A 42,456-nucleotide genomic window follows, 5' to 3' on the forward strand; every position below is an offset into this window, starting at 1 on the left:
CCGGCATGGCCGCCGCGACCCGAGCCGCGAAACTGGGCGCGTCGGTCGTGCTCCTCGATGAGCAAGCCGCGCCGGGCGGGCAAATCTATCGCGGCGTCGGCGGCGCGCCCGAGAAGCGCCTTGATATCCTCGGTCCCGACTATGCCGCGGGACGCATCATCGTCGAAGCGTTCCAGCGCTCGTCAGCGCGACATATCGGCAATGCGGCCGTCTGGCAGGTCACGCCGGAGCGAACCGTTCACTACCTTCGCGACGGTCGCGTCGGTTCGTTCAAGGCAAAACGCGTGATTCTCTGTACCGGTGCGATGGAGCGCCCGTTCCCCGTCCCAGGATGGACGCTGCCCGGCGTCTTGACGGTCGGTGCCGCGCAGATTCTGCTGAAGACCGCCGATACGGTTCCTGCCGAGCCCGTCGTGCTCGCCGGTTGCGGCCCCCTGCTCTATCTCCTCGGCTGGCAGTACGTTCGGGCCGGCGTGCCGGTGCGCGCGATCGTCGATACGACGGATGCGTCCGACAAGCGCCGGGCGCTCGGCCATCTCGGCGGAGCGCTCGCCGGCTGGCGCTATCTGAAGAAGGGACTCGCGATGATGCGCGCGCTGCGGCGCGCGGGTGTGCCGTTTCATGAAGGCGCCACGTCGCTTTCGATCGAGGGCGATGACGCCGTGCGGGCGATTCGTTTCGTCGACGCGCGCGGCCGTCAGCGCATCGAGACACCACTCGTGCTGCTGCATCAAGGCGTCGTGCCGAACACGCAGTTCACGTGGGCGCTGCGCGCAAAGCACCGCTGGGACGATGCGCAACTCTGCTTCGTGCCGCTCGCCGACGAATGGGGCGAACTCAGCGTGCCCGGCATTCAAGTCGCGGGCGATGGCGCGGGAATTGGCGGCGCGACTGCCGCGGCGCTCTTCGGCGAGCTCGCGGGGCTCGCCGCGGCCTGCGCCGTTGGACGGATCGACCAAGCCGAGCGCGACCGTCATGCGACGCCGGTTAGACGTCAACTCGCCGCGCATCTTCGGATACGCCCGTTCCTCGACGCTCTCTATCGTCCCAAGCAGCAAAACCGCGTTCCGTCCGACGACGTGCTCGTCTGCCGATGCGAGGAAGTCACGGCCGGAACGCTGCGCGATCATGTACGGCTCGGCTGCACGGGTCCCAATCAGGCAAAGTCGTTCGGCCGCTGCGGCATGGGCCCATGCCAGGGGCGCCTTTGCGGGCTGACGGTAACGGAGGTCATCGCCGAAGCGCGCGGTGTATCGCCAGCTGAAGTCGGCTACTACCGGATTCGGCCGCCCATCAAGCCGATCACGCTCGGCGAACTGGCGCGCGAGTCATGAGCCTCGCAAGCGCAAGCGCGAATCCGTCGCACTCGGGTGCCGATGTCGTCGTAATAGGCGGCGGCCTTCATGGACTCTCGAGTGCCGTGCATCTCGCGCGAGCGGGCGCTCGCGTGACCGTGCTCGAAGCCGAATATTGCGGACGTCACGCGTCGGGCGTGAACGCAGGCGGCGTGCGCACGCTCGGGCGCCACATCGCCGAAATCCCGCTCGCCCTGGAATCGCGCGCGCTCTGGCATCGATTGCCCGAGCTCGTCGACGATAGCGGCGGCTTCATGCCGAGCGGTCAATTGAAAGTTGCCGAGTCGGAAGCCGAGCTCGAGACACTGCGCGCACGCGTGGCCGATCTTCATCAGCGCGGCTTCACGCATGAAACGCTCGTCGATGCGGCGACCGTTCGAGATTTGCTGCCGGCCGTCGCGCCGCATGTCACCGGCGGCATCTGGGTGGCTGACGATGGTCACGCCCTGCCGTTTCGCACGGTCACGGCATTTCGTCGCGCGGCCGAGCGGCTCGGCGTCATCGTGCACGAAGACGCCCGCGTAACCGCGGTCGAGCGGATGGGCGAGCATTGGGCGATCGACGCGAAAAACGGTCGCTTCACCGCGGAATATGTGGTCAACGCAGCGGGCGCATGGGCCGGCGAATTCGCCCGCCAGATCGGCGAGCCCGTGCCCGAAGAACCCGTGGCGCTGCTGCTGACGATCACGCATCGCGTGCCACCTTTCTGCTCTCCCGTCGTCGGGGCAACGGGCCGGCCGCTGTCGTTCAAGCAGTTCGACAACGGAACGGTGCTCATCGGCGGCGGCGTGCGCGGCCGCGTCGACATGCCGTCGCGCGCGGGTGAGGTGGACTTCGCGCAGCTCGCATCGAACGCCCGCACGGCGCTCGACCTTTTTCCGCATTTGCGTGACGTCGGCATCAATCGCACGTGGGCCGGGATCGAAGGCTTCATGCCCGACGGTATCCCTGTGATCGGTCCGAGCCGGACCGCGCCGAAGGCCGTGCATGCATTCGGCTTTTCCGCGCACGGCTTCGAGCTGGGACCGGTGGTAGGACGGATCGTCGCGGAGTTGATCACGGCCGGCCGCAGTACGCTGCCGATCGAACCGTTCGCGATTGAGCGCTTCGTGCAGCGTGCCATCGCGCCTACCGTTCCCGTCGCGCATTGAGAAGGAGTCCTGATCGACTCCCGTGCGACGCGAATCATGCGCGACCGCTGCGCTTTGACGGCGTGGCGGCGGCGCAGACGTTTAGCGGTTAGCGCCGTCGTCGCGGGTTACGACGAAAGCGGCACGCGTTCAGGCTCGTCCGCCTCGAACCAATCGGGATTGCGCGCCGCGACCGGCCCCAGTGACACGAGGATTTCCCGCAAGTGCCGGCGCATCGCCTCCTCGGCCGCGACCGGGTCGTGCGCACGCAGACCGGCAAGAATCTTTGCATGCTGCCGAATCAGAAGATCGAGCGGCGACACATCGGCGAGGCTCAGGTACCGGACGCGATCCATTTGCGCCTTGATGTCCTGTATCGTTTCCCACGCGGCGATACAGTCGATCGATTGAGCGATCGAATAATGGAACGCCTCGTCGAGGGCAAGGAAGGCCGCCGTATCGTTGAGATTCGCCGCGAGCTTTTGCTCGCGAATGTTTTCGGCCAGCAGCTGCAGCTGCGCATGGGTGATCGATTCGGCCGCCTTGCGCACCACCGCCGTTTCGATGGCCTCACGAATGAAGCGGCCTTCTCTGACTTTTCTCGGCGAGATCTTCTTCACGAGCGTGCCGCGCTGAGGCAACACCTGCAGCACCCCCGCCTCCACGAGCTTGATGAACGCCTCGCGCACCGGCTGACGCGAGACATGGAACATCTCGGAGACTTCCTTTTCCGAGAGCGGCGTGCCCGGCGTCATCTGCCCGATGAAGATGGCCTGACGCAGCGCGCGGAAAATCTGCCTGCTGATCGGCTCGTGCGAGTCGAGTGAAACCTGGCTCGCCAGATCGGGCAGCGCGCTGCGTGTCGCGACGGCCGGGCCCACGCGCCGCCGGGCACGGGGGACGGAGACGCGCGACGGCGGCGCGTCGACGGAAACGACATCCGATTCGGGAGCGGCTTTCATGCGATTCGATGGCCCCGCGAGGGGCACTTCTGAAGATTGACGGTCGGCCATCCGACGGGCGTGGCCGGCCTTCACCATACTACCATGCCCCTTCTACGCTGACGGCCGCTCGCCGGGGTTCACGTATTCCGACGATCGAGCAGATGGCGCCGAGCACCGCCACGGCTCCAGCGAGGACGAATGCACTGCCATACGCGCCGTGCGTTGCTTCGACGATAAAGCCCGTGACAGCGGGGCCGATGACGCCCGCCAGGTTGGCCAGGAAGTGGACGAAGCCCCCCACGCCCCCGACATGCGCGCGCGGCACCGTGTCCTGGATGACGGCCCAGTAGATGGAGCCCGTCGCGTAGAGAAAAAAGATCGAAACGGACATCGATGCGACGGCTGCCTCCGCGCTCACGACGCGGCCGGCGAGCGCCACGCACGCTGCCGCGGCGCTGAGACAGACACCGAGCACGAGCTTGCGCGAGAAAAGCGGCCTGCCCGTGACGCGCAGTATCGCATCGGAGACGAAGCCGCCCGCCGCGAGGCCGACACTGCCGAAGAGCCAGGGCACGACCGTCGCGAAGCTCATGTCGCGCAGGCTCAGATGCTGAGCTTCGGTCAGGTAGGTCGGAAACCAGGATAGAAAGAAAAACAGCACATAGTTGTAAGCGAAGAACGCGAACGCCGTCGCGAGCACGAGCGGCTGCCGCAAAAGGCCGATGAGCGCCGGGCGCTCGCTGCCGGATGTCGACTGCCCGGCGTCACCCCCGGCTTGATCGGCGACGATCAACTCCCTTTCTTCGCGTGTGATGCGCGGATGGTCGTGCGGATGCTCGGTGGTCGTCGTGACCCACAGCACGAGCCACGCGAGGCCGAGCAGCATGATGCCGACGAATGCCCAGCGCCAGCCGAATCGCATTGCCAGGTAACCGACCACCGGCCCCGCCAGCGCACCGCCAAGCGGCGTTCCGGAACTGATGACACCGATTGCGCTCGCCACTTCCCGGCGTGGAAACCAGTTGTTGACCATCTTGCTGTTCGACGAACTGAACGGTCCCTCCCCCATACCGAACAGCACACGAAGAACGATGAGTGAGACGATCCCCGTGGCGAGCGCCGTTGCGCCGCAGAAAACCGACCAGACGCCCATCGCGGCACCGAATACCCGTTTCGCGCCGAGCTTGTCCGACAGCACGCCGCCAACGAAGTTGAAGACCGCATAGCCGAGGAAAAAACTGCTGAATACGATGCCCAGTTCGGCGTGGGAAAAATGAAGATCCTTCTGAATCAGCGGCGCGGCAATCGACAGCGCGGCGCGGTCGAGGTAATTGATGATGCCGGCCAGAAAAAACAGCGCGACGACGAACCAACGCTGGCTCCTGATCATGAACATGTCTCCTGAAGTTCGCCTCTTGACGGGCGTTGTACGAAAGAGAAAGCGCGTAGTGGGGCGTCCGTGCGCCACATCGCTCATTCGAAGCGCAGATGCACCTTCATCGATTGCGAGCGATCGTGGGCAATTTCGAAGGCACGGTTCGCTTCCGCAAGCGAGAAGGCGTGTGTCATCAGCGGACGCAAATCGATCCTGCCCGCCGCGATTTCCTCGGCTGCGATCGCGTACTCATCGGCGAAACGAAACGAGCCGACATAACGGATTTCCTTCGACATGACGAGATTCGCCGGCACAGGCGACGGGCCCGCCGGCAGGTTGCCGACCTGCACGACCGTACCGCCGGCGCGCACCGATCGCAACGCCGTATCGAGGCCGGCGGGACTGCCCGATGCTTCGATCGCGACGTCGAAGAATCCGCGCGCTTCGGCCCAGCGGCCGATTGCCGCGGTATCGGCCGCATTGACGACGTCGTCCGCGCCGACCTGGCGTGCCGTTCCGAGCGCATGGTCCGACAGATCGACGGCGACGATGCGATGCGCACCGGCGCGCCGCGCGACGGCGACGAGGAGACACCCGATCGGGCCGCAGCCGATCACGAGTACCCGCGCGCCGACGAGAGAACCGGCCTGCTTGACGGCATGCAGCGCGACCGCCACGGGCTCCGCCATCGAGGCCTGCGCGAAGTCGACGCTATCGGGCAGCGGCACGCACTGGGAAGCGGAAACCACGATCTGCTGACGAAACATGCCTTGCGTATGCGGAAACGTGGAGGCGCTGCCCATGAACCGCATGTCGAGACAGTGGTTCGACATGCCCGCGCGGCAATAGCGGCACACGCCGCAGGCAAGGCCCGGGTTCACCGCCACGCGCCGGCCCTTGACGAGACCCGTCACGCCTTCACCCGTGCAGTCAATTTCGCCGGCCGCCTCATGCCCGAGCACGAAAGGTTCGCGCACCGTGAAATCACCGCTTCGGCCTTTGAAGTAATAGGAGAGATCGGAGCCGCAGATGCCGCCCGCGCGCACACGCACGCGCACCTGCCCAGGCCCGGGCTCTGGCGGTTCGACGTCGTCGATTCGGATCAGCTTCGGTTCGTGAAGGACAGCGGCGAACATAGAGGACTCCTTACCAGTTCCAGAGCGTGCCGTCTTCGAGACGGGCAACGGGCAGATAGGCCGGCTCATAGGGATAGCGCGCGGCCAGCGCTTCGTCGATGTCCACTCCGTGCCCCGGCGCCTCGCCGGGATGCATCATGCCGTTCTCGAAGCGCCACGCATGTGGAAACACGTCGAGCGCCGCTTCGGGATAACCCATGTATTCCTGTATGCCAAAGTTCGGCACCCACAGATCGAAATGCAACGCCGCCCCCATGCAGACAGGCGACAGGTCCGACGGCCCGTGACACCCTGTTCGCACTTGATAGAGCGACGCAAAATCGGCCATGCGCCGCAAATGCGTAATGCCGCCTGCATGCGTGAGCGTCGCGCGCAAATAGTCGATCAACTGCTCTTCGATCAGTTGCTTGCAGTCCCAAATCGAATTGAATACTTCGCCCACCGCGATCGGCGTCACCGTATGCTCGCGAATCAGGCGGAAACCGGCCTGGTTCTCGGCAGGCGTCGGATCTTCGAGCCAGAAGAGACGGTACGGCTCGACCGATTTGCCAAGGCGCGCCGCTTCGATCGGCGTCAGTCGATGGTGAACGTCGTGCAGCAGATGCGTCTCGAAGCCGAATCGATCTCGCACGGCGTCGAAGAGCTTCGGAATGAAGTCCAGGTATTTCTCCGACGACCAACTTTCTTCATCGACGATCCCCTTCTTCGCGGGCTCGTACTTGTCCGAGCCTTTCGATACGCCATAGACCGAACGCATATTCGGCACGCCGCACTGAATGCGCACCGCCTTGTATCCCGCTTCGATATGCTGCGCATAGCGATCGAGCGCCTCGGGAATGTCACGCCCCGTTGCATGGCCATAGACCATCACAGCGTCGCGTGATGCTCCACCCAGCAGCTTGTAGAGCGGCAAGCCCGCTCTTTTGCCCATGATGTCCCAGAGGGCCATGTCGACCGCGGCGATCGCCGTCATCGTGACGGGCCCGCGGCGCCAGTAGGCGCCCTTGTAAAGGTATTGCCAGATGTCCTCGATGCGAGTCGCATCGCGCCCGATCAGCGTCGGCGAGACGTGATCGCGCAGGTACGAGGCGACCGCAAGCTCGCGTCCGTTGAGCGTGGCGTCGCCAATGCCGTACACGCCTTCGTCGGTCTCGATTTTCAGCGTGACAAAATTGCGGCCGGGACAGGTGACGATCACGTCCGCTCGAATGATCTTCATGTGCGCATCCTCGTTTGGATCGACCCATGCTACCATACAAGTATATCAACAGGAAGCTCTGAGAGGAATCATGAACCGATTCACGCCGCCCCGTCTCGCGCGCAGCGTTTTACCGGAGCTTCGCTCGCATCTGCTGTCGCCCGCCTGGCGCGAACCGCGCATCGGCATCGTTCACCTCGGCATCGGGAACTTCCATCGCGCGCATCAAGCGCTTTTCACCGAGGAGGCCATGATCGCCGCGGGCGGCGACTGGGGCATTTGCGGCGTCACGTTGCAGGGCGACGTCGCGAAACGCGATGCGCTCATGGCGCAGGATGGCCTTTACAGCATCGTCGAGCGGGGAATGGAAGGCGAGCGCGTGACGGTGGTGCGCGCGCTGCGCGAAGTCCTCGCCATGCCGCACGATCGCGCCGCGCTGTTCGCGCGCCTCGCCGACCCGCACGTCCGAATCGTTTCTCTGACCGTGACGGAAAAAGGTTACTGCCGAGACGCGAAAGCCGGCGACGCCGACTTCGGCCACCCCGGCGTCATGCATGATCTCGCCTACCCCGAAAGGCCCGTCACTGTGCCGGGCATTCTCACGGCCGCCTTGCGCATGCGACGCGACAGCGGCAATCCGCTTACCGTACTGTCGTGCGACAACCTCGCACACAATGGGGCCGCGCTGCGGCGCGTCGTCTGCTCTTTCGCACGGGCCGTCGACCCTGGCTTGGCGGACTGGATCGAAACGCATGTCGCGTTCCCCTCCACGATGGTCGACCGCATCGTGCCCGCGACAACCGCAGCCGATTTGGTCTCCGCGCGCGCGGCGCTGGGTTACGAGGATCGAGCCCCCGTCGCCTGTGAGCCGTTCCGCCAATGGGTCGTCGAGGACCACTTTCCGGCGGGCCGTCCGGCGTGGGACCGCGTAGGCGCGCAACTGGTCGGCGATGTGACGCCGTTCGAACTCGCGAAGCTCCGCATGCTCAATGCGACGCACTCGACCATCGCGTATTTGTCGATGCTCGCCGGCATCGAGACCGTCGACGCGGCCATCGCAAACCCTGACATGCATCGTCTCATTCACGCGCTGATGACCTCCGAAATCGCGCCGACGCTGAACGTGCCGCTATCGTTCGACCTTTTCGCCTATCGCGACGCGTTGCTCGAGCGCTATGCGAATCCCGCTCTCAAGCATCGCTGCGCGCAGATCGCGATGGACGGCAGCCAGAAAATTCCGCTACGGCTTCTCGGCACGCTTTCCAAGCGAATCGCGACGCGGCAATCGTTTTCGCGCCTCGCTTTCGCCGTTGCGGCATGGATGCAGTTTCTGCTTGGCCGCACCGACGCCGGCGTGCCTTACGAAATTCATGACCCGCTTGCCGACCGATTGCAATCGCTCGCGGCCTCGGCGGGCGGATCGCCCGACGCGCTGGTTCGGGTGCTGCTCGACGTTCACGAAGTGTTTCCGACCGAGCTGGCGCGCAGCGCGTCCTTGCGGCAGACGCTCGTCGAAGCGTTGCAAGCGCTTCGCAAAGGCACATTGCACGCGATCGCCGCATACGCATGAGTCAGGACCGCAGCGCCCTCGCCCCACCCGCCACCGCCGTCACGGCGATGATCAGCAGCCCATAGATGATTGCGCGCACGCCCGCTCCCGCACCGCTGGCGTTCAACAGCGCGTTCACGAGGAAGAGGAAACAGGCTGCGCCCCATACGCCGGTCGGGCTGGCGCGGCCACCTGATACTTGCGTGCCGCCGATCACGACCACAGCGACGGACAGCAGCATGTAGTCGGCGCCCATATCGAGCGTCGCTCCACCCGAAAAGCCCGCAAGCAGCAGCGCGCTGAGTGCCACCAGAACCGAGCAGGCGACATAAGTCGCGAAGCGCACGCGTTCGACGCGCACGCCGGCAAGATGCGCGGCCCGCCCGTTCTGCCCGACCGCCGACAAGCTGCGTCCTTGCACGAGCCTGAAGAGCACGATGCCTGTCGCGATCGTCAGTGCGAGCGCGACGAAGGCGAGCGTCGAGATGCCGAGCCAATGTCCGAGCGCGAAATTTTCCAACGCGGGGGGCGGCGCCGCGCTCCCGTGCCCGAGGCTGATCGCGATCGATTGAAGCACGAAGCTCGACGAGAGCGTCGCGATGATGGGTGGAATCCGCAGCAGGCGAATGAGCAGATAGTTGAACGACCCGACGGCGACGCCCGTCGCGACAGTGACTGCAACGCCGACAGGAATCGCCGCGTCGTTGCGCGCCATCACGTGCATCGCCACGCTGCCCGCGAGCGCGATCGTGGCCGGAATCGACAGATCGATGTTGCCTGGGCCGCTCGTCACGACGAGCATCTGCCCGAGACCGACGAGCACGCTGAAAACGACGAATGCGGACGCGGCCGACAACATGTTGCCGGCCGTCCGCGGACCGAATGCAAGCGAGGCGGCCAGGCCTACGAGCACGGCACCGCCGACCGACCAGAACCAAGGCCGCTCGCGAATGGCAAGCACGCTTTTCATCGGCGGCCTCGCTTGCGGCGGAATACGAGTCTCAACGAGAGAACGGCGATCAGAATGAGCCCCTGAAAACCGATCTGCCATTCCGGCGCAATCTGCAGAAATGCGAGGAACGACGAAGCGAGTGTGAGCGTGACCGCTCCTAGCACGGCTCCGATCACGGACACGCGTCCGCCGACGAACTCGCCGCCGCCGAGAATCACGCCGGCAACCGAGAGCAGCGTATAGCGCAAGGCGATGTTCGCGTCGGCCGAAGTGGTGAGACCGAGCAGCGCGAGCCCAGAGCAGATGCCAAGCATGCCCGCGCAGCCGAAGAGAATCGCCTTGGCACGCACGACCGACCACCCGCATCGACGCATCGCCTCGGGATTGCCGCCGACGCCGCGCAATGCGACGCCGGCTGGGGAGCGCATCAACAAGCAGTGGGCCACGAGCGCGATCGCGGCGCTCCAGATGAGCGGCGCGGGAACGTACGGCGCCTGCAGCCCCATCAGCGTCGAGAGCCAGACCGGGCTCGTGCCGCCCGGCGACGGCAGCAGCAAGACCGCGAGCCCGTTCCAGACGAAGGACAATCCCAGCGTCACGACCACCGATGAAATGCGCCGCGATTCCACCAGCGCACCGACGAGCGCGTAGAGCGCGACGCAACCCGCGAGCGCCGTCCAGCCGAGCCACGGAGAGCGATCGAGCAGCGTCGCGCCGATGCAGGTCACGAGGCTCACGAACGAGCCGATCGACAGATCGAGCTCGTTGGCGGTGATGACCGCTAGCTGCGCCAGCGTTGCGAAGACGATCGGCACACCGAGATTCAGCAACATCGACATCCCGAAGTAGCTGAGCGTGTTCGGCTGGACAACGAACATCGGAACCAACACCGCGGCGAGCGATACGGCCGGCAGCATGGCGCGCCGTTCCGCCCGACGCATACCGGCCCTCGCGAACCCCATCATGATCGCGCCTCCTCGAAACTCGCCGCGAGCAACGCCTGCTCCGTGCATTCGCTCGCGTCGAGCACGCGCGTGACATCACCGCCGCGAAAGACATAGACGCGCTCGCAGTACGCAAACTCGTCGTTCTCCGTCGTGTACCAGACGAACGTTCGCCCTTTCGCCGCTTCGGCTTGCAGCAGGCGATAAATTTCGAGCTTCGTCCCGATGTCGACACCGCGCGTCGGGTCGTCCATCAACACGAGCTCCGCATCCGAGGCGAGCGCACGCGCGAATAGCACCTTTTGCTGATTGCCGCCGCTCAATGCAAGGATGTTGTCGGTCGGCGCGGCGCCACGAATGTCGATTCGCTTTGCCCATCGATCGAAGAGATCGCGCAACGCTGCGCGATTGAGCCAGATTCGGCTGTCGCGGTTGTAGAGCGAGCGGATATCGAGGTTCTCGGCGATGGTCCAGTCGATGAACACGCCATCGGCGCGCCGGTCTCCGGCGACGAATGCGACGCGTATGTTCGAGCCGCGTTTGCGCGACTCGACGTAGATATCGTGCAGCGCGAGCGTCTGCCCTTGGCCCGCGAGGCCGGCGAGACCGACGATCGCTCCGCGGCGCGCTTCGATGACGGTGCGCCGTCGCGGGCCGACGTTCCAGCGAAAGGCCGACTCGCCGGCCTGCGACGTCTGCGCGCGCTGCGTCGTCGAAGCGGTCTCGTCCGTGAACTGCCCCATCGCGCGAATGATGGCTTCCTTTTGCAAATGAGCCGCATCGAGCGTCGAGACGACCTTGCCGTCGCGCATCACCATGACGCGATGCGCCGATCGGAGCATTTCCTCGAGCATATGCGTGATCAGGATGCAGGTCACGCCCGCCTGCGCGCAACGCCCGATGAATGCGAGCAATTGGTCCGCCGTATAGCGATCGAGACTCGACGTCGGCTCATCGAGTATGACGAGACGCACGGGCGCGTCGACCGATGCGAAGCCGCGCGCAATTTCGACCATCTGTTGTTGTGCGAGCGTGAGGTCGCCGACAACGTCGGTGCCGCGCAACCCATGCCCGGGAAAGATCGCATCGAGCTGATCTTCGATGATCGCGCGCGCCCGCCGCCGCCAGCCGAAGTGCCTCAATTGCGGATGCACGGCGCGCATATTTTCTTCGATCGTCAAGTTCGGGCAGAGCGAAAGCTCCTGGAAGACGCAGCGAATACCGATGGCGCGCGCCTCGCGCGCATCGAAGCCGCCGTCGAACCGCTGGCCGGCAACCTCGATCGTGCCGGCATCGGGACGTCGCGCCCCCGAAAGTACCGACATCAGCGTGGACTTGCCGGCGCCGTTGTGACCCGCCACGGCGACACATTCGCCGACGGCGAACTCGAAGTCGACGCGCTGGAGGGCACGCACCGGGCCAAACGTCACGTCGACGCCGCGCACGCAAAGTAACGGAATGGGGGGAGGCGCCTCGCGCGCCGCGGAAAGGGCCGCGGTTTCGGAATGGCTCATCGGATCGGCAATTCGCCCGCTTATTTTTTACCTTGAACCATATCGATAACCTGCTCGCGCGTGAAGACGTTGCTCGCAACCGTACCGGGCGCCGTCTTCGGCAAGACTTTCGCGAGCGAGTCCGAGGTCACGGTAAGCGTCGGCAACGACATCTCGTGCGGCAGCTTGTTACCGGCGAGAATCTGCTGGGCGGCCCAGAACGCAAAGCTCGACGAACCCGGATCGGCCGCGATCGACATCGTCTGATAGCTGTCGATACCCTGCTGTTGCCACCATGCGAGCTCTTCCTGACGATTGCCGAGAATGATCGTCGGAATCTTGCGGCCTGCGGCACGAAATGCCTGAGCAACACCATATCCGTCGCCTCCCTGCGTCACGACGCCGTCGATCGGCGGCAGCGACGGCAGGATGCCCGCCACTTCCTTTTGCGCGACCGTCTGCGTCCATTGACCATAGACCGAGCCGACGATTTTCATACCCGGATATTGCTTGAGCTCGTCGACGATGCCCTGATGAATCTCGTCGTCGACCGAAACACCGGCCAACCCGCGGACTTCGAGCAGATTGCCCTTGCCGCCGAGCTTCTTCGCAAGAAAGTCGACTTCCTCGGCGCCCATCTTATGAAAATCGGCCTCGATGCGATAGGCACACGGCTCGGTGACGATGCCGTCGAACGATACGACGACGACGCCGGCCGCGCATGCTTGCTTGATCGCGCCGTTGAGCGCCGTCGGCGATGCCGCGTTGATCACGATCGCCTTGTAGCCTTGCAGTACGAGGTTCTGGATTTGCTGGGCCTGCTCCGTCGCCTGATTCTCGGCTGTTGTGAACGCCGGTGCGTCCGCGATGAGGCCCGCTTTCTTCGCCTGCCCCGCCACTTGCGCCCAGATTTTCAACTGCTGCTGCCTGAATGTATTGCCGGCATAGCTATTCGAGAGCGCGATCTTTGCTTTCGACGTGTCGCCTGTCGCTACATTCGCGCTGGCGACCACGCTCAATGCAAACAGCGTGATGCCGGCGAGCCGCGTGATGGATGTTCTGTTGGCCACCGCCGTCTCCTCTCTTTTGTTGGTCGATTACGCTCATTGCATCGTATGTCATGACCTACTACCATACAAGTAGGTGTTTTCCAGCAAGCGCGATAATGGACGTTCGAGGCTGCCGCCTTGGGAGCGAACGACGATGAACGACCGCACAGACCGCACATTGGTATTCGCAGGCTGCCTGAATCGACCGATTCCGCATTTCGCAACTGCGAACGGAAACGGAATTGCCATGTTCTCGTTAGACGAGACCTCAGGACGGCTGTCTTTTCTCGCCGAATTCACCAACGTCGACAATCCGACCTACCTCGCCGTCGTCCAGGAGAGAACGATGCTCTATGCGACGAGCGAGCTTATTGATTCGCCGGAAGGCTTCATCAGCGCGTTGCGGATCGATGCGGCAAACGGGGCCTTGACGCTCGTCGGAGAAAGGCAGCGTACGCGCGGCAGATTGACGGCTTGGTGTGCGACGGACGCCCGCGGTGAAGTCGCCCTGGTCGCCAACTATGCGCGAGAGCGAACCGACGACGAGCCGAGGCGGCATATCGCGAGTTTTTCGATTCTTGCCGATGGCACGCTGACGTCCGTGACGAGCGAGTTCACTCATGAGGGTCGCGGGCCACATGACGACCGACAATCCGTCCCGCATGCGCATTGTGCCGTGCCGAGCCCCGATAACCGGTTCGTCATCGTGGCCGACCTCGGCACCGATGAGTTGACGACCTATGCTCTCGACCAGCCCCGCCGCGCGCTCGGTCCTGCGAATACCGCCCCGTTGAAGTTGGCGCCTGGCTCGGGACCACGCCATCTGACCTTTCATCCGAACGGAGCGCTCGCCTATGTGATCTGCGAACTGGCGAATGCCATCGATCGGCTCGCATATGACCGCGATATGGGCGAGTTGCGATGGCTCGACCGCACGGACATGCTGCCCGCCGGTGCGATGCCAAGCTTTGCCGCCGGCCTCGTCGCGTCGGCGAACGGTCGCCAGCTATACGCAAGCTTGCGCGGAGATGACAGCGTGATCACCTATGCGCTCGAGGAAGGTAGCGGGCGGATCGTCGGTGCATCGGCTAGCCCGAGTGGCGGCAAGACGCCGCGAAGCATCGCGCTATCGCCGTCCGGCAAATTCTTGTTCGTGGCGAATCAAGACAGCGATCTAATCGCATCGTGGCGCCTCGATCCGCACACGGGAATTCCGCTGGAGCAAGCCGATAGCGTGCACGTCGGCACGCCGATGTGCGTCCAGGCGGCGACGTTCCGCCCGAAATAATAAGCGACATCGCCGTGACCCCGCACGCTCGAGCTTCAGCGACTGACGTCGACAACTAGGCGCCCTCTCACCGCGCCTTTCAATAGCTCGCCGGCGGCATCGACCGCCTCGGTCAGCCCAATCGTTCTCGTCATTGCGTCGAGCGATGCGGCATCGAGGTCGCGCGCAAGGCGCCGCCATGCTTCGGCGCGTTCCGCCGCGGAGCGGTAAACGCTGTTGACGCCGAGCAGGCTTACGCCGCGCAAAATGAACGGCGCGACGGTCGCGGGAAGATCGAGCCCTTGCGCAAGCCCGCATGCCGCAACGGCGCCGTTCGCCCGTAGGCTCGCGCAGACATTGGCCAGTGTATGGCTGCCGACCGAATCGATGGCCGCAGCCCAACGTTCCTTCTGGAGCGGACGTCCCGGTTCGGAAAGCGTATTGCGATCGACGATCTCAGCCGCGCCGAGCCCGTGCAGATAGTCGGACTCCTGAAGACGCCCTGTCGATGCGACGACGCGGTACCCGAGCTTTGCGAGCAGCGCGATCGCCATGCTGCCCACGCCGCCGTTCGCACCGGTGACGAGCACGTCGCCCTGCGGCGGCTTGAGCCCATGACGCTCGAGCGCCATGATGCAGAGCATTGCCGTGTATCCGGCAGTACCGATCGCCATCGTCTGTTGCAGCGAAAGCCCTTTCGGCAACGGTGTCAGCCATTCGCCGCTCACGCGCGCCTTTTGCGCGAGCCCACCCCAATGCTGTTCGCCGATGCCCCATCCGTTCAGCAATACCTGGTCGCCCGCGGCGAACGCCGGATGATCGCTGCGCTCGACCGTGCCGGCCAGATCGATGCCCGGGACCATCGGAAAGCCGCGAACCACCGCCCCTTTCCCCGTAATCGCAAGCGCATCCTTGTAGTTCAGCGTGCTGTAGGCGATATTGACGAGGACGTCGCCGGGCGGAAGACGGGATTCGTCGAGCGACACCAATTCAGCTTCATAACGATCGTCTTTCTTGTCGACGAGAATTGCATTGAACATGAGCGCCTCCATTTCGTTGGACGGAAACGACGCATCGGCCTTGGCCTACCCTCTCCCGACGAACGGCATCTTCGTGGCCATGACAGTATGAAAGAGCACATTCGCTTCGAGCGGCAGATTGGCCATATAGAGCACCGATTGGCCGACGATGTCCACGTCGATCAGCGGCTCGGCCGCAATCTCGCCGTTCGCTTGCGGAACGCCTTTTTCCATTCGCGAGGCGAGCGGCGTGCGCGCGTTTCCAACATCGATCTGGCCGACTGCGATGTCATACTTGCGGCCATCGAGCGACGCGGACTTCGTCATGCCTTTCACCGCATGCTTGGTGGCCGTATAGGCGATCGAATTCGGCCGCGGTGCACTGGCCGAAATCGAGCCATTGTTGATGATGCGCCCGCCCATCGGCCGCTGCGAACGCATGACACGGAATGCCTGCTGAATGCAGTAGAACATGCCATTCAGATTGACGTCGACCACCGTGCGCCATTGCTCGGGGGTCCAGTCCTCGAACGGCCCGGGCGGGTTCGACACGCCGGCATTGTTAAAAAGAAGATCGAGCCGGCCGAATCGTTGGACGATCGTGGCAAAGGCCTGCTCGACGGCGCGGGCATCCGCCACGTCGCATGAATAGGCGAACGCACGCCCGGCGAAGGCTGGATCGTCGGCCACTTCGTTGAGCGGCTCGATGCGGCGCCCAAGCAGCGCGACGTTCCATCCATCTTTCAGCAGTGCGATCGCCGCGGCTCGACCGATCCCGCTTCCCGCGCCCGTCACGATCGCTGTTCTTGCTGACCTTCCCGCTCCATCTGTCATGCCGTTCTCTCCTCTTATGCGTCGACGCAACCTCTAACATGGTACTCGATCGGCTGTTGCGAAGCCGGCAGCCGCGCCGCGCGCACGATGCGGGTCGATTTGCCGGACGGCAGCAAACCTGCATCAACGATGAGAGAATCTCCTTCCATCCACCCACCTCCGTTTTCGCGAGCCGTACGGACCTCACATGGATGATGACGCACTCGTCTTCAACGGGCTCCGCCCACGATTGCAGAAAATTGCTTATCGAATGCTCGGGTCTGTCGCCGAGGCCGAGGATATCGTGCAGGACGTCTGGCTGCGTTGGCACACAGCGGACCGGGAAGCGATCGACAACGCTGAGGCATGGCTGGTTTCGGTCACCACACGGATATCCATCGACCGCCTGCGCGCCGCCAAGGTCCAACGCGAACACTACGCTGGCATCTGGTTGCCCGAGCCCGAAATGACGGGCTCGCCGACTACCCCGGAAGAGGCGAAAGAACGTGCCGACGATGTCTCCGTGGCTTTTCTGTTGCTGCTTGAGCGGCTGACGCCCGAGGCGCGCGCCGCCTTCCTGCTGCGCGAGGTCTTCGACGCCGACTACGCGGAAGTGGCGCAGGCGATCGGCAAGAGCGAAGCGGCGTGCCGTCAACTGGTCAGCCGTGCAAAAGCACAACTGCGCGACGAGCGGCCACGCTACGCGATTGGTCGCGAAACACATCAGCGCCTCTTGCAGGCGTTCGTGCAGGCACTCGAGCGCGGCGACTTCCCCTCGATCAACGCGTTTCTTTCCGAAGACGCCATTTTGCTCGGCGATGGCGGCGGCAAAGTTCAGAGCTTCCCGAAACCGTTGGTGGGCGGTCGACGCATCGCGCAACTTTTCTACGCGTCCTCGCTGCGCTTTGGCAGTCAATTGCACCACGAGCTGGTACTGCTCAACGGTCAGTGGGCGCTGCTGCGCTTTATTGAAGGCCGACTCGAATCGGCACAGTCGTTCGAAACCGACGGGGCTCGCATCGTTGCCGTGCAAATTCAGCGCAACCCCGATAAGCTCGCACGCATCGCGGCCGCGCACGGCAATGGTTGACAAAAAATTTTCACGTATCGCGTCACAGACGATCGTGCCAATACGTCTAGGAAGCAGGCACTTTACGACTCCGCTTCCATGTCAGACTACTCATCGCGCCTCCCGAGCGGCATCGACGATCCGCTGGCAAGCACCTTTGCGACCAGTTACGCCGGCGTCATATCATTCCTGGCCGTCGCCAACGAAGGCAGCTTTGCCCGCGCCGGCGACCGCCTCGGCATCGGCCGCTCGTCCGTTAGTCGCAACGTGCAGAAACTCGAGGCGCAGCTAGATGCGCGCCTTTTCGTACGCACGACGCGCAGCACCTCATTGACGCGTGAGGGCGAGCTTTTCTATGAAAACTGCCAGCCGGGTCTGGCTCGCATCGCACAAGCCCTAGAAGATATGCGGGAGCTGCGCAATGGGCCGCCCCGGGGCCATCTGCGCATCGCCTCGACGCCGGGCTTTGGCCGTAAAATCGTCGCGCCGCTTTTGCGGGGCTTTCACGCGCGATATCCCGAGATCTCTCTGGAACTATTGCTGAACGACCGGCCTGCGGACTTCGCCGCCGATCGCGTCGATGTGTCTTTTCGCGACGGACGCATCGAAGACAGCGGCATCGTTGCACGCCGGCTCATTCCGATGCAGATGATTGTTTGCGCGTCGCCTGCCTATGCGCACCTCTACGGATTGCCGCGCCACATTGGCGACTTGGACGGGCATCGGTGCATCAACCTATTGATGGCGTCCGGCCGCGTCAAAGAGTGGGAATTCAAAGTCGACGGTCTGCCGCAGCGGCGCCAGCCCATTGCGAGCCATACATTCAACGATCCCGATCTGGTCGTGCAGGCGGCGCTCGACGGACTAGGACTTGCGCAGTTGCCCGCCTATCAGGTGCGCGATCTTCTGCGTGACGGACGCCTCGTCAGCTGCCTGATGCGACATGCACCCGACGATGGCGGTCACTACTTATGCTATCTGAGTCGCAAGCTGCTTCCCGCCCGCATCCGCGTGTTCATCGACTATATGACCGAGCATACAAGGGCGCTCGACCTTCAGCGTCCTACCGCAACGACTACATTGCAGTCGATTGAGCAGGAGTCGGCTGCCTGATATTCCGGCGATTCGCGACTCGATGGACCGAAACTCGACGATGAGATGTCGCGCCGAGCTGGAAATCGCGCAGCCAACCGTGAGCTGGTCGCCTTTATAGCGCAATAGTCTCCAGCGCCGGATCCTCGTGCGTCTCACCCAGCATCGATCGGAGGTCACGCTCGATCAAGGCGCACATCGTCGAAATTGGCACATCGTTGGCCCCACCCTCGAACGGATTAGTACAACGATCGTCAACGGCACCGATAGCCAGGTCATCGCGCAGAACTTGAACAGGATGACGGGTATCGAGCCACAAATGACGAGCGCGTAGATTTGCCGCCGCGTCCAGACCAGGAACTCGGACAACCTATAGGATTTGCCAAGGTGCATGTCGATTCCCGCCACCGATTGGGCGATCAGTCCGCCGGCCGGTGAAACGTCGCGACGTAGTGCGCTTGAGCGATAACTTTTCCATGCATCTGATAAGCGACGAGCGCCGGACTCGATGCCGCCTTCACATCGATACTCGGGACTGCGAGCGCCGATGCAGTGACGACGTATCGATGCGATTCGCCTTCAGGCGGACAAGGTCCGCCGTACCTGGAATCGCCGAAGTCCGTCAGCGTTTCGACGGCGCCCGCGGGCAACAGCGTCGGGTTGCCCGAGGCGCCCTTTTCGATCGACGTATCCGACCCGGGAATGTTGACGACTTCCCAATGCGTCCAGCCGAGTCCACCCGTCGGCGCATCCGGGTCGTAGATCGTGACGACAATGCTCTTCGTGCCGCGAGGAACATGGGACCACGAGATGTGGGGCGAAACGTTGGCCCCGTGACATCCAAATCCGCCGTAGACCTGTTCGCTCATGAACTGTCCGCGATCCAGGTCGTCCACCTGCACGGAAAAGCGCTCGGCAAGAGCGATTGCGGGCACGATTGCCAAAAGTGCTGAAGAGCAGAGAGCTGCTCGCAAAACGCCGTTGAGGCCCATAGTGAGTTCCGTTGCGACTTACCCAAGATGTTGAGGATCGATGGATGTGCCTGATCGACGTTGGCAGGATCGCTTGCGCGGCCATCGTCGAAACGGATTGTAGGTATGGACGCCGAACGGCAGTAGCCCCGCGAAGGGGTTCACCGTGTTGCCGCGAAAACAACAATCGGCTTGCGTCTCTCTGAAGTTCGTTCGAGCTTGCGAGACGCGGATCAAAGCTAGGCCGACCCGATGACGGATAGGCCCAGCCCAGACTCGTCGCGCCTCAGAACATATGGCGCTCGGCTGCTTTGCGAGGGGCGATGGACGCGCATCCGGATCAGTACCCGATCGGGGCGCGTCGTCGCTATCCGGCTTACCGCGAATCAGTGCGCTGGGCCAGTGCGCTCGTATCGAGTCGCTGTAGAAGCTGGTATCCCTCCGCCCAGTCTTCCAGTTGGCTGGCGGCGTTGATATGCCCGTGTGCTCCCACGTCGACGAACTCGCTGCCCCATATGTTTGCACAGGACTGCGCATGACCGATCGATCCATACGGATCGTCGCTGCTTGCAACGACAATGCTGGGAAACGGCAATCTCGAGGACGGCACAGCCGAAAACCCGACCGTGAAAGCGCGCGGAAATGCGGGCGCCGACGGATCTGGAACGGCTACGAGCAGCGCCCCTCGAATGGCGCGCGCGTGCCGCGCGGCCCAATGCGCCACCGCCAGGCAACCGAGACTGTGAGCAACGACGATGACATCGGGGCCGAGCGCCCTCACCTCATTATCGATCGCCGCCACCCATTCGTCGCAAACGGCGTGATCCCAGTCTTCGACCTTGATGCGAGACCAGTTCCCCGGTTTCGTCGCCTCCCAGAGGCTTTGCCAGTGGGTTGGTCCCGAATTCCCGTAACCGGGCACGATCAGGAAGCGTCGACTCATCTTTTTTCTCCGTGAAAGGGCGTCCCAGTGTAAGACCTGACGGTCTCTGTCAGAATAACCGAGCCGATGAATTGTTCGTCATCTGGCGCTTCGAATGCGCGGAGGTACAGCCATGAGCATCGCTTTGAATCACACCATCGTTTATGCCCACGATAGGGACGCGTCCGCAACGTTTCTCACCGAGATTCTAGGGCTCCCCAAGCCCACGCCGTTTGGGCCGTTTCTCACGGTGCATCTCAGCAACGACGTAACGATGGACTTCATGGAATCCGACGATCGGATAACGGCGCAGCACTATGCCTTCCTTGTCAGTGAAGCCGAATTCAGCGAGATCATGGAGCGCATTCAGGACCGCAAGCTGCGGTATTGGGCCGACCCTGCCCAACGACGCGAAGGCGAGATCAGTACCCGTGACGGCGGTCTTGGCGCGTATTTCGAGGATCCGAATGGCCATCTGCTCGAAATCATTACGCGGCCCTATGGCGGGCATTAGAGAGCCACGCCGCTGTTCAGCGGGCGAGCGCGCAGTGGGAAGCTGGCGTGCCGATCGTCGCCGTTTCGGGCACCCGCAGCCCCCACAATCCCCATTGACAAACGTACCAAATTTGGTACGATAGCAACGTTCCCAGATTCTGCTTCCTGCATGGCCCCTCCCGATCGCGTGCTCTTTGTCTATCTCTATCGATCAGAAAATGGCAATGAGCCCGTTCGCGAGTGGCTTCGTGGGCTGGATATCGAAGACCGAAAGTCCATCGGCGACGACGTCAAAACCGTCGAGCTTGGCTGGCCGATCGGAATGCCTTTGGTCCGAAAGATGGAGGCAGACATCTGGGAGGTCCGGGTTGACTTGCGGCAGCGGATTGCCCGGGTGCTTTTCACGGTCATTGGCGACAAGATGGTTTTGCTCCACGGCTTCATTAAGAAGTCGCAGCAAACGCCTGCGTCCGACCTGAAACTCGCCCGTACAAGAATGCGGCAAGCTCACGACGCGGCAACTGCGAAGCAATTGAAGGAGTCCCCACATGGCAAACAAGCACGTCGGAAGTAGCTTCGACGACTTCCTCGCCGAAGAAGGTCGGCTCGAGGAAGCCACAGCTACCGCCATGAAGAGAATCATCGCGTGGCAAATCGCGCATGAAATGAAGGCTCAAAAACTGTCCAAAACAGCGATGGCGGAACGCATGCACACGAGCCGGGCAGCGTTAAATCGCTTGCTGGACGAGGAAGACACAAGCCTTACATTGACAACGCTGGCGAGCGCTCTTACGGCGCTAGGCAAACGAATGGAATTTAAGCTCGCAGCCTGACAACCTCGCACAGCAAGCTCTTCGACCACCCAAACATAAGCCCGCCTAATGCGGGCTTTGTCGCATTCGACTCGTCCGATCAGCGCGGCAGTGAGCGCACCGCCTTCAGCGCCGCCGACACCGTGTTGTACGTGATGCGACGCATAACCTAATGTAATAGCCGCCGGAAAATAAAGCGCATTGACGCTGCCCTCGCCGCCCACCAATACTCGGATCATAGCGAAGGCACTCTGATCCTCGAACCGCAACATCAGAAGAAGCGCCCGGTCGCACGTACCGGACGGCGCCCAGCTTTCGCGATTGATGACAGCGCACGCTGAGCAGTTCACGCGCTGGTAGACAGCCAGCCGAATGAGCGCGCAAGGTGTCCCGATGGAAAGTTGAGGCTATGAACTCGGTAGAAAGAATGTTCGTCCCTGAGCAGCAAGCGGAAGATCGGCTCTCGAATGCGAGCACCTGGGAGAGCGGCACGAAATTTTGGGCGAGCAGCGAGGAACAGATCCTGACGTGTGCTCGTGTGGTAGACGAGACCGACGATGTCAAAAGCTTCGAATTCCGCGTGGGCGACGGCACGCCGGTTCGCTTCGAACCGGGTCAGTTCATGACCGTGTCGGCAAGCGTACAAGGTCCGACGGTCAAGCGCTGCTACACGATTTCGTCTCCGCCGACGCGGCCGTATCTGTTGTCGATTACCGTAAAGCGAGTGTGCCGGGCGGCATCGTGTCCAACTGGCTTCACGACAACATGAAACTCGGCAGCCAGTTGCGCGCGTACGGCCCGTCCGGCAGCTTCACGCCGACAGTAGCGCCCGCCGCCAAACAATCGCTTTACCTGTCCGCCGGTTCGGGCGTCACGCCGCTGATGTCGATGACGCGTGCGAGCATCGATCTTGGTCTCGATCGTGACATCGTCTTCGTTCACAGTGCAAGGACGCCGGCGGATATCGTCTTCCGCAAAGAACTCGAAAGGCTCGTGGCGCTGTCGCCTCGCCTGCGCACATTCTTCCTTTGCGAAGGGATCGGAAACGAAAGCGATTGGTCGGGACCCATCGGCCGCCTCAGTCTGCAGCAACTTTCCGAATGGGTACCGGACTACGCCGAGCGCGAGGTGTTCACTTGCGGTCCCGCCGGCTATATGAAAGCCGCGCAGACATTGCTGCGCGAAGGCGGTCACAACCCGGCGCGCTATCACCAGGAAAGCTTCGATTTCTCGGCGGGTGCGGCAACTGTGGAGACGGCACACACGGCGGAAACCGCCGCGCCACAGGTCGATGCATCGCAAGAGACGTTCACCGTGAAACTCTCGCGCTCGTCGAGGACGTTCAAGATGAGGGCCTCCGAAACCGTGCTCGCCGCTGCGAAAAAGGCCGGCGTCGCGATCCCCTCGTCTTGCAGCCAAGGCATCTGCGGCACGTGCAAGACGAAGGTGCTCGAAGGCGAGGTCGACATGAAGCACAACGGCGGCATTCGCGATCGAGAAGTCCAGAAAGGATTTCGCTTGCTCTGCTGCAGCCGGCCGACGTCGGACTTGGTGCTCGAACTGTAGTCACCCCCAGTTCGTCGACGAAAACACGAGCGATGTAGTCACGGCATGTTTTGAAGCGGGTTACACCCGTCGAACCCGCTTATCCCCCGAAAAAGCATGATCATTGAAGGAGACGCAGTATGGCGGCCGACCAGCTTTCCGATGCACACAGCACAGTTCAAGCGGGCGGTAAGGAGGCGATCTTGCGCGAGGTACGAGCGTATCGGCTCGCTCGCGTGCAGGAGCAACTGCTCAAACATCAATGCCCGGCGATCCTGCTGTACGACCCGGTGAACATCCGCTATGCGACCGATTCGTCCAACACGCAGGGCGTCAAGCTCGAACAGCAAGTCGTACTCACAGAGCACGGTTACGTCTCGCTCACTGATTGCAGCTTCGAAACCGACTGGCTGTAGGCGTTGCAATTCAAGCACGCTTTCAGAGCTTCATAGCGCTTAGCCGCCTAGCTAATAGCGCCATCCTCCCGCAGCCAGTCGATCAATCGCGCGACGGCCGGCGTCATCGTCCGGCCGTGAGGGACGATGACGTAGTAGGCGTCGCGCGGTTTGCACGATGCGCTCGTCAAGCGCACGAGTTCGCCTTTTTCCAAGAGGTCGTGCACCAGACGGCTCCAGCCCAGCGCGACGCCTTGGCCATATCTCGCCGCTTGCACGGCATCCGTGTACAAGCTGCTGCGCAGCACGTAGTTCAACTTCGCCGGACGATGCCCTGCGGATCGAAACCACGCCTCCCACCCCATCCAGCCCTCGTACGTCGAGTCCGATTCGATGAGCGGCAGAGCAGCCAGCGCCTCGAGCGAGTCCGATATTTCGTTCTCCTCAAGAAAGCGCGGAGAGCAAACGGGAAACACTTCTTCGTCGAACAACAACGTGGAGGTGCCGTCGCCCCAGTTGCCATCACCGTATCGCACCGCAACATCGACCTCGACATGGCGAATGTCCGCGGTGAACATCTGCGTGCTCAACCGCAACAGCAAGGGCGGATCAAGGCGCTTAAGGTTCGGCAGCCTCGGCAGCAATCGCAGTTGCGCAAACGGCGCCGTCGCAGCGAGCACGAGTTCTTGCTGCTCCGCACCGATCGACAGACGATCGAATACGCCCGCGATCTTCTGCATTGATTCGGACACGACCACAAAGAGTGCTTCGCCCTCGGCGGTCAACGCGATGGAGCGGTGCAAGCGATGGAATAAGCGTACGCCCAACGCTCCCTCCAGAAACCGTACCTGCCTGCTGACCGCTGCCTGGGTCACGCCCAATTCAGTCGCTGCACGCGTAAAGCTGCCCAAGCGCGCCACCGCCTCGAATTCAATCAGTGCGGTCAAGGACGGTACGATGCGTCGATATCCCTTAATTGCCCTTGTCATTTTGCCTCTGTTTGCCCCATTTCATGCCTCGTCCGCCGGAAGATCGCCTGTTTTCCAAGGGCGCCTTAAGTCGGCGCATCCGGTACCGAATGCCCCGGGGCCCTCTCCCGCACGAGGAGGCAGGGGAAAGCCTACCGAAAACCCCGTCCAGTGCTGCATAACATAAAGTAATGCGATGCGAAAAATAAAGCGCGTTGACGCTACTTTTCGCCGCTCCAATACTGCCCGCATAACTCAATGCAACGCACTGGGAAAAATATCTACCTATTGGAGGCCCGCCATGACCGTCATTCCTATCAAGACCCATCGTGAACTGCTCGACAGCCGGGAGCCCGGACAGGGGATGCCCGGCGACCTGTTCGGGCGGCAGGACGTGTTTGAAACGGACATGGATGTCTTTTTCCACAAGCGATGGATCCTCGTCGCCGTGACGGCCGACGTGCCCGAACCCGGCGATGTCTATGCGATCGATATCGGCAAAGCTTCGGTGCTGATCGTGCGCGATGACGACGAAAACATCCGCGCCTTTCGAAACGTCTGCCGGCATCGCGGCTCGCGCCTCGTCAAGAACGCCGGCAAGGTCAGCGTCGGCATGCTGGTTTGTCCCTATCACCAATGGACCTACGACCTGGACGGCAGCCTGCGTCACGCCACGCATATGGGCAAGGAATTCGATAAGGATTGCAAGAGCCTGATTCCGGTTCACGTCAAGGTCGTCGGCGCGCACGTGTTCGTTTGCCTTGCCGACGAGGCGCCGGAAGATATTGCAAAGCTCGAGGCGGCCATGACGCCGCGCTTCGCGCCGCATGAGATGCAGCGTACGAAGATTGCCTATGAGATGGATATCGTCGAGAACGGCAACTGGAAGCTCGTCATGGAGAATAACCGTGAGTGCTACCACTGCGGCGGCACGCATCCGGAGCTGACGCAGTCGTTCCTCGCGCACGACTTCGGCTTCTGCCCCGATGGCCAAAGCGAGGAGTCGCTGGCCGACTACGAGCAGTACCTCGCGAACAACGCGGCCCGCAAGGAAGAATGGGAGAAAGACGGCTATATCTGCGAGTTGGTCGAATCGCTCGACGAAAGCGTCGAAACGAATTTCCGTTCGCAGCGGCTCGTGATCGCCGGGGCCGGCGAATCTCAGACGATGGACACCAAGGTCGCCAGCACCAAGCTGCTCGGCAACTTGCAACGCCGCGATCTCGGCGACGTGCATATGTGGGGACATCACTCGTGGACGCACGTGATGAGCGACCACGCCGTCATCGCCTATGCCATTCCGCTGGCACCGGACAAAACGCGCGTGCGTACCATTTGGCTCGTGAACGAAGATGCCGTGGAAGGCGTCGACTACGACCTGAAGAAGCTGACCGAAGTGTGGATCGCCACGACTACGCAGGACGCGGAACTGGTCGGCAACACGCATAGCGGGACGCAGGACCCGGGCTACGTTCCGGGCCCGTACTCGAAGTACACGGAGGACGCACTCGAGCAGTTCGCTCGCTGGTATGACGCGCGCATTAAGGCGAGTGGCGTTTAACCGGGTTGCGAAGGGGCCGGATATGACTCACACCCGCCCCTTTTCACTCCCCGCCGCGCTCAATATATGCGTTTGCCGCCGATAGCAGCCATGTCTCGAAAGCCTGCAGCCATGGGGAATTCTGCTGATGCTCCGGATAGACGAGGTAGTAGCCCTTGTCGCTAGGTAAAGGCAGATCGCAAGGACAAATCAGCTCGCCAATGTTGAGCTCGTGCGAAACGAGGAATCGAGGCACGAGCGCGACACCCAATCCCGCGCGGGCAGCCTCCACGAGCATCGAAAAAAGCTCATACCGCTGACCTTTCATGCTGTCGGCGTCGTCGACGCCTGCCTGCACGAGCCATTGCCGCCATGCATCGGGGCGCGCCGACTGATGCAGCAACGTGAAATTCGGGACCTCGGAAGGCGCGAGGTTCGTCCGCCCGCTCATCAACCGCGGACTGCATACCGCAATCATCTCCTCACCGAACAGAAATTTGGCGATTGCCCCCGGCCAAATGGGATCGCCGAAGTGAATCGCCGCATCGAACTGCGTGTCGGTGAACAGGAACGGCTCGGCCCGCGTCGCCAGGTTGACGACGATGTTTTGGTGCGCGCCGTAGAACTGCGGAAGCCGCGGAATCAACCATCGCGTAGCGAACGTGGGAATGACCGCGAGTTCGAGGATACCGCCCGCATTCGGGTGGGCCATCGCCGCCAGCGTATCGCGCTCCATTCTCTCGAGGTTCTCTCGCACGCGCTTCGCATAGAGTTGGCCGACCTCGGTGAGACTAAGGCGCTTCTTGACCCGGTTGAAAAGCGCGACGCCCAGATATTCCTCGAGTATCGCAACCTGCCGTCCGACGGCGCTTTGCGTCAGGGCGAGCTCATCGGCGCTGCGGGTAAAGCTCAGGTGGCGGGCCGCTGCCTCGAATGCGACCAAGGCTTCCATACTCGGAATCTTTCGTCTCACGGATCATTCCTCAAACGCACAACGTCGCGAGTTTATATCGTTTGCTCGCGTCAAACCATATCGCAACAATGTCTTCCATATGGCGGTAGATCGTACGATTCATCTCGTATCGATTTCGTTCGCACTCCTCATTTTCAGACCAACATCGACTTTCGAATTGAAGGAGCATCATGTCCAACGACGCACTTCCCGCCAAATTCAAGCCCTATACCCGCCAGACGATCAGCCAGGCTCCGCAATGGCAATTGCTTTCGACGGAGCTGCGCGAAGCGGTACAGGTCGTGTCTCGCGTGTTGCCGTTTCGCACGAATCAGTACGTGATGGAGGAGTTGATCGATTGGACCAACATCCCGGACGATCCTATCTATCGCCTCACGTTCCCCCATCAGGACATGCTTTCCCCGGCCGAGTATTCACATCTTAGAGACCTGGTACTCGAGAAGAAGGACGAGGCTGCGATCGAGGAAGCCGTGCGTGCGATCCGCATGCGGATGAATCCACATCCCGCCGGCCAGATGACGCACAACGTCCCCTTTCTCGATGGTCAACCGCTAAGCGGGCTGCAGCACAAATACAAAGAGACGGTGCTGTTCTTCCCCAGCGCCGGACAGACCTGTCACGCCTATTGCACGTTCTGCTTCCGTTGGCCGCAATTCGTCGGCATGGACGATCTCAAGTTCGATGCGCGCGAATCCAATGAACTCGTTGCCTATTTGAAGCAGCATCGTGAAGTGACCGACGTCCTGATTACCGGCGGCGATCCGCTGATCATGAACACGCGGTCTCTTTCAGGATATATCGAACCCCTGTTGGCGCCCGAACTTTCCCATATTCAAAACATCCGCATCGGGACCAAATCGGTATCGTACTGGCCGCAACGCTTCGTGACGGACAAGGATTCCGACGATCTCATACGCTTGTTCGAAAAAGTCGTCGCGGCGGGCAAGAACCTCGCGATCATGGGCCACTACAATCACCCGGCTGAACTGCGCCCGGCCATCGCGCAGCGTGCGGTGAAACGTATCGTTTCGTCGGGCGCGACGCTGCGAATGCAGGCACCGCTGATTCGCCACATCAACGAAGATCCCAAGGGATGGGCGGAACTGTGGACAACGGGCGTGCGGCTCGGCGCCATCCCCTACTATATGTTCGTCGAACGCGACACGGGCCCCAGCCATTACTTCGAGTTGCCACTCGCGAAAGCCTATGAGATTTTTCAGGCGGCCTATCAGACCGTATCGGGACTCGCGCGCACGGTCCGCGGTCCTTCGATGAGCGCATTCCCCGGCAAGGTCGTCATCGATGGCATCGTCGATATCGGTGGCGAGAAGGTGTTTGCCCTTCAGTTCTTGCAAGCACGCAACCCCGACTGGGTGCGCAGGCCGTTCTACGCCAAGTTCAATCCGACGGCCACTTGGCTGCATGATCTCGAGCCCGCGTTCGGTGCGAAGAAGTTTTTCTTCGAAGAGGAAAGCGTCGCGAGCATCGCCATTGCTCGGCATTCCGGCCGCCATCTCTCCAGCGCGTCGTCTGAGCCGGCATTCGCCATCGCGTCCAACGGATGACAGAAGTCCCTTAGGCGAGTTTGGGCTGTTGCTTGCGGCGGCCCGCTCCTCGATGGTATTTTCGTTTTACCAGGAGGCTCAATGGCTTACGTCGTGACCGAAGGCTGCATCCGCTGCCGCTACACGGATTGCGTCGAAGTATGTCCAACCGATTGTTTTCGCGCGGGCCCCAACTTTCTCGTCATCGATCCGGACGAGTGCATCGATTGCGCCGTCTGTGTTCCGGAGTGTCCGGCCGACGCCATTGCATCGGCCGAGGATATCGCGGATGACCAGCGGTCGTTCGTCGAGTTGAATGCTTCTTTGTCGAAACAATGGCCTGTCATTATGAGCAGACAGGCACCGCTGCCCGACGCCGACGATTGGAAAGGGGTGCGCGACAAGCTGCGGCACCTCGTCGCCGAACCCGTTGCCGACTAGCCCGCTGTCAAAGGAAACTGCATGACCACCGTTTTTCATCGTGCGCCGAAGCGCGCGTTGCCGGTTGCCGTCGCCGGCGACGGCATCGAAATCATCGACTCCGAAGGCAAACGCTATATCGACGCATCGGGCGGCGCGGCGGTCTCGTGCCTCGGGCACAGCAACCAGCGCGTCATCGACGCCATCAAACGACAAGCCCAGCAGCTGCCTTATGCACATACCTCGTTCTTCACGACGGAGCCGGCCGAAGCACTGGCCGATTGGCTCGTGGAAAGAGCGCCAGAGGGCCTGAGGCATGTGTACTTTGTGTCCGGCGGCTCGGAGGCGGTCGAAGCCGCGCTCAAGCTCGCTCGTCAATATTTCGTCGAGACGGGTGAGCCGCGGCGACGCCATTTCATCGCGCGCCGTCAAAGCTATCACGGCAATACACTCGGCGCGCTTGCGATCGGCGGCAACGCGTGGCGGCGCGAGCCGTTCCTGCCGATTCTGATCGAGGCGCACCACGTCAGTCCCTGCTACGCCTATCGTGAGCAGCGGTCCGACGAATCCGACGAGGCATTCACGCAGCGCCTTGCGGATGAACTCGAGAGCAAGATCCTCGATTTGGGACCAGAGACCGTGGCGGCGTTCGTGGCGGAGACGGTGGTCGGCGCAACGGCCGGTGCCGTCCCGCCGGTGGGCGACTACTTGTGCAAGATCCGTGCGGTCTGCGACAAGTACGGTGTTCTTCTGATTCTTGACGAAATCATGTCCGGCATGGGCCGCACGGGGCATCTCTATGCGTGTGCCGAGGACGGCGTAGCGCCCGATCTCCTGACGATCGCCAAGGGCCTTGGTGCAGGCTATCAGCCGATTGGTGCGACGCTCGTCAGCGACAGGATTTACGAAGCGATCGTCAAAGGCTCCGGGTTCTTCCAGCACGGCCATACTTACATCGGCCACGCGACTGCCTGCGCCGCGGCACTGGAGGTGCAGCGCGTGATCGAAGAAGACCGCTTGCTCGACAACGTCAAGGCGCGCGGAGAGCAATTGCGCGCGTCGCTGCGCGAGCATTACTCGAGGCATGAACATATCGGCGACGTACGAGGCCGGGGGCTCTTCGTCGGTGTCGAACTCGTCGAGGATCGTGCGACCAAGGTGCCGTTTTCTCACGAGTTGGCGGTCAACGTGGCGATCAAGCGTGAGGCGATGAAGCGCGGGCTGATGGTTTATCCGATGGGAGGAACCGTCGACGGCGTGTCAGGCGATCACGTTCTGCTGGCGCCGCCTTTCATTTGCACGGCCGACGATATCGACCGAATCGTCAGCCGCCTGACCGATGCGATCGATGATGCACTGCGCAGCGCAGGCTCGCGCTAGATTTAAGACTCGACCATGACCCGCTCCTCATCCGCCCCGCCCGCGAGCCGCTTGCCGGCCTTCGACGAAGCGCATGCCACGCCCGAACAAAAAGCCGTCCTGACGGAGATTCTGTCAGGACCTCGAGGCAATCTTAACGGCCCGTTCCTGGGATGGATTCACAGCCCGGACCTCGCGCAGCATGCGCAGCGCCTCGGCGCATTCTGTCGCTATCGTACGGGACTGCCCCTGCGCCTCTCGGAACTGGCGATACTCGTCACCGCCGCACGCTGGCGTTCGCAGGCCGAGTGGCACATCCACCATCCGATCGCGCTGGACGCCGGCGTGCCCGCCGCCACGGCGGAGGCGATCCGCAGCGGGCGGCAGCCCGAATTCGATGATGACGACGACGCGCTAATCTACGCTTTCGCCACGGAACTCTACGACACGCAGCGTGTGTCGGATCCGACGTTTCAAAGGGCAGTCGACCGCTTCGGTCATCAGGTGACGATCAACCTGGTTGGTCTACTCGGCTACTACGCGCTAGTGGCGATGACGTTGAACACGTTTCAAATGCGCGCCCATGGTCAAACGGCACTGCCGTTCGCGGAGTGATCGTACGGATAACGATCACATCTTGAGACACCACAAGGCCAGGAACGCGTTGTCGTCGGAGCGCATTGCGTGAACCGCGCCGGGGGAGTTATGGATGCCGCCGCCAATCCCCGGCGACAGCCACGGCCCTCGGTCCTTGCGGAATTCACCTGCAGACATCAACACATAGGCTTCCTCGGGTGGGTGACTATGATCGGGATAGCGGACATCGGGCTTCATCACCGTAAAGCCCAGTTGTAGGTCCCGCCGATCCTCGATGCCTCCCGGGCCGCTGATCATGCCGTTCGCGTGCCCCTCTAGAAAGTTGGGGCTTGCGTTCGCGACGGTCATCCGCCTGAACCAGCCGATGAACGGCTCCAGCGCTTTAATGCTTCTCGCAACTTGGCCGAACGCATCGCTGGCATCCAGATACGGCTCGAGCGCACTATCGAGCGAATCGCACGCGGGGAAGCGCACACGCTTTTCGAAACGGAACTCCCCATGTTGCTCGAGGCGAGCGAAGACTTCGACCGCCAACGCACGAGCTTCTCTCGAAAGCGTCTCGGCAGCGAAGAGAATACGCGCTGCGTCGATGAAGTCCTGTATCTCTTTGGGGCGCGATTGCATTTCGATCTCCTCGTTCTCAATCTATATGTTCGCTTAGTTCGGTCCGCAGCGTTCGGGCGTGACCCAGACGGTATTCTGCGTCGGATGCTACAACGGTGACCAAAAAAAAGATCGACACCGTTCTTCCCCGCTCGCCGTTCTCGACAGCAGTGATGGTAGCCACCGCATCGGAGAACGGTCGCCGCGCGTCCCCTGGGGCTGGCTACGCGGTACGCTCTCTTTCCACCGAACCGGCGAATGCCGTCTGTCCTCTACCATTCGCTTTTGCGCGGTACATCGCACGGTCGGCGAAGCGCATCAGCGTTCGCGCATCGTGCGCGCCCCCCCGAGCACCGTTCGCCAGCATGCACACGCCGATGCTGGCCGAGACGGCGATTCGATGTCCCTCGATCGCTTGCAGATTCTTCAGCACCGTATGAATGGTGTCGGCAATTTTCAATGCGCCTTGCTTGCCATGGACCTGTCGGGCCAGCACCACGAATTCGTCCCCGCCCAGGCGGGCGAGCGTGTCGCCTCGGCGCACGCCGCGCGACAAGTCAATGGCGAAGCGCTGCAACAGCGCGTCGCCTACCGCATGACCGTATGTGTCGTTCACTTCCTTGAAACCATCGAGGTCGACCAGCAGCAACGCAGTGTCCCCGATTTCCGTGTCGCGATTGGCCAGCGCGTGATTGAGGGCATGCTCCAGCCGGACGCGGTTGCTCAGTCCCGTCAGCGGATCGGTGACCGCCTGTTGTTCGAGTCGGTGTACCAACACCGATAGATAGATGGAGGTCGCTGCAATACTCAGCGCCAAACTCACGCAGACCGCGACGTTTGCGCTCCACCATGGCTGCGCAAACGCGAGCCCGGCAAGCCCGGCCAGCGCCACCGCGCACGAGAGCGCGAGCATGCGCTTGCCATAGCGGCAGCCGGCACCGACAAGAAACCAGAAGGAAGCCCAGAGGACCGGGAGCGCGGCTTGCCCGCCGACCGCGAGGATCGCCATGACGACGGCCTGGTCCGAAACCGTCGTGACGATGAGGCGAAGAGGCGAACGCGCGGGCCCGACTTTTATCGCGAGATAGGTTGCAAGACCGTACGCTACGTACAGCGCAACCATTTCGGTCGTGGCATAAACGGCGCCAGAGCGCTCAATCCATGCAGCAACCAGATATGCGAGGAGAACCACCGTACCGAGCGACACGCGAAGGAGTGCCTGCTCCTTCTCGGGGTGCCTTTGGACGGCACCGAGAAACTCTGGCCCGCGCCAAGCGGGATGCCAACTGCCCATGCCTACAACCCCACAGCATTTATTTTGCGATTTTGCGCGTGGGATTGTAACGCGTGCCGAGGGACGCCAATGCTCCGGACCGGTGGCCCGGCATAACGGCAATTCAGAGCAGTCGGCGGACGTCCTCGCCTTCGAGCCAAGCCGCTGTCTCAAGGGGTCGGGCGTTTCCGGACGCGCTGATCTAGTTCGCCACAGTGCGTCGGGCCACCATGGCCGCGCTCAGCTTGGCCATTTGCTGTCGATCCAGGCACGCTTCGGCATACGGCAGGACGTGACTCTCCTCGATCGCGATATGACGGCGGTACGCCACAACAAAGCTGTCGACCCACTCGGGCTCAAGGAGCCCTGCTGTCCCCGCCGCAATGTCGACGAGCACCCGTCGCAATCGCGCCCATCCCGCCTCGAGCGATCGATGCTCATCGCGTAACGATACGATCAGTTCAGTCACGGGCGAGCGCTGGTGCCGGCCGATTTCGTTGAGCATCGGAAAAAGGTCCTGCTCCTCGTCTGCGTGATGATGCGGGCCCGCCACGTCGAAGTAGCGCATGATGTTCCTGGCCGCCTGCTGCGCCTGCGTATCCGGACCATGCGAAGGCAGATACGCCGCCAGTTTCTCGAGCGTCGCGCATTGCGCGGCGATTCGTTCATGACACGCTTTGAGCATCTCGAGCGGCTCGTCAAACGACGGTGCCGGTTTGCTCAAAAGATCGATGCGATTCATGCCTTACTCACGTCTTTTCGGTTTAGCCTGCCTTGCCGTCGGCTCGCGGGCGCGTCAGGTAGGGCCAGTATTGGTACGCATATAGCGCGAATGCGACGCACCAACACAAGCCCGCCGCGTCGACCCAGCCTGCTCTCCATCTGATCAAGAGTAACGGACCGAAAACGCGCAAGACGGCGGCGGCGATCACGAGGCAATAACAAGCGATCTCGGCCCGCCCGGCTACGAGCATGCGGCCGGTATGCCCGAGCGCCGTACGCGTAATCATGGCGATAATCGCGCCTCCCAGCGCGCCGACTGTCAGAGCATGGAGTGCGATGGAATGGGGTACCCAGCCCACTGCGCTCAGCGCGAGCAGCGCAAATCCAATCGGAATGAACGCATAGGCAACATGGAGAATCGCGAGAATCGGCCGCTGGCCGACCCGCCAGGAGCGCCATCCCGCCAACCGGAATGCGTGAACCCCTGCAGTAGCGCCCGCTGCGATGCCAATGAACCCTGTGCTTGCGCCCGCTGCGTCCAGAACGAAGGTCAAAAGCGGCAACGGCAAAGCTAGCGCTTCGACCCATTGCCAGCGCTTGAATGTATAGCCCGGCACGGCGTTGCTCGTAAACATCGGCACGACGCGACCAGCGATGATCGTCACCAGCGTGATCAGTAGTCCGACGGCCGCGTAATTGATCCGCAATGCGAGATCGACTCGCCCGCGCAGGACGCACTCGTGAAATAGGATATTTGTCAGTGTGAGTGCGCCCAATGCCACCGGCACAAAGAGGTTGCGGCGGTTGCGCGCGCGCAGGAGTACACGGAGCAGAGCAATCGCCAGCACCGGCAAAAACGCCGAATCGACGATCGCAGCCAGGGGCTCGGGACCTAGCCACATCACGATCCGTCCCGCGAGCCACAGCAGCCACAACAGGGCCAGCGGCATACCATGTGGCGTCTCGGCTGACGTCCAGGCCCGCACTGCCGTGAGCAGAAAGCCTGCGACGATGGCGGCGGCAAACCCGAAAACCATTTCGTGTGCGTGCCAAAGGATTCCGCTCGCCGACGGTATTCGGCCTGCCGTGGCTATGCCGTGCAGTGCCCCTAGCCAAACCAGCAACGTGAGCGCGCCGAAGATCGCGCCGCCAAGATAGAACGGCCGGAAGCCGAGTCTCAGCACAGGCAATCCGGACGCAGGAGGCGTGAACGAAGAACCCTGCGCCAGATGGGTTTCATCGAGTTGCCGCACGTTTAACATGCATTTAGAATACATCATTTAAGGGCGATCCACAACGTCGCCGACCATGACTTTTCCGGAGCCCTGCCTGCCTGCGCATTCGCAGTGTAGGTTCAGTTACCGTCTTGCGGCCCGCCTCAGTGTTTGCGATGGTGTTTCGCCGAAACGCTGCTTATAGTCATTGGAAAATCGGCCGAGATGCGAAAAACCCCAGTTCATCGCGATGGAAGAAACGTTCCGCTCTGAAGAGTCAGACAAAATGTCGCGCCGCACTGCTTCGAGCCGATGCCACTTCAAATACGCCATGGGCGCATGCCCGAAGTGCTGCCGGAAGCCTTCAAAGAGCTTGTAGCGCGACACGCCGGCCGCACGCTCGATGTCTTCGAGCGAGATATCTTCGCGGGCGTGATCGTGGATGAACTGCTTCGCGCGCAACAGATAGTGCGGGCATGAAGGGCCCATGGCCCCCGCGAGCGCCTGCGAATAGTTGTGCGGCTGACAGAGCAAGAGCCCTTTGATCAGCGCCTGCTCGAGGTTGCCGACCATCTGCTGATGATTGAGCAACGGCGTGGCGTGGCCCATCTCGGCCAGCAGATACTTGACCATGCGCCACCAGGCAGCCTGATCGCCGTCGACGGCATTCATCTGCGGCTCGAACGTCAATGGGGCACCGAGCGGTCGTTGCAGAAGACCTTCAAGCACCTGACGCAGAGCCTCGCTGGGAATCGCAACGATGATCTTCCGGCAGTTGCCCATGATCGTGAGGTCCTGCCTCTCGTGCGGCGACAACACGAGCCCTTTGTACTCGTCCGACAGCCACAAGCGACCCTGCACGGCCAGTTCCTGCTGCCCGGTGAGCGGCAGACTCACGCTATAGCAATTGAGCGGCGCCTCGTTGTGCACGGAAACGGTGACGTCCGTGCCGTATTCCACATACCCTAACGTACTCGCCATGGAGCGCAACACCGTGCCCGAATGATGGAACTGCAGCTTCTTCGGGCTCCGCACCTGCAATCCATGCGGTCCGCAAATCGACGCCATCCAGTCCCGCGCGCCTTCGAGGTCGTGACGCAGAGCGTCAATACCTTGAATATCGTTGAAGGCGGGCGCGTACATGGCGTGTCACCGAGGGTTGACGGTCGCTCGATGGTAAACCACGCCGCGCGCGGACAAAAATACGAAAAGACCCTGAACGCGCGGCGCCGCAAGCTCACGCAGCCTGCTTTGCGCCGTTGCTATCTGCGAATTTCTCGTAGTAGAGGCGGTGATCGGCCACGGCTTCGCGCGCGAGCCACGTCTTGATCGCCTCGACCATCGCAGGCGGTCCGCATACATACATGTCGAACGGGCTCGCGTCGAGCATGCCGCGGTCGAAATGCTCCGGAATGAGCCCTGTCTTTCCGTGCCATCCCTCCGAAGGATTCATCACCACGATGTCACACGTGAAGTTTCCGATGTGCTGACCGTAGGTCTTCAAACGCTCGAGCTCGCATAGATCGTGTGCGTTCGTCACGCCGTAGTAGAGATGCACGCGCTGGCCGCAACCGCCCTTGTGAGCAAGATCGTCGAGCATGCCGAGAAATGCGGACAGACCGGTACCCCCTGCGACCATCACGAGCGGTCGCCCCACCTCTCGCAGATAGAAGGTGCCGAGCGGCGCCTCGAATTCGATCGTCTGACCCGGCTCGCAGCGCTCGCGCATATAGTTGCTCATCGCGCCGTCGGGCAGAAGACGAACCAGGAACTGCAATTGGTTGTCGTCGGCGGGCCGGTTGGCGAACGAATAGGAACGCCACGCGTCCGTGCCTGGCACATTCAGGCGGGCGTACTGTCCCGGCAGGAAATCGAGGCGCCCCGCGTGAGCGCTCGCGTCCAGATGCAGGATCGCCGTCGTTTCGGATACCTGCTCGACGCCAGCAACCTGGCCCGCGATCAACCGCGTTCCGCCCGCGCTGCACAGGCTCGAATCGAAGTCGAAGTAAAACGAGGCATCCGATTGCACGCGCGTCTGGCAGGACAGGATCTTGCGCGCGGCAAGATCGTCCGCAGACAGCGCTTCTTCGTCGACATAGTCCTGCGTATAGCTGCCCGTCTCGCAGCGTCCCTGGCAGGTCCCGCACACGCCTTCGCGGCAGTCGAGCGGAATGTTCACGCCGTTGCGAAGCGCGGCGTCGAGGAGGAGTTCGCCCGAACGAACGTCGAAGAACAAAGTCTTGCTGTCCGCAAAGCTGAACGCGACCTTGTGGCTCATTGCGCGCACTCCCGATTACAGATGATAGAAGTCGAGCACGGCGTTGATCGTGTCGTTCAGCAGCAGCACGTGCTTACGTGCGATCTTCCAGCTCTCGCCCGCCGGGCGCAGCTGGTAGGTGGCGCGCCCAAAGAAGTGCTCAGCCACGCCGTGCCGCGCGTAAAAGGTCGCCCAGTTGGTCTTCACCTCCAACTCGCCGTGGTCGCACTCGGCGATACGCACGTTGGTGATCTGATGCAGCGTACGCGGCAGCGGCGTTGACGCCGCTGACTTTCCCGTGCGCAGCCGGAACACACGATCCTCGAGCCCCGCGCGGCTCGCATAGTAGATCAGCGACACGCTGCGCTTAGGGTCGGTGGTGTACACGTGCTCGGAGTCCCATTGAGGCACGTGAAATTCGCTGTGTTGGTCGAACAGTTCGAGGTACTCGTCCCAGTTTTGCGCATCGCAAAGCTCGGCCTTGCGATACAGAAACTGCTCGACCGATTGTTGCAGCGTATGCGTGACGGCCATGATTCAAGCCTCCTTGCCGACGTTGGATTGTTGCGCGAGGCCCTTCATGAGAAACGCCTGCCAGGCGCCGTGCTGATTGACGTAAAGCCCCTCGTGCGTCAGCTCCGTACCGCACAGCACAGGTGCAATGCCGAGCAGCCGCGTATTTGCCGTTTCGCCCGCCACCCACTTGTGATGGCCGCGCGAAATGTCGCTCCAGCGCTCGAGGCGCGCCTGGAAGCCGCGCTGCTGCTCACGGAATTCCACGAGATCGTCGGGCGTGCCCATTCCGGAGACGTTGAAGAAGTCTTCGAACTGGCGAATGCGGTTTTCGCGATCATTTTCCGATTCGCCCTTTACGCCGATGCACTGGCTAATGACTTCCGTCTTGTTCCAGGCTACCGGACGCACGATGCGCAGTTGCGAGCTGATCTGATCCATGAAAAAGAGGCTCGGATAGACGTTCAGGTTGCGCAGCCGATGCATCATCCACTCGGCTTTCTGCTGACCGTATGCCTCGACGAGGCGCGGCATGACGGTGGCATAGCCCGGACGCACGCCGGGGTTCGGCATGTCGCTGAATAGCACGCTATGGCCGTTCCTGAAAGCGAACCAGCCGTCATCGGTATCCGCGTCACCTGCGCCTAGCTTGCTGTAGTCGAGCGTCCCGTTGGTCGCGCCGCCCTTCTTCGCGTTCGCGTCCTGCCGATGCTGCACCGTGGCGACGTAGTTGTAGTGGACGGTGCTCACGTGATAGCCGTCGAGGCCATTCTCGTTTTGCAACTTCCAGTTTCCTTCATAGGTGTACGTGGACTTGCCCGGCAGCACTTCCAGTTCGCCCGTGGGCGCTTGCGCGACCATCATGTCGAGAAACACGCGTGCGTCGCCCAAGTAGTCTTCGAGCGTGTCTGTTCCTTCCACGTCGAGACTCACAAACACGAAGCCCTTGTAGCTCGCGATGCGCGCCTTCTTGAGGCCACGCGTGGACTTGTCGAAGTCGTCGCAGTACTCGCCGGGAGCCTTTACCTTCACGAGGCGTCCGTCGCTCTTATAGCACCAGGCGTGGAACGGGCACGTGAAAGTGGACTGATTGCCCTTGCCCATACGCGTGAGCGTTGCACCGCGATGCTGACAGGCGTTGATCATGGCGTTGAGCTGACCGTTGCCATCGCGCGAGATGATCATCGGTTGGCGGCCCGCACGCATCGTCACGAAGTCGTGCGCCTGGGGAATCTCGCTCTCGTGGCAGGCGTAAATCCAGTTCTTTTCGAAGATAAACTCCATCTCCAAGTCGAACAGTTGCGGTTCGGTAAACATCTCTCGCGCAATGCGATAGACGCCCTCGGCCGGACGGAAGTCGAGGCATCCGCCAATGAATTCCTGCCATTGCGATGTGATGTTCTCTACGCTCACGATAGGTTCTCCTCCTGCCATTCAGCGGTCTTGCGATCAGGTCCTTGGTGGACTCGATTGAATACCCGATGGCGGCCAGGCGCTATCCGTCTGATGGCCGTTCGCTATCCGCTTTTTTTGCTCCTGCGCTCGGCCTGTCTACGCAACTGCTTTACGCGGTGTGAGTCAGCTGGACGCGCGCGAGTCCCGGCACGACCGCACCGGAAGAACGGAAAGCTGCTGAAAGGCGGGGACCTGTTCGGCCGGCAGGCGTACGTCGGATTCGCATCAGATCGCTTCGGCGCCGTCACACCGGGCCGACACTACGACTCGGTGGTCAGTTCGATGCAAAATAAAGCGCAACGCGATCGGTTGTCCACGTTGCCACGCCAGTGCCGAAAAAGTCCGCATCTTCGGTCCATACTGGGCAGCCGAGAACCATCGCGCATGCGAGGACGGGCCAGTCATCGGCATCTCTGACACCAATTCGTTGGAGTGCCTGCTCCTTCATACTCTGGTAAGCACCAGCATCAACCGCGTGCACGATCGTTTCCAGGCTGTCGAGCACGAGGACGGCGGAATCGCGCGGAATGCCTCGCTTTTTGAGCAGCGGCGGCAAATACTTTCTAGCATCGGCGTACGCGACGTCGGGGGCGAAGAAACCGACGTCGGGCGCATTCTCGAGGACCAGGTCGCGTACGCGGCGGCCGAGGACAGCGCGAATCAGGATGTTCGCATCAAGAACGATCGATTTTCTACTCATGCGGCCTTGGGTTTCTTACGCGCACCAGCCGGCCTCCGAGCCGCCTTGAAGTCAGATACCACCTCCTCCACATCGACGCCGCGCTCGGCAAGGAGCCGATCCAACGCCTTGCTCGCCTTCTTCAGTGCTGCAACGTCTCCCTCGCTCTGTCCTTGCGCCGGAATGAAATAGCCGACCGTCTGCCCATGCCGCGTGACGGCGACGGGTGTACTCGACGCAATGTAGTCGGCCAAATCGGCCCGGAATTCGCGAATCCCAACCTTGATCGTTTCCATATCGTCGCCCCTGAGTTTGGCAACTTGTGAATCTGTGTGTACACAATCCTACTCCATCAGCGAAGCAAGAACAAGGCAGCACGCGCGCGGAGACTCACCGAGGTTGATCGTCGTACTCCTAGCCGGACTCAAAAAATCGCCAGGCAAAGAAAAACCCCGCAGAGCCTAGACTCTGCGGGGTTTCCACCGCCATATACCTAAGTACTGGCGGAGACGGAGTCCGTCTCCGCCTATACCGGCATCTCACGCCCTCTCACTCGACATAACCTAAATCTTTGTTCCTATTGAATTTGTCGTCCATATTGGTCTATCCTTGAACAGGGCAATCAACGACCGAGACATGGGTAGAAACGTGGGTAGGTCGGTTAGGCGGAGAATTCATGGCGCGAGGAGTTAACAAGCTGTCAGCACGACGCGTGGAGGAACTCAAGGTCCCCGGATACTACGGCGACGGCGCCGGCTTGTGGCTACAGGTCAGCAAGACGATAACAAAATCATGGATATTCCGATACACGCGGCACCGGAGGACACACGATGTCGGCCTGGGCGCCTTCCCAGCCGTCAGCCTCAAGGCTGCCCGCGAAAAAGCGACGGAGCAGCGCGCCATTCTCGCCGCTGGCGGCGATCCCAGATCGGAGCGCGCCACAGTCAAAGCGAACGCTGCCAGCCGCATGACCTTCGACCAGTGCAGCGCTGCATATATTGAGGCCCATCGCAGCGGCTGGAAGAATGCGAAACACGCCGAGCAGTGGACGAACACCTTGGCGACCTACGCCAGCCCGATCATCGGTGCCCTGGACGTTGCCGACATCGACACGCAACATATCGTCCGCGTTCTCGAGCGGAACTCACTCTGGACCACGAAGAACGAAACGGCATCCCGCGTCCGAGGCCGAGTCGAACGAATTCTCGCATGGGCGAAAACGCGCAAACTGCGGACGGGCGATAACCCGGCCGCATGGCGCAATCACCTTGACACCCTACTGCCGAAGCCGAGCCAGGTACAGGACGAGTCGCACTTCCCCGCGTTGCCATACCGGCAAATAAATGCGTTCGTACAGGAGCTACGCGAACGTCCAGGTGTAGCAGCGCGTGCACTGGAATTTACTATCCTAACGGCCGCGCGCACTAACGAAACCATTGGCGCAACATGGGATGAGATCGACCTTCAGAGCGCAATTTGGGTGATCCCCGGCCCGAGAATGAAGCGGAGCCGCGCGCATCACATCCCACTATCGCCCCGAGCTGTTGAAATCCTCGAGGAGATGCATGCCGAGCGCGATTCTGACAGCAAAAATGCCTACGTTTTCCCAAGCGGCGACGGAGGATTGTCGAATGCGGCCATGGGAAAAGTCATCAAGATCATCAACGGTCGCCGCCAGAAGGCAGGCTTGCCCCTTTGGGTGGATCCGATGGAGGACGACCGGCCGGTCGTTCCGCACGGCATGCGTAGCACCTTCCGCGACTGGGCTGGCGAGGTATCACATCACGAGAAGGAACCCATCGAGCACGCATTGGCACATAAGCTGGCTGACGACAGTGAAGCGGCGTATCAGCGCGGTGCGCTGTTCGACAAACGACGTGTACTTATGAGCGACTGGCAGGCATACATCGATAAAGTCCAACAAGAACGACAGACCCGGAACGCAGCATAGTGAATTGCTCTCTAGCAATGCGGGAAGGACGCCTTGCACGAGCAACGCCCATGGTCGGCGACCCGTGATCGGCCGGCGACGCTCCAGCCCAGCGAACACGGCGTGGTGGGCGCAGGGTAACCACACGGCAGTCGGCGTTGCATCACCTGACGGCCGATCGCCTCGCACGTACACCTTGGTCGTCCGGTCTTGGTCGCGCCGTTGCCGGATGCGTGTACCATCGCCGACGAAACGCTCACAACGCATACTTGTCGCTGCGATTCTTAAACGCGGGTTTCGTTCCTTCGAGAATGTGGATAACCTTTTCGAGCATCTTCGGGTTCTCAATGCCGCCAGCTTCGTAAGTGAAGCTGTGCTCAGTCTTGTTGCACTCCGCGTAAATGATCTGTTCCGCGTCGCACACGACCGCCAAATTGGGATTGTGAGTGACGATGATGACCTGACGACGCTCCTTGGCCGCTTTGATGCATTTGACTAAAATTTTATAGATCGTCTGGTTGTCAAGATTCTCCTCGGGCTGGTCAATGACGATAGGGATATCGTCCTTGTCCACGAGTAGGTAGTCGGCCCTGAACAACTCCCCCATTCCTTGCAGGACAAGGCTTTGCGGCCGAAATGGCGTTGCCGCAATTGCAGGAATCAAGCATATTGATACGGCAATCCTGCAAATTCCGGCGAGGCTTGGATGGGTCCGAAGGTACCAGTCAGCGAGGGAGATTTGTTCCGGCAACCGCTGCGCGAGCAGATCAATCTGAAGCACCCGCTGGTGTCTGGCGACAATTACTTTTGCCGGTGGCGACAACTAGATTTGCCGGTGTTCGGCGGCTGACCTGCTGAGGTCGCGGCCGTCGCTATCATGCGG

Annotated in this window: 41 protein-coding genes and 2 pseudogenes (1 of these 43 running past the window's edge); 17 read left to right on the forward strand and 26 right to left on the reverse strand. The window is 61.8% G+C overall.

Annotated elements, in window-relative coordinates; genetic code table 11:
• Positions 1-1,334, forward strand: the 3' portion of a protein-coding gene (locus B0G57_RS17275) for an FAD/NAD(P)-dependent oxidoreductase (RefSeq protein ID WP_018444099.1). It extends 49 nt beyond the left edge of the window; the window shows 1,334 of its 1,383 coding nt (coding positions 50-1,383); its start codon lies off the left edge, out of view; it ends in the stop codon at positions 1,332-1,334.
• Positions 1,331-2,506, forward strand: coding sequence for an NAD(P)/FAD-dependent oxidoreductase (locus tag B0G57_RS17280; protein WP_018444098.1), 1,176 nt, complete (start codon positions 1,331-1,333; stop codon positions 2,504-2,506). The genes B0G57_RS17275 and B0G57_RS17280 overlap by 4 nt, the downstream gene beginning before the upstream one ends.
• A gap of 107 nt (positions 2,507-2,613) precedes the next feature.
• Here B0G57_RS17280 and B0G57_RS17285 read toward each other — a convergent pair whose 3' ends face one another.
• From B0G57_RS17285 to manD, 4 genes are all read right to left on the reverse strand, one after another.
• Positions 2,614-3,447: a GntR family transcriptional regulator gene (locus B0G57_RS17285; RefSeq protein WP_018444097.1), complete on the reverse strand. Its 834-nt coding sequence runs from the start codon at positions 3,445-3,447 to the stop codon at positions 2,614-2,616.
• Positions 3,448-3,526: 79 nt separating this feature from the next.
• On the reverse strand, positions 3,527-4,819 hold the full coding sequence (locus B0G57_RS17290) for an MFS transporter (protein WP_026230302.1): 1,293 nt from the start codon (positions 4,817-4,819) through the stop codon (positions 3,527-3,529).
• Positions 4,820-4,902: 83 nt separating this feature from the next.
• Entirely contained in the window at positions 4,903-5,940 is a 1,038-nt protein-coding gene (locus B0G57_RS17295) for an L-idonate 5-dehydrogenase (RefSeq protein WP_018444095.1), read from the reverse strand.
• A 10-nt stretch (positions 5,941-5,950) separates the two neighbouring features.
• Entirely contained in the window at positions 5,951-7,159 is a 1,209-nt protein-coding gene (manD, locus tag B0G57_RS17300) for a D-mannonate dehydratase ManD (RefSeq protein WP_020566584.1), read from the reverse strand.
• Positions 7,160-7,229: 70 nt separating this feature from the next.
• Here manD and B0G57_RS17305 point away from each other — a divergent pair, with 70 nt between their 5' ends.
• Entirely contained in the window at positions 7,230-8,708 is a 1,479-nt protein-coding gene (locus tag B0G57_RS17305) for a mannitol dehydrogenase family protein (protein ID WP_018444093.1), read from the forward strand.
• A 1-nt stretch (position 8,709) separates the two neighbouring features.
• Here B0G57_RS17305 and B0G57_RS17310 read toward each other — a convergent pair whose 3' ends face one another.
• Genes B0G57_RS17310 through B0G57_RS17325 form a run of 4 tightly spaced genes read right to left on the reverse strand, consistent with a single transcriptional unit; the run spans position 8,710 to position 13,146 of the window.
• Positions 8,710-9,657, reverse strand: coding sequence for an ABC transporter permease (locus B0G57_RS17310; RefSeq protein ID WP_018444092.1), 948 nt, complete (start codon positions 9,655-9,657; stop codon positions 8,710-8,712).
• Complete coding sequence (locus tag B0G57_RS17315) at positions 9,654-10,601, reverse strand: ABC transporter permease (protein ID WP_018444091.1); 948 nt, start codon at positions 10,599-10,601, stop codon at positions 9,654-9,656. Before B0G57_RS17315 ends, B0G57_RS17310 begins: the two co-directional genes overlap by 4 nt.
• Positions 10,601-12,097: an ATP-binding cassette domain-containing protein gene (locus B0G57_RS17320; protein WP_018444090.1), complete on the reverse strand. Its 1,497-nt coding sequence runs from the start codon at positions 12,095-12,097 to the stop codon at positions 10,601-10,603. Before B0G57_RS17320 ends, B0G57_RS17315 begins: the two co-directional genes overlap by 1 nt.
• Before the next feature lie 20 nt (positions 12,098-12,117).
• Positions 12,118-13,146 carry an ABC transporter substrate-binding protein gene (locus tag B0G57_RS17325; protein ID WP_018444089.1) on the reverse strand — a complete coding sequence of 343 codons (1,029 nt, stop codon included), beginning with the start codon at positions 13,144-13,146 and terminating at the stop codon, positions 12,118-12,120.
• Positions 13,147-13,279: 133 nt separating this feature from the next.
• Between B0G57_RS17325 and B0G57_RS17330 the strand changes: the two genes are divergently transcribed.
• Positions 13,280-14,413, forward strand: a complete 1,134-nt coding sequence (locus tag B0G57_RS17330; RefSeq protein ID WP_018444088.1) for a lactonase family protein — start codon at positions 13,280-13,282, stop codon at positions 14,411-14,413.
• Positions 14,414-14,448: 35 nt separating this feature from the next.
• Here the strand turns inward: B0G57_RS17330 and acuI are convergent, their stop codons facing one another.
• Together acuI and B0G57_RS17340 are read right to left on the reverse strand one after the other, a co-directional pair.
• Entirely contained in the window at positions 14,449-15,432 is a 984-nt protein-coding gene (gene acuI, locus B0G57_RS17335) for an acrylyl-CoA reductase (NADPH) (protein WP_026230299.1), read from the reverse strand.
• Positions 15,433-15,477: 45 nt separating this feature from the next.
• Complete coding sequence (locus tag B0G57_RS17340) at positions 15,478-16,245, reverse strand: SDR family oxidoreductase (protein ID WP_026230298.1); 768 nt, start codon at positions 16,243-16,245, stop codon at positions 15,478-15,480.
• Between the two features lie 187 nt (positions 16,246-16,432).
• Between B0G57_RS17340 and B0G57_RS17345 the strand changes: the two genes are divergently transcribed.
• Positions 16,433-17,314 (forward strand): RNA polymerase sigma-70 factor, encoded by an 882-nt coding sequence (locus tag B0G57_RS17345; protein ID WP_018444084.1) that lies wholly within the window; start codon positions 16,433-16,435, stop codon positions 17,312-17,314.
• Between the two features lie 78 nt (positions 17,315-17,392).
• A complete protein-coding gene (locus tag B0G57_RS17350) occupies positions 17,393-18,406 on the forward strand; it encodes a LysR family transcriptional regulator (RefSeq protein WP_018444083.1) in 1,014 nt (337 codons plus the stop codon).
• 216 nt (positions 18,407-18,622) lie between these two features.
• On the opposite strand, the pseudogene B0G57_RS32365 reads toward B0G57_RS17350, so the two are convergent.
• From B0G57_RS32365 to B0G57_RS17370, 3 genes and pseudogenes are all read right to left on the reverse strand, one after another.
• Positions 18,623-18,778 (reverse strand): annotated as a pseudogene (locus B0G57_RS32365) (bestrophin family protein); the annotation flags it as partial.
• Positions 18,779-18,804: 26 nt separating this feature from the next.
• Positions 18,805-19,377, reverse strand: a complete 573-nt coding sequence (locus tag B0G57_RS17365; RefSeq protein WP_020566583.1) for a YbhB/YbcL family Raf kinase inhibitor-like protein — start codon at positions 19,375-19,377, stop codon at positions 18,805-18,807.
• A gap of 355 nt (positions 19,378-19,732) precedes the next feature.
• The gene (locus B0G57_RS17370) at positions 19,733-20,299 is read right to left on the reverse strand and encodes an RBBP9/YdeN family alpha/beta hydrolase (protein WP_018444080.1); all 567 of its coding nucleotides are present in this window, start codon (positions 20,297-20,299) and stop codon (positions 19,733-19,735) included.
• A gap of 112 nt (positions 20,300-20,411) precedes the next feature.
• Between B0G57_RS17370 and B0G57_RS17375 the strand changes: the two genes are divergently transcribed.
• From B0G57_RS17375 to B0G57_RS31790, 5 genes and pseudogenes are all read left to right on the forward strand, one after another.
• Positions 20,412-20,792, forward strand: a complete 381-nt coding sequence (locus B0G57_RS17375; RefSeq protein ID WP_018444079.1) for a VOC family protein — start codon at positions 20,412-20,414, stop codon at positions 20,790-20,792.
• Positions 20,793-20,942: 150 nt separating this feature from the next.
• Entirely contained in the window at positions 20,943-21,347 is a 405-nt protein-coding gene (locus B0G57_RS17380) for a type II toxin-antitoxin system RelE/ParE family toxin (RefSeq protein WP_018444078.1), read from the forward strand.
• A complete protein-coding gene (locus tag B0G57_RS17385) occupies positions 21,322-21,606 on the forward strand; it encodes an XRE family transcriptional regulator (protein ID WP_018444077.1) in 285 nt (94 codons plus the stop codon). The genes B0G57_RS17380 and B0G57_RS17385 overlap by 26 nt, the downstream gene beginning before the upstream one ends.
• A gap of 388 nt (positions 21,607-21,994) precedes the next feature.
• A pseudogene (locus B0G57_RS17390) lies at positions 21,995-23,151 on the forward strand (2Fe-2S iron-sulfur cluster-binding protein).
• Positions 23,152-23,270: 119 nt separating this feature from the next.
• Entirely contained in the window at positions 23,271-23,546 is a 276-nt protein-coding gene (locus tag B0G57_RS31790; protein WP_018444076.1) for a hypothetical protein, read from the forward strand.
• A 47-nt stretch (positions 23,547-23,593) separates the two neighbouring features.
• Here B0G57_RS31790 and B0G57_RS17400 read toward each other — a convergent pair whose 3' ends face one another.
• Positions 23,594-24,514: a LysR substrate-binding domain-containing protein gene (locus tag B0G57_RS17400; RefSeq protein ID WP_026230297.1), complete on the reverse strand. Its 921-nt coding sequence runs from the start codon at positions 24,512-24,514 to the stop codon at positions 23,594-23,596.
• Between the two features lie 280 nt (positions 24,515-24,794).
• Between B0G57_RS17400 and B0G57_RS17405 the strand changes: the two genes are divergently transcribed.
• The gene (locus B0G57_RS17405) at positions 24,795-26,054 is read left to right on the forward strand and encodes an aromatic ring-hydroxylating oxygenase subunit alpha (protein ID WP_020566582.1); all 1,260 of its coding nucleotides are present in this window, start codon (positions 24,795-24,797) and stop codon (positions 26,052-26,054) included.
• Between the two features lie 43 nt (positions 26,055-26,097).
• Here B0G57_RS17405 and B0G57_RS17410 read toward each other — a convergent pair whose 3' ends face one another.
• Complete coding sequence (locus tag B0G57_RS17410) at positions 26,098-26,985, reverse strand: LysR family transcriptional regulator (RefSeq protein ID WP_018444073.1); 888 nt, start codon at positions 26,983-26,985, stop codon at positions 26,098-26,100.
• A 191-nt stretch (positions 26,986-27,176) separates the two neighbouring features.
• Here B0G57_RS17410 and B0G57_RS17415 point away from each other — a divergent pair, with 191 nt between their 5' ends.
• The 4 genes from B0G57_RS17415 (at position 27,177) to B0G57_RS17430 (ending at position 30,944) form a co-directional block, all read left to right on the forward strand.
• Positions 27,177-28,571: a KamA family radical SAM protein gene (locus tag B0G57_RS17415; RefSeq protein ID WP_018444072.1), complete on the forward strand. Its 1,395-nt coding sequence runs from the start codon at positions 27,177-27,179 to the stop codon at positions 28,569-28,571.
• A gap of 81 nt (positions 28,572-28,652) precedes the next feature.
• Entirely contained in the window at positions 28,653-28,991 is a 339-nt protein-coding gene (fdxA, locus tag B0G57_RS17420; protein WP_018444071.1) for a ferredoxin FdxA, read from the forward strand.
• A 21-nt stretch (positions 28,992-29,012) separates the two neighbouring features.
• Complete coding sequence (locus B0G57_RS17425) at positions 29,013-30,350, forward strand: aspartate aminotransferase family protein (protein ID WP_018444070.1); 1,338 nt, start codon at positions 29,013-29,015, stop codon at positions 30,348-30,350.
• Between the two features lie 15 nt (positions 30,351-30,365).
• On the forward strand, positions 30,366-30,944 hold the full coding sequence (locus B0G57_RS17430; protein WP_018444069.1) for a carboxymuconolactone decarboxylase family protein: 579 nt from the start codon (positions 30,366-30,368) through the stop codon (positions 30,942-30,944).
• Positions 30,945-30,959: 15 nt separating this feature from the next.
• On the opposite strand, the gene B0G57_RS17435 is transcribed toward B0G57_RS17430, so the two are convergent.
• The 10 genes from B0G57_RS17435 to B0G57_RS17480 form a co-directional block, all read right to left on the reverse strand.
• Positions 30,960-31,550: a dimethylsulfonioproprionate lyase family protein gene (locus B0G57_RS17435; RefSeq protein ID WP_018444068.1), complete on the reverse strand. Its 591-nt coding sequence runs from the start codon at positions 31,548-31,550 to the stop codon at positions 30,960-30,962.
• Positions 31,551-31,752: 202 nt separating this feature from the next.
• The gene (locus tag B0G57_RS17440; RefSeq protein WP_223258696.1) at positions 31,753-32,538 is read right to left on the reverse strand and encodes a GGDEF domain-containing protein; all 786 of its coding nucleotides are present in this window, start codon (positions 32,536-32,538) and stop codon (positions 31,753-31,755) included.
• 466 nt (positions 32,539-33,004) lie between these two features.
• Positions 33,005-33,544 carry a hemerythrin domain-containing protein gene (locus B0G57_RS17445; protein ID WP_018444066.1) on the reverse strand — a complete coding sequence of 180 codons (540 nt, stop codon included), beginning with the start codon at positions 33,542-33,544 and terminating at the stop codon, positions 33,005-33,007.
• Positions 33,545-33,566: 22 nt separating this feature from the next.
• Complete coding sequence (locus tag B0G57_RS17450; RefSeq protein WP_399277915.1) at positions 33,567-34,805, reverse strand: NnrS family protein; 1,239 nt, start codon at positions 34,803-34,805, stop codon at positions 33,567-33,569.
• A 78-nt stretch (positions 34,806-34,883) separates the two neighbouring features.
• The gene (locus B0G57_RS17455; protein ID WP_018444064.1) at positions 34,884-35,882 is read right to left on the reverse strand and encodes an AraC family transcriptional regulator; all 999 of its coding nucleotides are present in this window, start codon (positions 35,880-35,882) and stop codon (positions 34,884-34,886) included.
• A gap of 94 nt (positions 35,883-35,976) precedes the next feature.
• On the reverse strand, positions 35,977-37,017 hold the full coding sequence (gene antC, locus B0G57_RS17460; protein ID WP_018444063.1) for an anthranilate 1,2-dioxygenase electron transfer component AntC: 1,041 nt from the start codon (positions 37,015-37,017) through the stop codon (positions 35,977-35,979).
• Between the two features lie 15 nt (positions 37,018-37,032).
• Entirely contained in the window at positions 37,033-37,530 is a 498-nt protein-coding gene (antB, locus tag B0G57_RS17465) for an anthranilate 1,2-dioxygenase small subunit (RefSeq protein WP_018444062.1), read from the reverse strand.
• 3 nt (positions 37,531-37,533) lie between these two features.
• A complete protein-coding gene (antA, locus tag B0G57_RS17470) occupies positions 37,534-38,943 on the reverse strand; it encodes an anthranilate 1,2-dioxygenase large subunit (protein WP_018444061.1) in 1,410 nt (469 codons plus the stop codon).
• A gap of 295 nt (positions 38,944-39,238) precedes the next feature.
• Positions 39,239-39,664, reverse strand: coding sequence for a PIN domain-containing protein (locus B0G57_RS17475; protein WP_018444060.1), 426 nt, complete (start codon positions 39,662-39,664; stop codon positions 39,239-39,241).
• Positions 39,661-39,939 (reverse strand): hypothetical protein, encoded by a 279-nt coding sequence (locus B0G57_RS17480; RefSeq protein WP_018444059.1) that lies wholly within the window; start codon positions 39,937-39,939, stop codon positions 39,661-39,663. Before B0G57_RS17480 ends, B0G57_RS17475 begins: the two co-directional genes overlap by 4 nt.
• Before the next feature lie 380 nt (positions 39,940-40,319).
• On the opposite strand from B0G57_RS17480, the gene B0G57_RS17485 reads away from it, so the two are divergent.
• Positions 40,320-41,594: a tyrosine-type recombinase/integrase gene (locus B0G57_RS17485; protein ID WP_026230293.1), complete on the forward strand. Its 1,275-nt coding sequence runs from the start codon at positions 40,320-40,322 to the stop codon at positions 41,592-41,594.
• A 235-nt stretch (positions 41,595-41,829) separates the two neighbouring features.
• Here B0G57_RS17485 and B0G57_RS31795 read toward each other — a convergent pair whose 3' ends face one another.
• Positions 41,830-42,396: a hypothetical protein gene (locus tag B0G57_RS31795; RefSeq protein ID WP_223258697.1), complete on the reverse strand. Its 567-nt coding sequence runs from the start codon at positions 42,394-42,396 to the stop codon at positions 41,830-41,832.
• Between the last annotated feature and the right edge of the window lie 60 nt (positions 42,397-42,456).

It is taken from the genome of Trinickia symbiotica (assembly GCF_002934455.1).
Lineage (GTDB): Bacteria > Pseudomonadota > Gammaproteobacteria > Burkholderiales > Burkholderiaceae > Trinickia > Trinickia symbiotica.

Bases quoted from the DNA above. Each gene is read 5' to 3' on its own strand.
- B0G57_RS17280 (WP_018444098.1), top strand. From the start codon at position 1,331: ATGAGCCTCGCAAGCGCAAGCGCGAATCCGTCGCACTCGGGTGCCGAT.
- B0G57_RS17285 (WP_018444097.1), bottom strand. From the start codon at position 3,447: ATGAAAGCCGCTCCCGAATCGGATGTCGTTTCCGTCGACGCGCCGCCG.
- B0G57_RS17290 (WP_026230302.1), bottom strand. From the start codon at position 4,819: ATGATCAGGAGCCAGCGTTGGTTCGTCGTCGCGCTGTTTTTTCTGGCC.
- B0G57_RS17295 (WP_018444095.1), bottom strand. From the start codon at position 5,940: ATGTTCGCCGCTGTCCTTCACGAACCGAAGCTGATCCGAATCGACGAC.
- manD (WP_020566584.1), bottom strand. From the start codon at position 7,159: ATGAAGATCATTCGAGCGGACGTGATCGTCACCTGTCCCGGCCGCAAT.
- B0G57_RS17305 (WP_018444093.1), top strand. From the start codon at position 7,230: ATGAACCGATTCACGCCGCCCCGTCTCGCGCGCAGCGTTTTACCGGAG.
- B0G57_RS17310 (WP_018444092.1), bottom strand. From the start codon at position 9,657: ATGAAAAGCGTGCTTGCCATTCGCGAGCGGCCTTGGTTCTGGTCGGTC.
- B0G57_RS17315 (WP_018444091.1), bottom strand. From the start codon at position 10,601: ATGGGGTTCGCGAGGGCCGGTATGCGTCGGGCGGAACGGCGCGCCATG.
- B0G57_RS17320 (WP_018444090.1), bottom strand. From the start codon at position 12,097: ATGAGCCATTCCGAAACCGCGGCCCTTTCCGCGGCGCGCGAGGCGCCT.
- B0G57_RS17330 (WP_018444088.1), top strand. From the start codon at position 13,280: ATGAACGACCGCACAGACCGCACATTGGTATTCGCAGGCTGCCTGAAT.
- acuI (WP_026230299.1), bottom strand. From the start codon at position 15,432: ATGTTCAATGCAATTCTCGTCGACAAGAAAGACGATCGTTATGAAGCT.
- B0G57_RS17340 (WP_026230298.1), bottom strand. From the start codon at position 16,245: ATGACAGATGGAGCGGGAAGGTCAGCAAGAACAGCGATCGTGACGGGC.
- B0G57_RS17345 (WP_018444084.1), top strand. From the start codon at position 16,433: ATGGATGATGACGCACTCGTCTTCAACGGGCTCCGCCCACGATTGCAG.
- B0G57_RS17350 (WP_018444083.1), top strand. From the start codon at position 17,393: ATGTCAGACTACTCATCGCGCCTCCCGAGCGGCATCGACGATCCGCTG.
- B0G57_RS17365 (WP_020566583.1), bottom strand. From the start codon at position 19,377: ATGGGCCTCAACGGCGTTTTGCGAGCAGCTCTCTGCTCTTCAGCACTT.
- B0G57_RS17370 (WP_018444080.1), bottom strand. From the start codon at position 20,299: ATGAGTCGACGCTTCCTGATCGTGCCCGGTTACGGGAATTCGGGACCA.
- B0G57_RS17375 (WP_018444079.1), top strand. From the start codon at position 20,412: ATGAGCATCGCTTTGAATCACACCATCGTTTATGCCCACGATAGGGAC.
- B0G57_RS17380 (WP_018444078.1), top strand. From the start codon at position 20,943: ATGGCCCCTCCCGATCGCGTGCTCTTTGTCTATCTCTATCGATCAGAA.
- B0G57_RS17385 (WP_018444077.1), top strand. From the start codon at position 21,322: ATGGCAAACAAGCACGTCGGAAGTAGCTTCGACGACTTCCTCGCCGAA.
- B0G57_RS31790 (WP_018444076.1), top strand. From the start codon at position 23,271: ATGGCGGCCGACCAGCTTTCCGATGCACACAGCACAGTTCAAGCGGGC.
- B0G57_RS17400 (WP_026230297.1), bottom strand. From the start codon at position 24,514: ATGACAAGGGCAATTAAGGGATATCGACGCATCGTACCGTCCTTGACC.
- B0G57_RS17405 (WP_020566582.1), top strand. From the start codon at position 24,795: ATGACCGTCATTCCTATCAAGACCCATCGTGAACTGCTCGACAGCCGG.
- B0G57_RS17410 (WP_018444073.1), bottom strand. From the start codon at position 26,985: ATGGAAGCCTTGGTCGCATTCGAGGCAGCGGCCCGCCACCTGAGCTTT.
- B0G57_RS17415 (WP_018444072.1), top strand. From the start codon at position 27,177: ATGTCCAACGACGCACTTCCCGCCAAATTCAAGCCCTATACCCGCCAG.
- fdxA (WP_018444071.1), top strand. From the start codon at position 28,653: ATGGCTTACGTCGTGACCGAAGGCTGCATCCGCTGCCGCTACACGGAT.
- B0G57_RS17425 (WP_018444070.1), top strand. From the start codon at position 29,013: ATGACCACCGTTTTTCATCGTGCGCCGAAGCGCGCGTTGCCGGTTGCC.
- B0G57_RS17430 (WP_018444069.1), top strand. From the start codon at position 30,366: ATGACCCGCTCCTCATCCGCCCCGCCCGCGAGCCGCTTGCCGGCCTTC.
- B0G57_RS17435 (WP_018444068.1), bottom strand. From the start codon at position 31,550: ATGCAATCGCGCCCCAAAGAGATACAGGACTTCATCGACGCAGCGCGT.
- B0G57_RS17440 (WP_223258696.1), bottom strand. From the start codon at position 32,538: ATGGCGATCCTCGCGGTCGGCGGGCAAGCCGCGCTCCCGGTCCTCTGG.
- B0G57_RS17445 (WP_018444066.1), bottom strand. From the start codon at position 33,544: ATGAATCGCATCGATCTTTTGAGCAAACCGGCACCGTCGTTTGACGAG.
- B0G57_RS17450 (WP_399277915.1), bottom strand. From the start codon at position 34,805: ATGATGTATTCTAAATGCATGTTAAACGTGCGGCAACTCGATGAAACC.
- B0G57_RS17455 (WP_018444064.1), bottom strand. From the start codon at position 35,882: ATGTACGCGCCCGCCTTCAACGATATTCAAGGTATTGACGCTCTGCGT.
- antC (WP_018444063.1), bottom strand. From the start codon at position 37,017: ATGAGCCACAAGGTCGCGTTCAGCTTTGCGGACAGCAAGACTTTGTTC.
- antB (WP_018444062.1), bottom strand. From the start codon at position 37,530: ATGGCCGTCACGCATACGCTGCAACAATCGGTCGAGCAGTTTCTGTAT.
- antA (WP_018444061.1), bottom strand. From the start codon at position 38,943: ATGGCAGGAGGAGAACCTATCGTGAGCGTAGAGAACATCACATCGCAA.
- B0G57_RS17475 (WP_018444060.1), bottom strand. From the start codon at position 39,664: ATGAGTAGAAAATCGATCGTTCTTGATGCGAACATCCTGATTCGCGCT.
- B0G57_RS17480 (WP_018444059.1), bottom strand. From the start codon at position 39,939: ATGGAAACGATCAAGGTTGGGATTCGCGAATTCCGGGCCGATTTGGCC.
- B0G57_RS17485 (WP_026230293.1), top strand. From the start codon at position 40,320: ATGGCGCGAGGAGTTAACAAGCTGTCAGCACGACGCGTGGAGGAACTC.